Genomic DNA, 52,568 nt, shown 5'->3' on the forward strand with positions numbered 1-52,568 from the left:
CCACGAGCTTTTTCTTCTGGTGCGTTATCGATCTGGTCGAATGCACGAGCAGAACCACCGTAGGTTTTAGCCAGAACGGTAGTGATTGCAGCGGTCAGCGTTGTTTTACCATGGTCAACGTGGCCGATAGTACCGACGTTAACGTGCGGTTTTGTACGTTCAAACTTTTCTTTAGACATCGATTGTCCCTCTAAGACACGGATAAATCGGTGATATCACCACATCAACCAGGCGAAATGCCTGAATTGTTGAATACAGTAAAATTGAAACAGAGAGAAACGGGAAGGAGAAGTGAAGTGGTGCTGATACCCAGAGTCGAACTGGGGACCTCACCCTTACCAAGGGTGCGCTCTACCAACTGAGCCATATCAGCACGTATTGGAGCGGGCAGCGGGAATCGAACCCGCATCATCAGCTTGGAAGGCTGAGGTAATAGCCATTATACGATGCCCGCATCCTGAAACTCGGCTACCCAGTTCTTTCTGTAACAAAAAAAGAGATTTCTCTCTTTTTCAGTTTGAGCTGGCTAATTTTTCCAACCAGCTCCGGCGGCATTTACGCTGCCAGAAAGTGGTGGTGGGGGAAGGATTCGAACCTTCGAAGTCTGTGACGGCAGATTTACAGTCTGCTCCCTTTGGCCGCTCGGGAACCCCACCGGACTTGATGGTGCCGACTACCGGAATCGAACTGGTGACCTACTGATTACAAGTCAGTTGCTCTACCTACTGAGCTAAGTCGGCATCAAGTAGCGCGCATTCTATGGATACCTGCGCGGTCATGCAACTAAAAATTTGCATAAAACGTTCTTTCGCTCACATTTTATGCGAACGCAGCGCTAAGCGATGTAAAAGTAGCTATTCCGGGTCAAATAATCAACATACAGGCATGATTTACATCGCATACACCGTAGCGTGACGGCTTCCGCGTAACGCAGCGCTTTCCATCTTTTTTCTTATTATTCCCGCCATCTGGTGTTAACCTCCTGCCCATTGTCCAAAATTAACTGTGTGATGAGCCACGTCCCGGCAGCATAGCGCTGGCTCACTGAAGCATGCTTATGAGCAAAAAAGAGCAAACGTTAATGACGCCTTATCTTCACTTTAACCGCAGCCAGTGGGCTGCCCTGCGTGATTCCGTCCCTATGACGCTGACGGAAGGTGAAATCGCACGGTTAAAAGGGATAAACGAAGATCTGTCCCTGGAAGAGGTGGCAGAAATTTATCTCCCCCTCTCTCGCTTGCTTAACTTCTATATCAGCTCCAACCTGCGCCGTCAGGCGGTGCTGGAGCAGTTCCTCGGAACCAATGGTCAGCGCATTCCTTATATCATTAGTATTGCGGGCAGCGTGGCCGTGGGTAAAAGCACTACCGCACGCGTGCTGCAGGCGCTGCTGAGCCGCTGGCCGGAACACCGCAGCGTTGAGTTGATCACCACCGACGGCTTCCTGCACCCGAATGAGGTCTTAAAAGAACGCGGGCTGATGAAGAAGAAGGGCTTCCCGCTCTCTTATGATATGCACCGTCTGGTAAAATTTGTCTCTGACCTGAAATCTGGCGTGCCGCACGTCACGGCGCCGGTCTATTCACACCTGATTTACGACCGCATCCCGGATGGGGATAAAACGGTAGTCCAGCCGGATATCCTGATCCTTGAAGGTTTGAACGTGCTGCAAAGCGGCATGGACTATCCTCATGACCCGCATCATGTGTTCGTTTCGGATTTCGTCGATTTCTCTATCTATGTTGATGCGCCGGAAGATCTGCTGCAGAACTGGTATATCAACCGCTTCCTGAAGTTCCGCGAAGGGGCATTCACCGACCCGGACTCCTATTTCCACCACTACGCCCAGCTTTCTGAAGAAGAGGCGATTAATGTGGCCAGGGGGCTGTGGAATGAGATCAACTACGTGAACCTCAAAGAGAACATCCTCCCGACGCGCGAGCGTGCGAGCCTGATCCTCACCAAGAGCGAGAAGCACGCCGTCGACCAGATTCGCCTGCGAAAATAGTCAGGCAGACATAAAAAAACCGGCTTAGCGCCGGTTTTTTTTCGTTATGCGTGCGGCTTCTCGCCATTTTCATCCTGATCGACCGCAAAGCAGGCGACCAGTTGACCGCCATAATCCTTCAGCTGCGGCTGAAGCTGGGTGCACGGGCCAAAGCGGCGGCTGCAGCGCGCGTTGAAGGCACACCCCGGCGGCGGATTCAGCGGACTTGGCAGTTCACCCGTCAGCTTAATGCGCTCGCGACGATCGTCCGGGTTCAGACGCGGCGTCGCAGACAGCAGCGCCTGGGTGTACGGATGACGAGGATTACTAAAGATCTGCTCTTTGGTCCCCTTCTCCACGCAGCGTCCCAGATACATCACCATCACTTCATCGGCAATATGCTCCACCACCGACAGGTCATGGGAGATGAAGACATAAGACAGCCCCAGATCCTGCTGGAGATCCATCATCAGGTTCAGCACCTGCGCGCGCACGGACACGTCGAGCGCCGAAACCGGCTCATCGGCAATCACCACATCCGGATCGAGCATCAGCCCGCGGGCGATAGCGATACGCTGACGCTGGCCGCCGGAGAACATATGCGGGTAGCGGTCGTAATGCTCGGTTTTGAGGCCGACCTTCGCCATCATTGCCAGCGCTTTTTCACGGCGCTGCTCTTTGCTCAGATTGCTGTTAATCAGCAGGGGCTCTTCCAGGATCTGTCCCACTTTTTTACGCGGGTTCAAAGAACCGTACGGATTCTGGAACACAATCTGGATTTTCTGGCGGCGCAGCTTCTGCGCCTGCGGGTCGTGCTTGAGCAGATCCTGGCCCTGATAATAAAGCTCACCGCCGGTCGGGACTTCAATCATCGTCAGCAGACGGCCCAGCGTCGATTTCCCGCAGCCTGACTCCCCCACCACCGCCAGCGTTTTACCGCGTTCGAGGTTAAAGGAGACGCCGTCCAGCGCTTTCACCAGGCGCTCAGGGGCAAAAATCCCCTTTTTCACCGGGTAGTGTTTTTTCAGGTCGATGGCCTGCAACAGCGGCTGCTGCGTGGTGGCCTGTTGCGTACTCATAGTGTTGGCCTCCCGGCATCATCGAGTGGGTAGTGGCATTTTGACTGTCGACCGTCGGCCATCTGATTCAGCTCTGGCTCCTCAACGCGGCATTTGTCCGTCGCATACGGGCAGCGCGGATTAAGCAGACAGCCCTGCGGACGGTCGTATTTGCCCGGAACCACGCCCGGCAGCGACGCCAGACGCGCTTTGTCCTGAGCAAACTCCGGCAGCGCGCGCAGCAGTGCCTGCGTATACGGATGACGCGGCGCGCGGAAGATATCGTGCGAATTTCCGGTCTCAACCACCTGGCCCGCGTACATCACGATGATCTTGTGTGCCGCTTCGGCCACCAGCGCCAGATCGTGCGTAATCAGCACCAGCGCCATGTTCTCTTTCTGCTGCAACTCCAGCAGCAGCTCGATGATTTGCGCCTGAATGGTCACATCCAGCGCCGTTGTCGGTTCATCCGCAATCAGCAGCTTTGGTCGACAGGCAATCGCCATGGCGATCATCACGCGCTGGCTCATCCCACCGGAAAGCTGGTGCGGGTATACGTCCAGCCGCGATGCCGGATCAGGAATACCCACCTGGTTCAGCAGGTCGATCGCGCGCTGGCGACGGGTTTTCTTGTTACCACCCTGGTGCACCTTAATCGCTTCCATAATCTGGAAGCCGACCGTGTAGCACGGGTTCAGGCTGGTCATCGGGTCCTGGAAGATCATCGCCACTTCGGCGCCCACCAACTGGCGGCGCTGTTTCTCAGAAATGCGCTTAAGGTCCTGACCGTTGAACTGCAGGTTTTCCGCCATCACGCGGCCCGGGTAATCAATCAGCCCCATGATTGCCAGTGAACTCACCGACTTACCGGAACCGGACTCCCCGACGATACCAACCACTTCGCCCTGATTGACGCTGTAGCTGATGCGGTCCACGGCGCGAAACGGGGTGCCTTCGTCGCCGAAGTGCACCGATAATTTATCTACATTTAATAACGCCATCTCGTGCCTCTTACTGCTTCAGTTTGGGATCAAGCGCATCACGCAGGCCATCACCCATCAGGTTAAATGCCAGCACCGTCAGCAGGATTGCCAGCCCCGGGAAGGTGACAACCCACCAGGCGCTTTGTGCGAACTGCAACACGTCGGAGAGCATGGTGCCCCACTCCGGTGTTGGCGGCTGCGCACCCATGCCCAGGAAGCCAAGAGCGGCCATATCAAGAATGGCGTTAGAGAAACCGAGCGACGCCTGAACGATCAGCGGCGCAAGGCAGTTAGGGAAGATATTAACGAACATCTGGCGCATCGCACCGGCACCCGCCACGCGAGAGGCGGTGACGTAGTCGCGGTTCACTTCCACCAGCACCGCCGCGCGTGTTAATCGCACGTAGTGAGGAAGCGCCACGAAGGTCAGCGCCAGGGCGGCGTTACCGATCGACGGGCCGAAGATCGCCACCAGCACCAGAGCCAGCAGCAGGCTTGGCAGTGCCAGCATGATGTCGACGATACGCATAATGATGTTATCAACGATGCCGCCGAAGTAACCGGCAACCAGGCCGAGGATGATCCCCATAATCAGGGAGAGCACCACCACCAGACAGCCAACCAGCAGCGACAAACGCGCGCCGTACATCAGACGCGACAGCACATCGCGGCCCACATCATCGGTACCCAGCAGGTGCGCCAGACTACCGCCGTCCTGCCAGGCAGGAGGTGCCAGCAGCGCATCGCGGAACTGATCCGCCGGGTTATATGGCGCCAGAAAGTTCGCAAACACCGCAATCAGGATCATGATAGCGACATACACCAGCCCGACTACCGCGCCTTTATTGCGCTTGAAGTAGTGCCAGAACTCCTGCAGCGGCGTCATTGGAACCGGTGCAGCAACAGCTTTGTTTTCAGAAACCTGTGACATGATGGCCCCTTACTTCTTATGACGAATACGCGGGTTCACCACGCCGTACAGCAAATCGACCAGCAGGTTGACGAGGATAATCATCGTCGCGACCAGCAGCACCCCACCCTGCACCACCGGATAGTCACGGCGTTGCAGCGCATCAATCAGCCAGCGTCCGAGGCCCGGCCAGGAGAAGATGGTTTCCGTCAGGATCGCCCCCGCCAGCAGCGTACCCACCTGGAGGCCGATAACGGTCACCACCGGCAGCATGGCGTTACGCAGCGCGTGGACGATGATGACGCGCATGCGGGTTAAACCTTTGGCGCGCGCGGTACGGATGTAATCTTCACCCAGCACTTCCAGCATGGAGGAACGGGTCATACGCACGATCACCGCCAGAGGAATGGTGCCCAGCACCATGGCAGGCAGGATCATGTGCGCAACGGCATCAATGAAGTTGCCCTCCTCGCCCCAGATGGCCGTGTCGATCAGCATAAAGCCGGTTAACGGATTGGTATCATCAAGGAAGACCATATCGCTGACGCGTCCGGAGACCGGCGTCAGGTTCAATTGCACCGAGACCAGCATGATCAACATCATGCCCCACCAGAAGATAGGCATGGAGTAACCGGTCAGCGCCAGACCCACGGCGGTATGGTCGAAAATAGAGCCACGCTTAACGGCAGCCAGTACCCCAACAGGAATACCCACCGCAGTGGCGAAAATCATGGCGCAGATGCCAAGCTCCAGCGTCGCTTTAAAACGCGGCACGAACTCGTCCCACACCGGAAGACGGCTTTTTAACGAAATCCCTAAGTCACCGTGCATCACGCCCCAGATATAGTGGAGGTACTGCTGCCACATCGGCTTATCGAGGCCGAGTTCAGCCAGCAGCTGCGCATGACGTTCAGGGGAGATACCACGCTCGCCCGCCATAATCATTACCGGGTCGCCGGGGATCATATGGACGAAGGCAAAAGTGAGAAGGGTGATACCGATAAACGTCGGGATAACAAGTCCCAGACGTCGGAGGATGAACTGCAACATAACCCGGATTCTCTCTGATGACGCACGGCCAGTGGCGTGACGTCTGTATTGCTCACAAATCTTATTCCCTCCCCTTTCAGAGAGGCAATAAAGCACTGCTGCCGGGTGGCGCTACGCTTACCCGGCCTACATACCGTAGGCCAGTGCAAGCGCAGCGCCGCCTGGCGTTGCTTTTAATTATTCAACCGATACGTTTTCGAAGTGGTGTTTGCCCAGTGGATCAACCACGTAGCCCTTCACTTCTTTACGCACTGGCTCATACACGGTGGAGTGAGCAACAATCAGCGCCGGAGCCTGATCGTGCATAACAACCTGAGCCTGCTTGTAGAGTTCAATACGTTTGTTGTGATCGTCAGTCGCACGCGCCGGCTGGATCAGGTCTTCAAACGGCTTGTAGCACCAGCGAGAGTAGTTAGAGCCGTCTTTCGCTGCCGCACAGCTGAACAGGGTGGCGAAGAAGTTGTCCGGATCCCCGTTGTCACCGGTCCAGCCCATCATTACCGCCTGGTGCTCACCCGCTTTGGCGCGCTTCAGATACTCGCCCCACTCGTAGGTCACAATCTTGGCCTGAACGCCAATTTTCGCCCAGTCAGCCTGGACCATTTCCGCCATACGGCGTGCGTTCGGGTTGTACGGACGCTGTACCGGCATCGCCCACAACTCGACGGTAAAGCCTTTATCCTGGCCCGCTTCTTTCAGCAGCGCTTTCGCTTTCTCAGGATCGTAACTGTAGTCCTTAACGTCGTCGTTATAGCCCCACATGGTTGGTGGGATCAGGTTCTTGGCAGCAACGCCCGCGCCCTGGTAAACGGCCTTGATGATCGCTTCTTTGTTCACCGCGTAGGTCAGCGCCTGACGTACTTTCACGTCATCAAACGGTTTCTTCTCGGTATTGAAGGAGAGATAGCCCACGTTCAGGCCCGCCTGCTCCATCAGGTTGATGTTTTTGTCCTGCTTCATGCGCGCGATGTCTGCCGGGTTCGGGTACGGCATCACCTGGCATTCGTTTTTCTGCAGTTTAGCGTAACGTACGGACGCATCAGGCGTGATGGAGAAGACCAGACGGTCGATCTGCGGCTTGGTGCCCCAGTAGCCCGGGAAGGCTTTATACAGAATACGGGAGTCTTTCTGGTACTGCAGCAGTTGGAACGGGCCGGTACCGATTGGGTTCAGGTCCACTTTTTCCGGCGTGCCGGCTTTCAGCATGTTGTCCGCATACTCTTTAGAGAGAATAGAGGCGAAGTCCATGGCCAGGTCAGCCAGGAATGGCGCTTCCGGACGGGTCAGCACGAACTGAACGGTTTTATCGTCTACTTTTTTCACTTCGGCGATCAGGTCAGGCAGACCCATCCCTTCGAAGTATTCGTAGCTGCCGCCAGACACTTTGTGGTACGGGTTCTGGGCGTTTTTCTGACGGTCGAAGGAGAACACAACGTCGTCGGCGTTAAAGTCACGCGTTGGTTTGAATTCTTTGCTGTCCTGCCACTTCACGCCCTGGCGCAGGTGGAAGGTATAGGTTTTGCCGTCTTCGCTGATGTCCCACTTCTCGGCCAGACCCGGAATCACTTCCGTGGTGCCGGTTTTGAATTCAACCAGACGGTTATAGATCGGTACAGAGCTTGCGTCGTAAGTCGTACCAGAGGTAAAGAGCTGTGGGTTAAAGCCTTCCGGCGAGCCTTCAGAACAGTAAACCAGGGTTTTTGCCTGTACGCTTGCTGCCACGGTCATAGCCACCAGGCTCAGACCAAGCTTCAGCATCCCTGACTTCTTCAAGGAAATACTCATTATTCTGCTCCAATGTGATGTTTTGCTTTGTTGTGTTACGCCGCCAGACCTTTATTTATTTTTTACCCGGTCCGGTCGGAGGTGCCCGAAGGCGTTAAAGGGATGGAGAATCCTTTCAGAAGAGCGTTTGAGTTGCAGCGCAGATCGTCCCTGAAATGCCCCTCATGCCCTACAATCTGTCAACAGAATGTGAAAACGTCAATACAGGTGACGGGGATTTGCGCCGAGTGTGAGAAACCGCAAACAAAGATTAAAAAAACCCTGAACGCCAGTTTTCAGCAGGGAAATTTATGCTACTCGCCAACTTGCAGCACAAATATCTTCATATTTCGCAACAATCAGTGATTAACTTTTATTCAGAATGGGTAAATTTTCTTGCAGAATGGTGATTATCTGAGCACTAAATACCGCGAACGTTAAAACGCACAGCGAAAAATGCTGAGGTTATCCATAAGCAACGCGAAAAAAGATCAATCTATATATAAAAAAATACAATGGATTATGTCACAAAATCGTTAACAGGCAGGAAGAAGCGGGGATAAGGGGCATTTTACTGAATCAGGATGAGTAAGCCGTTAATGCAAAAAGGGCTAACCTTGCGGTTAGCCCTTTTCAGAATGTGGTCGGCGAGAGAGGATTCGAACCTCCGACCCACTGGTCCCAAACCAGTTGCGCTACCAAGCTGCGCTACTCGCCGAATGCGGAGCGCATCTTACTGCTGAGGTGCGCCCCCGTCAATCCCTTATTTTCAAAAAGCCATTCAACTGGCGATATTCTCGCCAGAGCAGCTACTGCGCGGCTTTTGCGGTGTTATCAGGGAGTTTACACCAGTTGTTGTTTTCGTTAATCCCACCGTTCGGTGAGGTATAGCCGAGGCAACCCATAATGGTGTCGTACAGCTCAACGTGACGACGCGGCACCTTCATTTCCGCCTCTTTCTTAAGCTGAGCAAACATCTTCGCTTTCTCCGGATTTTCAAGATATTTATCCGACATCCACATGATCATCGGCACGCGGAACTGCTCGGGCGGTGCCAGCTTGCGCGGCGTACCGTGCAGGTGCTCTTTCTCATTAATGGACTCACCGTGGTCTGCGGCGTAGATAACAATCGCTTTTTTATCACGCAGCTGGTCGATCACCCGGCTCAGGAAGGTATCCACATACAGTACCGAGTTATCGTAGGCGTTGATCAGCTCCTGCTTGCTGCAGTCTTTATTAATGCCTACACACTCAGGCTGCCATTTCGCGAAATCGCGCGTGTAACGCTGGTAATAACTGTAATGCGATCCTTTGGTATGCAGAATGACGAGATGTTTGCCCTGCGGGTGATTCTTCAGAGACTGGGACATCTCCTCAAGCAGCAGCATGTCGTCCACGTTTTTCCCGCGGTTGCGAGGCTCGGCACCAATCTGCTCACGATACGCGATGTTATCTGCCAGCGTGTTGGTGTAGAACCACATCTCACTTTGCATGGCGAACAGATCGGAGCTAAATCCAAGCTGCTTCAGCACGGCAAAGACGTTTTGTTCTTTCAGAGTACGTTGCGGGTTATCGCTCGCTCCGCCTTCACGCACAAACATACAGCGCAACGAGAGCTTCGTGGCGGTATCGCAGGAATAGCCGCGGTAAGCCACCAGATTCTTCTCCTGCGCCAGTTTCGGCGTGGTATCGCGGTCATAACCGAGGATACCCATATGATCCCAGCGCGTCGTTTCACCGATGACAAAGACTACGTAAGTATCATCCAGCCCGTCAGCCGGCGCCTGGTAGGTGAACTTTTTGGTCGGGTTAATCAGCGATTTCACATCGCTGGATTCGTCCGCCTGCGCCCAGGCGTAAAGACCTAACGCGGACAGCCAGTTGGACGGCAGATACGAGTTAGCCACTACGCCGCCATAGCTCGGCATATCCACGCCCGTCGCTTTTTCGATCCGTTTTTGCTGTTTTTCCATCAGGCGAATCGGCGCCCACACCAGCAGGCCCGCCAGCAGAACGACGGCGACGTTGCGGATGCGCTGTCCCCGGGTACGCAGCTGGCGTAACAGGGTATAACGGCAGGTATTACTCCAGATAAAGAAGAGCGGGATCAGGCAGGTCAAAATCGTCCATATGATGAACCCTTGACCCACCACCTCTTTCGAGAGGTCGATGTCCGTGGTCATCACCGAGGCGACAATACCGTAGCCAATGACCACGTTCATGAATGTCATGTAATAGCTTGCGGCGGCAGAGATAATCACCACCAGCGAGGCCAGAATTTGCCATGTACGTCGGCCAAAAAGTGAGAGCAGGCGTAACAGGAAGAAGGTTGCCAGGATAGAGCCAAACACTTCGATGACGGCAAAAATTCCATTTCTTACGCTGAGGTGTTCGAAATAACCTTCCACACGTCTGAACAGTACCGCGCCATTCAGAAACAAACCGATATAGACAGCCAGCATCAGACACAATCTTTGCTGGGTAAGAGACCTAATATATTTCATGCAAACAACCCTGGGGGAAGGGGTATAAAGACCCGCCGAATCTCAGTGAGAAAGCTGACAGAGTAAGTAGATGCGAGCGAAACCGTTATCAGAAACGTCTACAAGCGCGATAAGTAGACCACAGCGGGAAAGAAAAGTGGCAGCAGAGAGTGTGATCGAGGAAATTTTTTACAAAATAACAAGTCCGGAAGTGATGTTGAGATAAAAAAAAGAGGCCCTGAGGCCCCTTTTCATCGAATCATGCATGCGCTTCTTTATACACCTCGCGCTGCGGCTGACGAATCGTTGTGGACAGCGCCAGCGAGATAATCAGCAAGGCAAATATCACGCAGAAGGTTACGTAGAAGCCACCGAACAGCGAGGCAATCAGCGACCCGCAGATACTGCCGATACCGAAGCCGAGATAAATGACGCCGTAGTTTTTCGCCAGATTGTTGAGGCCGAAGAACTCGCTTACCAGCGACGGGAAGACGGTAATGGTGCCGCCGAAGTTAAAGGCGACGCAGGCAATCGCCGCAAAGAAGGTCGCCTCGTTCAGCGGAGCAAACAGCAGCGCCGCCATGCCCACCAGAGAGATGACCTGCCCCAGCGTAATCACGCGGATGCGGGCGATTTTGTCAGACAGGATACCGAGCACCAGACGACCCGAGAGGTTAGCAATGGAGATGACCGTCACCGCATTCGCCGCCGTCGCGGCATCCAGTTTTACCATCCCCTGCGCGATATCTTTCGCCACACCGATGACATACAGACCGCTCATGCAGGCCGTCAGGAACATCACCGCCAGCATCCAGTACTGCGGTTTACGCATGGACTGCGCGAGGGTGAAATCGTTCTCCACCACGCCGTTAACGGATTTCACTTCCTGCTGCGGGGCATCTTTCATCAGCGTGGCGCCAAACAGAATCATCACCAGGACAATAGCCCCCCAGATCATGAACGTTTTTTCGAGGCCAACGGACGCCAGCAGTTGAGAGTCGATAAATTTAAAGCCAAGGCTGCCCAGGCCATAGGAGCCGATAGCAAACGCGGAGATTAAGCCTTTACGCTCCGGGAACCACTTCACGCAGTTCGACAGCGTCAGCAGGTAACCTGCGCCGTCCGCCAGCCCCACCAGCACGCCGGCGCTCAGCCACAGCATCATCAGGTTGCTGGAATGCGCCGTCAGGAAAAAGCCCAGGCCCAGCAGAATGCCGGAGGCCATGGTCACGCGCTTCACGCCGAAGCGTTCCTGAAGTTTGCCCGCCACGGAAGAGGAAATCGCTAATCCAAGACTCAGTAAGCCGAAGGAGAATGCCACCTGGCTTATCGGCGCGCCGAGCTTATCAGACAAGGCGCTGTTAAACAGACTCCAGGTATAGACCGAACCCAGTGCGAACTGGGTGATGATGGTGCCGAATAGCGTCAGCCAACGCGTGCGGTTATAGGTTGAGGTGTTCATGGCAGTATCCTGCAAGAGAAATTAAGGAAATTCGCTGAGGACACGATAAACAAAACCCCAAAACGCCAGGGGTAAAACGGCATGAAATGCAGGAGAAACGGAATGAAATGCCAGGAAGCGGGAATGAACGACCTTGCCGGAGAAGAAAACGTTTAAAGGTGAGTGACCACTATCACCACAACCCTCGCCGTTATTGTATTAAATATGTTACCGCAGCGTTTAAAAAAGTAACAACCCTAAAATTTGGCGCTTAAGCCCAGGGTGTACAAATATTCTTCTTCCGACTGCTGGTTGTAGCTGATCTTCGCCCAGGGGTGTAAATCGCCGTACTGGGTATCAACACGCCACCCCAGCGAGTTCACGCTGGCATGCCAGAGGGGTTCGGTAAGCGACTGCGCGGTGGTTGTATCACTAAACGTATTTACCGCTGTGGGTGGAGTACCCTCTGTGCGCCACGCCATGACCGGCCCGGTTGTGATATGCCCCGCCACGGGAAAATTCCAGCCAACGCTCAGAACGGTTTCCGCATCCGACCCGGATGGGTCGTTCAGCGCAAAGCCCGCAGCATTCTGCGAATGGTTAATACGCTCCGCGAGAATATCTTCATAACGAGGTTGGTGATCGGCGTCCCATGTATAGCGTTCTGTCGTATTACTTTGTGCATCTGAAACGATATATTCCTGTTGCCACGCAAAAGCGGTGTTACATATAAGCAGGCAGGCTGAAACGCCCACCAGGCCAGAAGCAGCATGGCGACCACTGATTTTTTTTATCATCATCAAAGCGACTCCAGAAAGAGCCGAGTTCGGCGATATATGTCATTGTTCGAAGAGGTATTGGGGCATATAGCCCTGTATTAACTATTGTCTCTTTAGCAGACACGTCAAGCCGGGCAGATTGAAATTTTTGCGTTTATCGTATCAGGAAGGGAGATGACCTATGCAACGTTGCGGTTGGGTAAGCCAGGATCAGCTTTATATCGATTATCACGACAAGGAATGGGGCGTACCGGAAACCGACGGTGAAAAACTGTTTGAAATGATTTGCCTTGAAGGCCAGCAGGCCGGTCTGTCGTGGATCACCGTTCTGAAAAAGCGTGAGAACTACCGCAATGCCTTCCACCGGTTCAATCCGGCTGCGGTAGCCGCCATGACCGACGACGACGTGGAAAGGCTGGTTCTGAATCCCGGTATCATTCGCCATCGTGGTAAAATTCAGGCCATTATCGGTAACGCGCGTGCTTATCTGGCGATGGAGCAAAACGGCGAACCCTTCTCAGCATTTGTCTGGTCGTTTGTGGATAACGAGCCGAAGGTGACGCGGGCCGCCACGCTTGCAGAGATCCCAACTTCGACCCCCGCCTCGGATGCCCTGTCGAAAGCGCTGAAAAAACGCGGCTTCAAGTTTGTGGGCACCACCATCTGTTACTCCTTTATGCAAGCCTGCGGGCTGGTCAATGACCATATTACGGGCTGCATCTGCCACCCGGAGGGCAACCATGATCCGCAAATGGCACAGTGAGAATACCGCTCAGCTCCTGAGACTGTGGCTTGAGAGCACCACCGAGGCGCATCCGTTTATCGACGCCGACTACTGGAAAGCGAACGAAGCGCTGGTGCGGGATGAATACCTTCCCGCCGCCGAAACCTGGGTCTGGGAGGAGAACGGCACGCCGCGCGGTTTTATCAGCGTCATACAGTCGCAGTTTGTGGGGGCGCTGTTCGTTACGCCAGCGTATATCGGAAAAGGCATCGGGCGCGCGCTGCTGAACCATGTTCAACAGCGCTTCCCGCACTTAACCCTGGAGGTGTATCAGAAAAACGTCCGGGCGGTGAATTTCTATCATGCTCAGGGCTTTCGCATTGAAGACAGCGCCTGGCAGGATGATACCCAGCACCCGACGTGGATCATGAGCTGGCAGGCGGATCAAACGCCGTTAAGGTAAGCTCGGGCCCCTCATATTTCTCGACCCAGGCCAGCGCCGTGTTCCCTGCACAACCATTCCCCAGCTTCGAGCTGGGGAGATCTTTGGTCAGCACGTTAACCGCCCCGTTTTTACAGATCCCACCTTCGGTGGGCTCAAGGTCGGGCCAGGCTCCCTGATGAATACAGATCACGCCTGGCTTAATCCCGTCGCTGACCACCGCCCCTGCCAGCACCTGCCCACGCTGGTTCCAGACGCGCACCACGTCACCGTCCGCAATCCCACGCGCTTTGGCGTCTAAAGTATTCAGCGTAATTGGCTCCCGCCCGGCGACCGCATACTGCTCGCGCAGAGAGGTGTAGTTAAGCTGACTGTGCAGACGATGCGCCGGATGGGCAGACAGAACCTGCAGCTGATCCGGCTGAGCGTTGCCGTGCCACTCGTCCGGCTCCAGCCACGAAGGGTGTGGCGGACAATCGGCATATCCAAAGCTGGCGATGCGCTCGCTGTAGATCACAATCTTGCCGCTCTCGGTTTTAAGCGGATGGTTTTCCGGGTCGCGACGGAAATCGGCGAAACGGACAAATCGGGCGTTCTGTTCGCTTTCCGGCATTTCGAGAATCTGGTTCGCCTCCCAGAATTCAGCAAATGGCGGAAGCGTCACGCCCTGCGCCGCACCGCGCTGTCCGGCGATCTGGTAGAAACTCTCCAGCCACTGCAGGTCATTTTTCCCTTCGGTAAAGCGTTCGCGACCGCCCGCTTCCCAGAGCTCGCTCAGTTCAGCAAACACGTCAAAATCATCACGCGCTTCATCACGCGGGGCCACCACGCGCTTCATCGGCACCATATGCTGGTTGCTGTAATCGCCGGTCATGGTGAGATCGTTACGCTCAAACGACGTGGTCGCCGGCAGCACGATATCGGCATGTTTGGCCGAGGCGGTCCAGAAGCACTCGGAAATCACGACTAGCTCCGGCTTTTGCCAGGCGCGGATCAGGCGATTGGTATCCTGATGGTGCGTGAAGTTTGCCCCGCCCGCCCACCAGACAAACTTAATGTCCGGGAAGTGGCGGTCCAGACCGTTATGCTGATAAAAACCGCCCGGGTTTTCCAGGGCTTCAACGATTCGCGCTACCGGGATTTTATCCACGGCATCCACGCCGCCCTGCACCGAGCCTTGCAGGGACGCCAGCACCGCCGCTTTACGCGTTGGGTTACCGCCATTCGCAAAGTGATAGGAAAGACCAAAACCGCCGCCCGGCGTACCAATCTGTCCTAGCATCGCGGCAAGCGTCACCAGCATCCAGTGTTTCTGCTCGCCAAACTGCTGGCGCTGCATCCCCCAGCCGGACATTAACATCGTGGTATTTTTATGGAACAGTGCCGCCAGTTCGCGGATTTTAGCGGCTGGAACGCCACAAATTTCCGCGGCCCACTCTGCCGTTTTCACTACCCCATCAGATTCGCCCGTCAGGTAGTCGGCGAATTTGTCGAAGCCGGATGTACACCGGGCGAGGAAATCGCGGTCGTGCCAGCCGTTCTCCACCAGCGTATGGGCGATACCCAGCATCATCGCCACGTCGGTGCCCATATGAGGAGCAATCCACTCGGCGCTGTCGCCGAAGAAATCCATGGTTTCAGAACGCATCGGATCAATGCAGATGATGCGTTTGCCGCTTTTGCGCAGCGCGTCGAAATACCCAATCCCCTGCTCGTCGCTGGCATTCCAGGCAATTTTCAGCGTGTTCAGCGGGTTGGCGCTCCACAGCACCACCACGTCGGAGTGCTGCAGCACCAGCGGCCAGCTGGTCTGCTGCTGGTACACTTCGTTCCCGCCCACGACGTACGGCATGATCGCCTGCGCCGCACCGGTGGAGTAATCCCCGAGATGGCCGGTATAGCCCCCGGCCAGGCTCATGTAGCGCTGCAGCAGGGTCGAGGCCTTATGCAGCACGCCGTTCGAGCGCCAGCCATAGGAGCCGGCAAAAATGGACGATGGGCCATAACTGTCGCGAATGCGCTTATGCTGCGTATGGATCAGCGCCAGCGCATCGTCCCAGCTCACGCGAACAAACTCATCCTGACCACGGATCCCCTGCGGCTTATCCGGCGAGGCCAGAAAACCTTTGCGCACCATCGGCCAGCGCACGCGCGTTTTGCTGTGCACCTGATCGCGTACGACGGTCTGTAACGAATTGGGATGTTGTGTTGGCAGTGCCCCACGGGACGACAGAACATTTTCGCCATCGGTTTCGACCAGCATCGGCCCCCAGTGGGCGGCGGTCAGAATGGTTTTTGTTGAGGTGCTCAAGCGTGCGCTCCTGGTTGCGTGCAGGTTTACGGCCTTCTCGTTGAGGTCGTTTATGGTTTGTCACAAATTTCAGAGTTATACCCGGAATTTTCTCCGTATCTGGACGTCATAATCAACTGCCACGCTCGCCGTGGCAAAGAATAAAAAGGATTAAGGAAAGAAGATGAAAAAACGCGTACTCGTTATTGCCGCTCTGGTGAGCGGTGCACTGGCTGTTTCTGGCTGCACAACCAACCCTTACACCGGTGAGCGCGAAGCGGGTAAATCCGGCATTGGCGCAGGTATCGGCTCGCTGGTCGGCGCAGGCGTTGGGGCACTCTCCTCCTCCAAGAAAGACCGCGGCAAAGGTGCGCTGATTGGCGCAGCGGCAGGTGCGGCGCTGGGCGGCGGCGTCGGTTATTACATGGACGTGCAGGAAGCGAAACTGCGCGACAAAATGAAGGGAACCGGCGTGAGCGTCACCCGCAGCGGCGATAACATCATCCTGAACATGCCGAACAACGTGACCTTTGACAGCAGCAGCGCCACGCTGAAACCTGCGGGCGCGAACACCCTGACCGGCGTGGCGATGGTGCTGAAAGAGTACAACAAGACCGCCGTGAACGTGATTGGCTACACCGACAGCACCGGCAGCCAGGATCTGAACATGCGTCTGTCTCAGCAGCGTGCCGATTCCGTGGCCAGCTCCCTGATAACCCAGGGCGTTGAAGCAAACCGCATCCGCACCAGCGGCATGGGCCCTGCCAATCCTATCGCCAGCAACAGCACGGCGGAAGGTAAAGCGCAAAACCGTCGCGTAGAGATTACGTTGAGCCCGATTCAGTAATCCCCGAGGGAGAGGGCCGGGGTGAGGGCAACAGACCGCACACCCCGGCATGAACCACTTGCCATCGTTGATTTTCCCGCTAAGGTATTCTCACTAAATTCAGGGAAATCAGCGATGAGCAAACCAGCCCGGGCCACCATCAGCGACGTGGCGAAAGCCGCCAAAACCGGTAAAACCAGCATTTCGCGCTACCTTAACGGCGAGAAACATCTGCTGTCCGACGCATTGCTGGCGCGTATTGAACAGGCCATTGCCGATCTCGACTATCGTCCCAGCCTGATGGCGCGCGGGCTCAAACGCGGTCGCACCCGTTTGATCGGCCTTATTATCGCCGATATCACCAACCCCTACTCCGTCAACGTCCTCAGCGGTATCGAGGCCGCCTGCCGCGAGAAGGGCTTCACGCCGCTGGTCTGTAATACCAACAACGAAGTCGACCAGGAGCTGCACTATCTCGATCTGCTGCGCAGCTACCAGGTGGAAGGGATTGTGGTTAACGCAGTAGGCATGCGTGAAGAGGGCCTGAACCGCCTGCAGCAGTCCTCCCTGCCAATGGTCCTCATCGACCGTAAAATCCCGGAATTCGCCTGCGATGTCGTCGGGCTGGATAACACCCAGGCAGCCACAACCGCGACCGAGCACCTGATCGAACAGGGCTTCGAAGCGATTCTTTTTCTGAGCGAACCGCTGGGCATGGTAAATACCCGACGCGACCGCCTGGCGGCATTTCGCGCCACGCTTGCGCGTTATCCCGGTGCGATCGCCGAAAATGCCGAAACGCCGCTTCACGAAGCCGACCAGATCGACAACACCCTGCGCCAGTTCCATACCCGCCATCGCGGGATGCGCAAAGCCGTTATCTCCGCCAACGGGGCGCTGACGCTTCAGGTCGCCCGCTCGCTCAAGCGCATTGGCCTGCACTGGGGCAGCGATATCGGTCTGCTGGGCTTTGATGAGCTGGAGTGGGCGGAGCTCGCTGGCGTGGGTATTACGACCCTTAAACAACCCACCTGGCAGATTGGCTATGCCGCTGTAGAACAAGTGATTCGTCGTATTGAAGGTACCCGCGATGCCGTACGCGAGCAGGTCTTCTCCGGCGAGCTGATCGTTCGCGGCTCCACCGCCCGTTAATTCTCCCTTGTGATAGCGATCATAAATTCGACATCCTGATCTTTTCTTTGGAACCGGTTCCATCTAGCGTAATAGTATTGATATGTTGCGATGGAGTCCGAAGATGGGCAGGAAAATCATGGTGGTCACCGCCGCGTATGGCGCGGAACAGGTGCGACAGGCAGGCGGTCAGCGGGCGATGCTCCCCGTTATTGCAGCCGCAGGGGCAGACGGCGTGGAGATCCGCCGCGAACTGTTTAACAGCGATGAGCTGCTGGCGCTGCCTGCACTGAGCGAATCCATCGAGCTAATGGGTCTGCTGGCGTGCTACTCCGCGCCCGCCGCCCTGTTTATGCCCGACGGCACCCTTAACCCGGACCTGCCCCTCTATCTCTCTGAGGCCAACACCCTTAACGCCCTGTGGCTGAAGGTTTCTCTCGGCCATTTCAGCGACACACAGCCTCTCGACGCCCTGCGCGCCCTGCTGAATGCCAGCGGTATGGCGCTTGTTGTGGAGAACGATCAGACCGACTGCGGGCAGCTCGCGCCCATGCGGCGCTTCCAGGCCGCCTGTCGGGAAATGGCGTTGCCCGTCACGCTGACCTTCGACATGGGCAACTGGCTTTGGGTCGGCGACTCCCCCGAAGAGGCCGCGCGTCACCTGGCCCATGCGGTGAGCTATATCCACGTTAAAGCCGCCGTTCCGCATAAAGATAACTTCCGCACCGTGGCGCCGGACCGCGCAGACGCGCGCTGGCTGGATCTGCTCGGCCAGCTGCCTGCAGATGCTCCGCGCGGTATTGAGTTCCCGCTGGAAGGGGCGGATTTAACCGCCGTTACCCGTCATTACGTCAACCTGCTGCGCGAGGAGTAAATCATGCACAAAACGCTGGATGCCATCACGATCGGCGAGGCTATGGCGATGTTTGTCGCGACCGAAACGGGCGAACTGAGCGCGGTAGAGCACTTTATCAAACGCGTAGCGGGCGCAGAGCTGAACGTCGCGACCGGCCTGGCGCGTCTCGGTCTGAACGTCGGCTGGGTCAGCCGCGTGGGGGATGACAGCTTTGGCCATTTCGTTCTCGACTCGCTGAAAAAAGAGAATATTGATGCCGCAGGCGTCACCCTGGACGGACGCTTTCCTACCGGCTTTCAGCTTAAATCTAAAGTCGAGAATGGAACCGATCCCATTGTGGAGTATTTCCGCAAAGGTTCGGCGGCAAGCCATCTCTCAACGGAAGATTACCACGCCGGCTATTTTGCCTCCGCGCGCCATCTGCACCTGAGCGGCGTGGCGGCGGCGCTCTCTGACAGTTCCTATGAACTGCTGGACCATGCGGCAACGACCATGAAGTCGCTGGGCAAAACGATCTCTTTCGATCCGAATTTGCGCCCGGTGCTGTGGAAAAGCGAAGCGGAAATGGTCGAGAAGCTGAACCGCCTGGCGTTCCAGGCGGACTGGGTTCTGCCGGGCCTGAAAGAGGGGATGATTCTGACGGGTGAAAATACGCCGGAAGGCATTGCTGATTTCTATCTGAATCAAGGGGTAAAAGCGGTGGTGCTGAAGACCGGCGCCGATGGCGCATGGTTCAAAACGGCAGACGGCGAACAGGGCGCGGTCGCGGCGGTGAAGGTTGAGAACGTTGTCGACACCGTCGGCGCGGGCGATGGCTTTGCCGTAGGCGTCATTAGCGCCCTGCTGGAAGGCAAACCGCTGCAGCAGGCCGTCGCGCGGGGCAATAAGATTGGCTCGCTGGCGATTCAGGTGCAGGGCGACAGCGAAGGATTGCCAACGCGAGCAGAGCTCGGCGTTTAAATTCCCTCTCCCTGTGGGAGAGGGCCAGGGTGAGGGCAGCATGCCACACCAAATAATTAAGCCACCGTGTACCCTACAGACAACGGCGGTAACAACCTCAACAACAGAGGCAAGCCTATGAACAGTTCGACCAATGCAGTAAAACGCTGGTGGTACATCATGCCAATCGTGTTTATCACGTACAGCCTGGCGTACCTCGATCGTGCCAACTTCAGCTTCGCGTCCGCGGCGGGGATCACCGAAGACCTCGGCATCACCAAAGGTATTTCATCCCTGCTGGGTGCCCTTTTCTTCCTGGGCTACTTCTTCTTCCAGATCCCCGGCGCGATTTACGCGGAACGCCGCAGCGTGCGTAAGCTGATCTTCATCTGTCTGATCCTGTGGGGCGCCTGCGCGTCACTGACCGGCGTGGTGAACAATATTCCTGCCCTGGCCGCCATTCGCTTTATTCTCGGCGTCGTTGAGGCAGCGGTCATGCCGGCGATGCTGATTTACATAAGCAACTGGTTTACCAAATCTGAACGTTCACGCGCGAATACCTTCCTGATTCTCGGTAATCCGGTCACCGTACTGTGGATGTCGGTAGTCTCCGGCTACCTGATCCAGTCCTTCGGCTGGCGCGAGATGTTTATCATCGAAGGGGTACCCGCAATTATCTGGGCATTCTGCTGGTGGGTGCTGGTAAAAGATAAGCCTGCCCAGGCGAAGTGGCTTTCCGAAGATGAAAAAGCCGCGCTGCAGGCGCAACTGGATAAAGAGCAGCAGGGGCTGAAGGCGGTACGCAACTACGGCGAAGCGTTCCGCTCCCGCAACGTTATCCTGCTCTGCGCGCAGTACTTTACCTGGAGTATCGGCGTGTACGGGTTTGTGCTGTGGCTGCCGTCGATTATCCGCAGCGGCGGCGAGAACCTTGGCATGGTGGAAGTGGGCTGGCTCTCTTCCGTACCGTATCTCGCGGCGACCATCGCGATGATCGTTGTCTCCTGGGCGTCGGACAAGCTGCAAAACCGCAAGCTGTTCGTCTGGCCGCTGCTGCTGATTGCCGCTTTCGCCTTCATCGGCTCGTGGGCCGTGGGCGCGAATCACTTCTGGGCCTCTTATACCCTGCTGGTGGTTGCCGGTGCCGCCATGTACGCCCCGTACGGTCCGTTTTTTGCCATCATCCCGGAAATGCTGCCGCGTAACGTCGCGGGCGGTGCAATGGCATTGATTAACAGTATGGGCGCGCTGGGGTCGTTCTGCGGATCCTGGTTCGTCGGCTACCTGAACGGTGTGACCGGCAGCCCATCCGCGTCGTACATCTTTATGGGGGTAGCGCTTTTCGCCTCCGTGTGGCTTACTTTGATTGTTAAGCCTGCTAATAATCAACAGCACCTCGTCGGCGCACGCCACGCCTGAATCCTTAAAAATCAACGGAGATTAGCATGAAGCCGTCCGTCATTTTGTATAAAGCTCTGCCGGAAGATCTGCAGAAACGCCTGGAAGAACACTTCACCGTTACGCAGGTGAAGAACCTGAGCCCGGAGACCGTGGCGCAGCACGCCGATGCGTTCGCCAGCGCCGAAGGCTTGCTGGGTTCAAGCGAAAAAGTGGATGTCGCCCTGCTGGAGAAAATGCCGAAGCTTCGTGCTACCTCAACCGTTTCCGTGGGTTATGACAATTTCGACGTGGATGCCCTGAACGCCCGTAAAATCCTGCTGATGCACACGCCGCATGCCCTGACGGAAACCGTGGCAGATACGCTGATGGCGCTGGTGCTCAGCACGGCCCGTCGCGTGGTGGAAGTGGCCGAGCGTGTGAAAGCCGGCGAATGGACGAAAAGCATTGGGCCGGACTGGTTCGGCGTGGATGTGCATGGCAAAACGCTGGGCATCGTGGGTATGGGGCGTATCGGGCTGGCGCTGGCGCAGCGCGCGCATTTCGGCTTCAACATGCCGATTCTGTATAACGCGCGCCGTCATCACAGTGAAGCAGAAGAACGCTTCAACGCGCGTTACTGCGAGCTGGATACGCTGCTGCAGGAAGCCGATTTTGTTTGCCTGATCCTGCCGCTGACGGATGAAACGCGCCATCTGATTGGCAAATCCGCGTTTGAAAAAATGAAGAAGTCCGCCATCTTCATCAACGCGGGTCGCGGCCCGGTGGTGGATGAACAAGCGCTGATTGAAGCGCTGCAAAACGGCGAGATCCACGCCGCGGGTCTGGACGTGTTTGAGCAGGAGCCGCTTCCGGTGGATTCCCCACTGCTGAGCATGCCAAACGTCGTCGCCCTGCCACACATCGGCTCTGCTACCCACGAGACGCGCTACAATATGGCGGCGACGGCAGTAGATAACCTGATAGCCGCGCTTGCTGGAAAAGTAGACAGGAACTGCGTTAACCCGCAGATCCAACAGTAGAAACGAAAAAACCCGCCAGAAGGCGGGTTTTTGAATTTTGTGCTACTGGGTTGGAAGCTTACAGGCTTACAACGTTACCAGCTGCTGGGCCTTTAGCGCCGCTTTCGATGGTGAAGGAAACTTTCTGACCTTCGTCCAGAGATTTGTAGCCATCGTTCTGGATAGCAGAGAAGTGTACGAACACGTCTTTAGAGCCATCGTCAGGAGTGATGAAGCCGAAACCTTTATCAGCGTTGAACCATTTAACCAGACCAGTCATTTTAGCAGACATAGAAATTACCTTATTAACAAAAATATTGTGCCTTCCGGCTTGATGGATTGCGTTACAGATTTTTAAGCGATGAAGGAAGGGTCACTACGAAGGGTATCTATGGATAACAATCTGGACTGCTTTACTAAACTGCTTTAGGTCTGTGTAACAAACCGACGCGAACAGTTATACCGATGTGGTAGAGGAATGACAAGCGTTATTTTCTGAATGCCGAAAAAAAACCCCGCCTGAGGCGGGGTTTTTCTGTTTATTCTGTAGCAGCGACTGCTGCGCCCCACGCCTGGCTAAAGGCCTGGTGCTGGGCAGCCAGCGGCCCAATCAGCGTATTGTACTGACTTGCCTGCTGCGAGGTTGGGAACTGAATGCCGTTGGCAACAAAGCTCACCTGTGTCCCCTGCTGCGAGATGAAATCCCCGACCTGAACCAGCTGCTGAGTGAAGACCTGCGCGGCCGGAATCAGCGGTTGTATCGCTTCAGACGGTTTCGTCACTACTTTCTCATACACTTTATCGAAGACCGGTTTGAGATCCTCGCCCTGCTTCAGCGCAGAACGTGACGCGTCAGCCTGCATTTTCGCATTTTGCAGCTGCTGGCTCAGCACGCCGAGCGCACCGTTGGACTGGCGCAGCGGCTCGCGCTGAGTCATATAATCCTGGGGAACACGGATGGCGTTCACGCTATCCACTACCGGGCGGATACCGGAGTCCATCGCCTGGCTCACCTGCTGTGAATACCCATAAAGAATGGCGTAATCGGACACAAAGGGGCCAAACTGTTTTTTCTGATCCGCAGTCAGCGTCGGCAACCGCTCGCCGCTGCGCATCACTGTATTCTGCAGAAAATCGATAAACGCTTTGCGCTGATCGCCTTCTTTATCAAAACACCCACTCAGGCTAACAACCATCAACAACGCCGCAATAGGCGCAAACCAGCGAGAGCAGGACTTTCCTGTCGCCATTTTATTACTCCTTTCACCCAAAAAAGCGCACACCGGCACACGCGTGCCCGACGCTGACAAGGATAGTCCAGGTCAGCCTTGCAAGATACTCTTTTCATGTAAAACGACTATTGCCGATTTATTTCTTACTATTTACAAAAAAATACCTGGCGAAGCCGACATATGGTTAATCAGGGAATTAGCATAACTATCCAGATAGCTGAATCGCGTAAAGCGATCGTTACCGCACGATTAATCACAGCCGTGACGATCCTTGGTTTGTATTAGGGACTATTCTTAATTGGCTCTCTGATGTTCTTGATCACGATGTGAGATTTAAGAGGAGTTCTCAATGGAATATAAAGATCCTGAGTTTGAGCTGCTGAGCAGTCTGGAACAGATCGTTTTTAAAGATGTACCGCAGGCCATTACCCTGCAACAAAAATCCAATCCCTTTACAGAATATGAGCAATTGCGCAAAGGGACAGGACTGAAAACTGAAGAATTCGCCAGAGCGATGGGTGTCAGCGTGGCTATGGTGCTGGAGTGGGAGTCAAAACGAGAGAAACCCACCCCAACCGAGTTAAAGCTGATGCGCCTGATTCAGGCCAACCCTGCACTCAGCAAACAGATAGCGTAGTAAAGTTTGAACGCCCCCGCCTCTGCGGGGGCTTGTGTTTAAAGGCTCTCGAAACGCCAGCCCGTCTCTTCCCACACCATCTCGTGCGTCAGCGTTAACCCTTTTAAAAACGCATCATCGTGTGACACCACCAGCAGCGCGCCGGGGAAACCAGCCAGCGCCGCTTCAATAGCCTGCACTGAAGCCAGATCCAGATGGTTGGTCGGTTCATCCAGCAACAGCAGCTGCGTGGCCTCCCCGCGCCAAAGCACGCAGGCCAGCGCAGCCTTCAAACGCTCACCACCGCTCAGTTCCGCCAGCGGGAGCGAGACTTTGTCGGCCCCCAGCTGAAGCTGGGCTAAACGGGTACGTAAAATACCTTCTTCCAGGGGCGTATTGCCCAGGTTGAGGTGCGTCATGACCGACTGCGACAGATCGAGCCGGGAAAGATGCTGATCGAGATAAGCACAGCTGACCGACACCTTACAGGTTCCTGAGCGTGGACTAATGTCGCCGAGGATGGCTTTCAACAGCGTCGATTTCCCGCAGCCGTTCGGACCTTTTAGCGCCACCCGCATTGGCCCATCCATCCGCCAGCTAAGCGGAGGAACAGGCACATGCGGCAGCACCAGATCTTCCAGCACCAGCACCTGTTTACCTTCCGGGATCTGACTCCCCGGCAGGGTAAACATCACCGGGTTATCTTCCTCAACCCGCTCACGCGCCTTGTTTACCGCGGCATTCAGGACTTCATTTTGCTCGCTGTGCTGTTTTTTCCAGGCGCCGATACGTTCCTTTGCCGCGCCTTTGTATTTGACGCGTTCAAACGATGCGATATTCAGGGTATCGACGGTGCGTAATGTTTTTGCCGAGCGCCGCTGGCTGTCGTCATGCTCTTTTTGCATGCGCGCGCGGGTGCGTTTGCGCTCCGTGGCCGCATGTTCCAGCGCCGCGCGGGCCGCCTGCTGTTCGGCATCACGCTGGGTTTGATAATCCGCATAATTCCCGCCGTAGCTGCGCAGGCCGCCGCTGCTCAGCTCAAGAATACGCGGCACCTGCGCCAGCAGCTCACGGTCATGGGAGGCGACGAGCACGCCGCCCTGATAACGGGCAAGCTGGTCGTAGAACCACGCCCGTCCTTGTCGATCCAGATGGTTAGTCGGTTCGTCCAGCAGCAGGAAATCCGCTTCAGCCGTAAATGCCCCGCACAGCAGCGCGCGAATACGCTCGCCGCCGCTGAGCTCACCGGCTGGCTTATCTGGATCAAACGGCGGAAGTTTCGCCCGGGCAAACGCCTCGCCAAGACGTTCAGCTAAATCCCAGAATCCATCAAGCATTTCCAGATCGTCAGGCTGGTAATCGCCGCTGTCGATACGCGCTCGCGCCGCGAAGATGGCCTCGTACCCGAGCAGCTCAGCCAGCGTCGTGTGCGGCAAAATGTCCTGCTGCTGAGCCACATAGACATGTGTTCCGGTACGTTCAATATGCCCGCTTGCAGGCTCATCAAGCCCCGCCAGCAGACGCAGCAGACGCGTTTTCCCGCTGCCGTTACGGCCAACCAGAGCGCACAGAGACGGCTCCAGAGAAAAACTCAGCGGACCAAAAAGGGTATCGCCCGTCGCAAACTGACAGGTGACCTGATGCAAAATAAAAGAAGGGGACTGCGCAAAATGAGCCATAAGCACTCCTGAATGAAATCAAAACATCCCCTGCCCACGCGGTGGCGTTTAGCAAGGATCGAAATTCATCAGTCGTGTTTGTTCATTTTTGGGGGGCGCTCCAGAGCGAGAAATTTAACGGAGATAAGGATAGCGGTAATGGGTTGACCATTTCAAGGTTAAATTTTGGACGATTTGTACTCCCTCTCCCTTTGGGCTGAGGGATCCCCACCAAATATTGCTTGCACAGACGGCCCCCTCTCCCTTGAGGGAGAGGGCTGGGGTGAGGGGAAGCATACGACTCTGGTGGTCATTCCGTTCACTTTATGTTCCTTGCTACTCTGTAACGACAATACCCGTGAACGTGCCAGGGTGGCTCAGTCGCCACCACCCTGGCTACCCGGGCTCCCGGCGGTAAATCGCCGCTACGCGGTACCTTCGGCTTATTCCTTCCGGCTTATCGGGGACGGGCGGAGGTAACATCCCTGTAAAGCCCGCCCTCTCGGCGCATCCATGCGCCTCGCCCCGGCCTGCAGGAAACGCCTCAGCGATTTACAGCCGGACCATAGCGTCGCTGTAAGACCTCTGCCCGCAATATGTTTTTCATTGCGGTAATTTTGCGAGTCTCTTTCCAGAAATGGTAATATCCTCAGTGGCATAGCTCAAATCTATTGCCGCCTGTTTTGATGAGCAGTAAGTTCTCTTTGCACCTGCAAAATCAGGTGCCGGGTTTAGCATCCTGGCTTATCTTATCGGCGGCACATTATGTGCAGCATGCTTTGCTACATCTCAATGGTGGGCTGAGCAGGGGCATCGAAAGATGCGCCGGTATCCGATAAGGCCGGTAATGCTAACTCTGTTCAGTCCACCACCAGCGAAGTTAGCATTTCCGGTGGTGGAAGCTTTATCACTTATCGGAGGCTGCCAATATGGCTACTACCCCAACCCAAGCTCATTCTTTATTCACCCTGCCCTTCAACCACGCCACCGACTTCACCGAACTGGCGGATAACTGCGAACGTTTTACCGACGCACTGGTAGATTGCGAAGAACCCGCCCCAAAAATGGCGCTTTACGGCAGACTTTATGCCTGTCTGAATCTTCTGCAACCCACGCTTCTGGAACCTGTTCCGGACGCTTTAAAAGCCAGCCTGACCGTGAAGGAACTCCCGTCACGCGTTCCGGCTTTCGAACCCGAATGCGATCAGCTGGGGCGCTACTGTCAGGAGCTTACGCAGATGCTGATGAACGGCTCACTGCCGCGACAATCTGAAATCGTGATGGAAGATTTGCTGTGCGAGCTGGTCAGCTACTTTGCTGATACGCTGAAGGCACCGCGCTGGCTGCAGACAGACGAAGGCACAATCGCGATCGGCTAAACCTGCCGGATGGCGCTGCGCTTATCCGGTCTACAAAAGACCCATAAAAAAACCCGCCGAAGCGGGTTTTTAGCATGTGTTACAACGGGCACATTACTGCAACAGCGAAATATCCGCCACGCGCAGGAACAGCTCGCGCAGTTTTTCGAGCATGGAGAGACGGTTAATACGCAGTTCTTTATCTTCCACGTTCACCATCACTTTCTCGAAGAAGGCGTCGATCACTTCACGCAGCTCCGCCAGCTCCACCAGCGCTTCCTGGTAGCGACCTTCCGCGAAGTACGGCTCGAGCTTGTCGCGCAGCACCACAACCTGCATCGCCAGGGCGATCTCTTCCGGCTCTTTCAGCGTCGCGGCGTTTACGCGCTCGTTCAGCGTCTCGTCGGATTTCGCCAGGATGTTGGATACACGCTTGTTGGCCGCCGCCAGAGCAGATGCCGCATCCAACGTACGGAAGTGGGAAACCGCCTTCATACGCGCATCGAAATCAGCCGGACGGGTTGGACGACGCGCCAGCACCGCCTGAATGGTGTCGACGGTGTAACCTTCGTCCTGATACCACGCGCGGAAACGGCCGAGCATAAAGTCGATCACGTCATCCACCACGTTCGCGTTGGTCAGCTTGTCGCCGTACAGACGCACCGCTTCTTCGGTCAGGGTCTGCAGATCAAGGTTCAGGTTCTTCTCAACGATGATGCGCAGCACGCCCAGCGCGGCACGACGCAGCGCAAACGGGTCTTTATCGCCTTTCGGATGCTGGCCGATGCCGAAGATACCCGCCAGGGTGTCCATCTTATCGGCAATCGCTACAGCGCAGGCAACCGGGTTGGACGGCAGATCGTCGCCCGCAAAGCGCGGCTGATACTGCTCGTTCAGAGCTACGGCCACGTCTTCCGCTTCGCCATCGTGACGCGCGTAGTGCATGCCCATTACGCCCTGGGTGTCGGTGAATTCGAACACCATGTTGGTCATCAGGTCGCATTTGGAGAGCAGGCCCGCGCGGGTCGCGTGGTTAACATCGGCACCGATTTCACGGGCGATCCAGCCGGACAGCTCCGCGATACGGTCGGTTTTGTCGCGCAGCGTACCCAGCTGCTGCTGGAACAGCACGGTCTGCAGGCGCGGCAGGTTATCTTCCAGACGCTTTTTACGGTCGGTATTGAAGAAGAACTCGGCATCCGCCAGACGCGGGCGCACCACTTTCTCGTTACCGGAGATAATCTGGCTCGGATCTTTCGATTCGATGTTCGCCACGAAGATGAAGTTTGGCAGCAGCTTGCCGTCGTTGGCGTAAACCGGGAAGTACTTCTGGTCACCCTTCATGGTGTACACCAGCGCTTCTGCCGGAACGGCCAGGAATTTCTCTTCGAATTTCGCGGTCAGCACAACCGGCCATTCCACCAGAGAAGTGACCTCTTCCAGCAGGCTGTCGCTCAGGTCGGCATTACCGCCAATCTTACGCGCCGCTTCTTCCGCGTCCGCTTTAATTTTGGCTTTACGCTGTTCGTAGTCGGCAATCACTTTACCGCGTTCCAGCAGGATCTGCGGATACTGGTCGGCATTGTCGATGGTGAACTCTGGCTCGCCCATAAAGCGGTGGCCGCGGATCACGCGATCGGACGCCACGCCCAGAATGGTCGCCGGGATAACGGTATCGCCCAGCAGCAGGGTCACGGTGTGTACCGGACGCACGAAGTGAACGTCGGACGCGCCCCAGCGCATCAGCTTAGGAATCGGCAGCTTAGCCAGCGAAGTGGCGATCATGTTTGGCAGCAGCGCTTCAGCGCTTTCGCCTTTCACGTGGGCACGATACAGCAGCCATTCGCCTTTATCGGTGGTCAGACGCTCGGCCTGATCGACGGTGATGCCGCAGCCGCGCGCCCAGCCTTCGGCAGCCTTGCTTGGCTTGCCTTCCGCGTCAAACGCCTGGGCAATCGCCGGGCCACGTTTTTCAACTTCACGATCCGGCTGAGACGCCGCCAGATTTGCCACTTTCAGCGCCAGACGACGCGGTGCAGCAAACCACTCAATTTTACCGTGCGCCAGGCCAGCGTTATCCAGCTCGGCGATCACGTTCGCAGCAAAAGATTCAGCCAGGCTGCGCAGGGCTTTTGGTGGCAGCTCTTCGGTGCCGATTTCCACCAGGAAAGTTTTCTCAGACATGGCCGCCTCTTATTTGTTTCGGTTGCACATCGGGAAGCCAAGGGCTTCACGGGACGCGTAGTAAGCTTCTGCAACGGCTTTGGTCAGGGTGCGAATACGCAGAATGTAGCGCTGACGTTCAGTCACGGAGATCGCTTTGCGGGCGTCCAGCAGGTTGAAGCTGTGGGCGGCCTTCAGAATACGCTCGTAGGCAGGCAGCGGCAGCGGAGTTTCCAGCGCCAGCAGCTGCTGTGCCTCTTTCTCGTACTGCTCGAAGCAGGTGAACAGGAAGTCCACGTCCGCGTATTCGAAGTTATAAGTGGATTGCTCCACTTCGTTCTGATGGAACACGTCGCCGTAGGTGGTTTTACCCAGCGGGCCGTCGCTCCAGACCAGGTCGTAAACGCTGTCTACGCCCTGAATGTACATGGCCAGACGTTCCAGACCGTAGGTGATTTCACCGGTGATTGGCTTACATTCCAGACCGCCAACCTGCTGGAAGTAGGTGAACTGGGTCACTTCCATGCCGTTCAGCCACACTTCCCAACCGAGCCCCCAGGCACCCAGCGTTGGGTTTTCCCAGTTGTCTTCCACGAAACGGATGTCGTGGATGGTTGGATCCATACCCAGCTCTTTCAGCGACCCGAGATACAGTTCCTGAATGTTGTCGGGTGATGGCTTAATCACCACCTGGAACTGATAGTAATGCTGCAGACGGTTCGGGTTTTCACCGTAACGACCATCGGTCGGACGACGGGAAGGCTGCACATACGCGGTCGCCATTGGCTCTGGCCCCAACGCGCGCAGGCTGGTCATCGGGTGTGAAGTGCCGGCGCCGACTTCCATGTCCAAAGGTTGAACAATGGTACAGCCCTGACGAGCCCAGTAATCCTGTAAGGTCAGGATCAGGCCCTGGAAGGTCTTGGTATCAAACTTTTGCATAGTATTTCGTGCTGGATACGTGTGGTTTTAAATGGAAGGGACCAGTATACCCGCTGGCTGCAAGATATACAGTACGAAACGGGGTTGTTTAGGGAAAATTGGGAAATAAGCCTTCCGGCCAGAACGCTGGCGGCGTCTGGTTGTTGATTATGCGAGCAGGCTAGCGCATGGAGAGATGTAAAAACTGACCGTCCGCATCAAACGAGCAGACAAAGCCCTCTTTACGCGCAGTATACCCTCTAAGCTCATAGCTGCCCTGAAAGCGCTCGAATCCGATGACGTTAATTTTCTGAACGTCCGAGTTATAGCGCCGAGCGGCCCGCTCTTTACAGAGCGCTTCCATATTCAGCGAACGCTCCGGGCTTATTTTTCCCTGCTGCGCTTTTTGCACGGGGACTTCCTGTGGCGCACTGCATCCTGCCAGCATCAACAGCAGAAAGAGTGATGCCACACGCTTCATCATCATTTTTATTACCGTCCTGGTCAGCGGCTGTTATTTTTAATATCAACACTTTTATAGATTAAGGTCTGCCATTCTGCGAATCTCGCGGTCTCCCGGCAAGCCTGCGCATAAAACTCAGAATTTTCCAAACGAAGACTTTTGGACAATGGGAGTCCCACTCACTTTACAGGGAATAAGAGGAACTGATGCCGTCAAAAATTAACTGGATTGATAACCTGCGCGGAATAGCGTGTCTGATGGTGGTCATGATCCACACGACGACCTGGTATGTCACGAATGCCCACAGCATCAGCCACGTTAACTGGGATATTGCCAATATCCTCAACTCCGCGTCGCGCGTCAGCGTGCCGCTGTTTTTTATGATTTCCGGCTTTCTCTTTTTTGGCGAGCGTAGCGCGCAGCCGAGGCACTTCATCCGCATCGCGGCCTGTCTGGGGTTCTACAGCGCCGTTGCCCTGCTCTATATCACCCTGTTTACCTCCATTAACGCCGGGTTATCCCTCAAATATTTGCTGCAAAAACCGGTTTTCTACCACCTGTGGTTCTTCTTCGCCATCATCGTTATCTATCTGGTCTCTCCGCTCATTCAGGTGAAAAACGTCAGCGGGAAAATGCTTCTGGCCCTGATGGTGGTGATTGGCATCGTCGCCAACCCGAACACGGTCTCGCAGAAAATCGACGGTTTCGAATGGTTGCCGGTAAACCTCTATATCAACGGCGACACCTTCTACTACGTGCTTTACGGCATGCTGGGGCGCGCCATCGGGATGATGGACACGCAAAAGCGCGGTCTGAACTGGCTCTGCGGAGCGCTGTTTATCGCCGGCGTGGCGGTGATTTCACGCGGGACGCTACATGAGCTTCAGTGGCGCGGCAATTTTGCCGATACCTGGTATCTGTATTGCGGGCCGATGGTCTTTATCTGTGCCGTATCGCTGCTCACGCTCGTTAAAAACACCTTGAACGCGCGTCCCCTTCCCGTGCTGGGCTTTATCTCGCGGCACTCGCTGGGAATTTACGGTTTTCACGCGCTGGTGATCCACGCCCTGCGAACAAGGGGCGTTGAGCTCAAAAGCTGGCCGGTGCTGGATATCGTCTGGATTTTTGCCGCTACGCTGGTTATCAGCCTGCTGCTGTCGATGCTGCTGCAAAAAATCGACACGCGCCGCTTCGTCAGCTAACGCTGCGCTGCCGGGCGCGGTGGTACTGGCGCGGGGAGGAGAAGCCTGCCGCCAGCGAGGCCTGTTCCACGCCGCGCCCCTGCATCAGCCACTGCTCCGCCACCGCCAGACGCAGCTGCTCCAGATAATCACGGACGCTAATTCCTAAATGCGTCTGGAAAAGCCGGGTGAGATGGCGCGGGCTGACGTGCGCCAGTGCGGCGATATCAGGCAAGCTCCACGTTTTTTGCGGCTCGGCGGTGAGCGCATCCTGCGCCCGATGGATCGCCGGATGAAGATGGTTGCGATAGCGCAGCCACGGTGAAAGCTGGGGATCGTCACCGGAACGGCGGAACCAGACCACCATCTCGCGCGCCACGGCCAGCGCCTTTTCGGGACCGCACAGGCGGTTAATCATATGCAGCGCCAGATCGATGCCCGACGTGATCCCCGCGCTGGTCCAGATATTCTCGTCCTGTACAAAGATACGGTTTTCTTTAATCGTCGCCGTGGGAGCCACAGTGCGTAAACGGCTGATAACGTCATGGTGGGTTGTGCACTGTTTGTTATTCAGCAGGCCCGATTTCGCCGCCAGCAGCGCACCAGAACAGACGCACATCACCGTGATATCCCGGCGCTGAATGACCGGCTGCAGGCGCATTAGCCAGTGCTGGATCTGCTGCGCCTGCGGCGTTGAGAACTGAACGCGGGAGTCGCTCCCCCCCGGCAGGACCAGCAGACTCCCCGGAGGCAGACTTTCCGGCAACGGCTGGATGCCGCCCATCGTCAGGCCTATCGACGTCGGCACGTCCGGTTGCGGCCCAATGTAATGCAGACGAAACGCGTCGCCAGCCAGCACAAAGGTCTCCGCCGGGCCTGACATATCCAGTGCCAGTACCCCGGGTAACATCACGAACCAGACGTCGATGCGCATTACAGTGACTCCAGCGTCTCCGCTACCGTTTTAATTTCGGCAAAACGCCCGGCCAGTACCGTCTCGGTACGATGGCGAATTTCCGCTGCGCTCAGGGTAATGCCCTTGTACATCATGGGAAACGTCAGCGTTGCCTCGCTCACAAACGTCACAGCATAACCCAGATCGGATGCTACCCGAGCGGTGGTTTCACAGCATTGTTCCGTGCGAATGCCGCAGATAATCAGCTGGTTGATATCACGCTCGCGCAGCCAGCGGTCAAGCCCGGTATCCGTGAAGGCATTATGGACGTGTTTCTGGAAAACCACATCCGGCTGATGACGCAAAAAGGCCATCGGTTTGACATAGCCGCTTTGCAGCATGAAGGGGCCGTCTTCATCCACATGAAAAATATCAACGACAGGAATACCGCGCGCCTGGCAGCCTTCAATCAGCCCCAGCATCGCCTGCTGAAAGGCAGGAATGTCGCCCTCCTGCCAGTAAGGGCGATGATGGAAGGACTGCTGAGTATCAATATTGATGAGTGCAATGCGTGACATGATAAATCTCCTCGCCAGTGGGTGTGTCACCATACTGGCAAGGAAAGAGAGGCACGCACAGACCAAAAAAGGACATCTTCGTGCCTCTGTCGGACAAGCGAGTTTATGACATCAGCGGCAGCAATTGCTGATAGATTTTGCGGAACACCTCGCGCCTTTCGGCATAACGGGCATGTCCTGCCGCGTCAGGCACATGCGCCTGTTCAAGCGTAAGCTGCGGCAGCAGCTGCGAAAGCGGCTTGTCCGGGTTCATAGCGATCTGCGCCAGACGCGCGGCACCGAGCGCGGGGCCAACATCCCCTCCCGTGCGGAAATCCAGCTGCAACCCGCTGATATCCGCCAGCATCTGTCGCCAGTAAGGGCTTCGCGCGCCGCCGCCAATCAGGGTGACGCTCGACGGTTTCAGGCCGCAGTCGTGCACCACATCCATTCCGTCGGCCAGCGCATACCCCACACCTTCCAGAACCGCACGCGCCAGCTCTGCCGGGCCGTGCTGATGGGTTAGGCCAAAGAATACCCCTTTCGCTTCCGGGTTGTTGTGCGGCGTACGCTCGCCAGAAAGATAGGGTAAAAACCAGACGGTACTCGCCGCGTCATCCGCCTGCTGCGCTGCCGCAATGAGTGCCGGAACGTCCGCCATGCCGGTAAGCTTCGCCGCCCAGTCCAGGCAGGATGCCGCGCTCAGCATCACCGACATCAAATGCCATTTTCCCGGAAGCGCATGACAGAAACTGTGCACAGCGCTTTCGGGATTGCTGCGATAGCCGTCGCTGACGGCAAAATAGACCCCAGAGGTTCCCAGCGACAGCATCGCCTGCCCCGCCTCAACCATCCCGACACCCACGGCACCCGCCGCGTTATCGCCGCCCCCGGCCACCACCGGTACGGCAGGCATATTCCAGCGTTCCGCAACGTCTGGCAGCAGCGTACCCGTCACCTCACAGCCTTCGAACAGCGCGGGCATATGTTCCCGGGTCAGATGGCAGGCATCCAGCATCGCCTCGCTCCAGTCGCGCTTCGCCACGTCGAGCCACATCGTGCCTGCGGCATCGGACATGTCAGAGGCGAAATCGTCCGTCATACGAAAGCGCAGATAGTCTTTCGGCAGCAGGACTTTCGCCACCTGACGGAAAATCTCCGGCTCGTGGCGCTGTACCCACAAAAGTTTTGGTGCGGTGAAGCCCGGCATCATCAGGTTGCCCGTAATCTCGCGGGACGTGGGCACACGCGCTTCAAGGATTGCGCACTCTTCCGCACAGCGGCCATCGTTCCAGAGAATAGCCGGGCGCAGAACGCGATGCTGGTTATCCAGCAACGTTGCACCATGCATTTGTCCGGCAATGCCCAGCGCTTTCACGTCGCGCAGGCTGTGCTGCTCGCCTAAGGCTTTCATCGCGCGATCCGTCGCCTGCCACCACTGCTCCGGGTCCTGCTCCGACCACAGCGGATGCGGGCGTGAAACCTGCAGCTTTTCAGTCTGCGTTGCTAACACGTCGCCCTGCTCGCTTAACAGGATGGCTTTCACACCCGATGTGCCAAGATCGATCCCGATATACATTGTGGTGACTCCTTTGACAGAAATGCCCGGTGGCGCTTCCGCTTACCGGGCCTGCATGCTGTTATTTATCGAACAGGTAGTGATTAACCAGGTTTTCCAGCAATTCCTGATGCCCGCTCTGGTGCTGCGGCGCCAGTTGCTGTTGTTCAGCGTACTTCGCGATGTCCGCAAGCGATAACTGACCCTTCAAAATTTGCTGGCCCAGCTCACTGTTCCAGCCGCTGTAGCGCTTCGCCACGCGCTTATCCAGCTCGCCGTCTTCAATCATACGCGCCGCCACTTTCAGCGCCAGCGCCATGGTGTCCATCGCGCCAATGTGGCCGTAGAACAGATCGTATTTGTCGGTGCTCTGGCGACGCACCTTGGCGTCAAAGTTAAGGCCGCCGGTGGTGAAACCGCCCGCTTTGACGATCTCGTACATCACCAGCGCATTCTCTTCCACGCTGTTCGGGAACTGGTCGGTATCCCAGCCCAGCTGCGGATCGCCGCGGTTCGCATCTACCGATCCGAAGATGCCCAGCGCAATCGCAGAGGCAATTTCGTGATGGAATGAGTGGCCCGCCAGGGTAGCGTGGTTAGCCTCAATATTCACTTTGATCTCTTTTTCCAGACCAAACTGCTTCAGGAAGCCATACACGGTGGCGACATCATAGTCGTACTGATGCTTGGTTGGTTCCTGCGGTTTAGGCTCGATCAGCAGCGTGCCGCGGAAGCCGATTTTGTGCTTATGGTCGACAACCATCTGCATAAAGCGGCCAATCTGCTCGCGCTCCTGGCGCAGGTCGGTATTGAGCAGGGTTTCATAGCCTTCTCGGCCGCCCCACAGGACATAGTTTTCGCCGCCCAGCTGATGCGTAGCGTTCATTGCCGTCACCACCTGCGTAGCCGCCCAGCTAAACACTTCCGGATCCGGGTTGGTGGCCGCACCCGCACCGTAGCGTGGGTTGGTGAAGCAGTTTGCCGTACCCCAGAGCAGCTTCACGCCGCTTTGCTGCTGTTTTTCTGCCAGCACGTCCACCATCTGCGCAAAATTGTTCAGGTACTCTTTCAGCGACGCCCCTTCCGGCGATACGTCAACATCATGGAAGCAGTAGTACGGCACGTTCAGCTTGTGGAAGAACTCAAACGCCACGTCGGCTTTGCGTTTCGCCAGCTCGATGGCCTCACCCGGCTGTTGCCACGGACGGTCAAAGGAACCCACGCCGAACATATCGGCGCCGTTCCAGCAGAAGGTATGCCAGTAACAGGCGGCAAAGCGCAGATGATCTTCCATGCGCTTACCCAGCACCAGCTCATCCGGATTGTAGTGACGAAATGCTAAAGGATTGGTCGTTTTTGGGCCTTCGTAACGAACGCGATCGAGTTGGTCGAAATAAGCTTGCATATTGAGCTCCATAATCAGGGTATGCGGCGAGTCGTTGATTCAGGAGTAATAGTGAATAGACATTTTGGGTTGCTCAATTACGTTATTTCACACTGCTATTGAGAGAATGCACAACTGTGCGCTGGCTCGCAAAATAATGCGCAGACAAACTATTTTTCGGCGCGCATTCCAGAATCAAATGTAATTAAGGCGTTACGAATTTTAAAATCCGATCGCGGTCATAAATTCAGAAATAAACCAAATATCGTAATGAGAAGATAAAAATCTGTAATTGCCAGCCCGCCTTTCCGCGTTAAAAATTTGCTGCGACCCAGCAGTGAATGTTTCTTTTATCTCAGCAACACATACCCCTACAAAAAGGCCTAATAATTATGAAGATAAAGAACCTGACCCTAACGCTCTGCACTACGCTCCTCCTTGTAAGCTTTGCAGGGCATGCCAAGGAGGTCAAAATTGGCATGGCGATTGATGACCTGCGTCTGGAGCGCTGGCAAAAAGATCGCGATATTTTTGTGAAAAAAGCGGAATCACTCGGTGCGAATGTGTTTGTTCAGTCGGCTAACGGCAATGAAGAAACGCAAATGTCGCAGATCGAGAATATGATCAACCGGGGAGTCGATGTTCTGGTCATTATCCCTTATAACGGCCAGGTATTAAGTAACGTGGTGAAAGAAGCGAAGCAGGAAGGCATAAAAGTTCTCGCTTATGACCGCATGATTAATAACGCCGATATTGATTATTATATTTCCTTCGACAATGAAAAAGTGGGCGAATTACAGGCGCAAAGCCTGATCGACAAAGTGCCTCAAGGCAATTATTTCCTGATGGGCGGTTCGCCGGTGGATAACAACGCCAAACTGTTCCGCGAAGGGCAAATGAAGGTCCTTAAGCCGTACATCGACAGCGGCAAAATTAAGGTGGTCGGCGATCAGTGGGCCGACGGATGGTTACCAGAAAATGCCCTGAAGATTATGGAAAATGCGCTGACGGCCAATAACAACAAAATTGATGCTGTCGTGGCCTCCAACGATGCCACAGCAGGCGGGGCTATTCAGGCTCTGAGTGCCCAGGGGCTGGCCGGTAAAGTCGCGATTTCTGGTCAGGATGCGGACCTGGCGGGCGTAAAACGCATTATTGCAGGAACTCAGACCATGACGGTCTACAAACCGATTACCGAACTTGCCAATACGGCGGCGGAAATTGCCGTTGAGCTGGGCAACGGTAAGCAACCTAAAGCAGATGCAACGCTGAATAACGGCCTGAAAGACGTTCCGGCTCGCCTGCTCACGCCAATTGAAGTCAATAAAGAGAACATTGACGCCACCGTTATTAAAGACGGTTTCCACAAGAAGAGCGAACTGTAATCCGGCGCTGCCCCTGCTCTGCGGGGGCGCATCACGTTGTACTGTTCTTCCCTCGGGTTATGTGGAGCAGTTATGCCTTATTTACTTGAAATGAAAAGCATCACCAAGCGCTTCGGCGCGGTGAAAGCCGTCGACAACGTCAGTCTCCGGTTGAACCCTGGAGAAGTGGTTTCGCTGTGTGGCGAGAATGGTTCGGGCAAATCAACGCTGATGAAAGTCCTGTGTGGGATCTACCCGCACGGCAGTTACGAAGGCGAAATTGTCTTTGCTGGTGAAGTCATCCAGGCGACGCACATTCGCGACACCGAACGTAAAGGCATCGCCATCATCCACCAGGAGCTGGCGCTGGTGAAACATCTCACCGTGCTGGAGAACATCTTCCTCGGAGCCGAGATTTCCCGCCACGGCGTGCTGGATTACGACACCATGACGCTCCGCTGTGAAAAGCTGCTGGCGCAGGTGAGCCTCAACATTTCACCGGATACCCGCGTGGGCGATCTGGGTTTGGGGCAACAGCAGCTGGTCGAAATTGCGAAGGCGCTGAATAAACAGGTCAGGCTGCTGATCCTCGATGAGCCAACGGCGTCACTCACCGAACAGGAAACTGCGGTTCTGCTCAATATCATCCGCGATCTGCAAAACCACGGTATCGCCTGCATCTACATTTCGCACAAGCTGAACGAGGTAAAAGCCATTTCGGACACCATCTGCGTGATCCGCGACGGGCAACACATCGGCACGCGTGAAGCTGCGGGCATGAGTGAAGATGACATCATCACCATGATGGTGGGCCGCGAGCTGACCGCGCTCTATCCGAATGAGCCCCACAGCCAGGGCGATGAAGTGCTGCGCGTGGAAAACCTGACCGCGTGGCACCCCGTTAACCGCCACATTAAGCGGGTCAATAACGTTTCGTTTTCCCTTCACAGCGGCGAAATTCTTGGGATTGCTGGGCTCGTCGGTGCCGGGCGCACCGAAGCCGTGCAGTGCCTGTTTGGCGTGTGGCCAGGGCGCTGGGAGGGCACGATATATATAGACGGCCAGCCCGTGAGAATCGACAACTGCCAGCAGGCGATTGCCCGCGGCATTGCCATGGTGCCGGAAGACCGCAAAAAAGACGGCATCGTACCGGTCATGGCGGTGGGTAAAAACATCACCCTTGCGGCACTCGATCGGTTCTCCGGCGCGCTGAGCAGCCTGGATGATGCCGCCGAGCAGCAGTGCATCCTCCAGTCACTTGCCCGGCTGAAGGTCAAAACCTCCTCGCCGGAACTGGCGATTGGCCGACTGAGCGGCGGTAACCAGCAGAAGGCGATTCTGGCGCGCTGTCTGCTCCTCAATCCACGCATATTAATCCTTGATGAGCCGACGCGCGGGATCGATATCGGTGCCAAATACGAAATCTACAAACTGATTAATCAGCTTGTACAGCAAGGGATTGCCGTCATTGTCATCTCGTCTGAGTTACCCGAAGTGCTCGGCCTGAGCGACCGCGTGCTGGTCATGCACGAGGGGAAACTGAAAGCCAACCTGATTAACCAGAACCTGACGCAGGAGCAGGTGATGGAAGCCGCTTTAAGGAGCGAACGTCATGTCGAAAAGCAATCCGTCTGATATCAAAGTCGCTGTTCCGACGCCCGGCGCGTTCGCGGGGCTAAAAGCGCTGAACCTGCAGGTTTTCGTGATGATCGCGGCGATTATCGTCATCATGCTGTTCTTCACGTGGATGACGGATGGCTCGTACTTAAGCGCGCGTAACGTCTCAAACCTGCTCCGCCAGACCGCCATCACCGGCATCCTGGCCGTGGGCATGGTGTTCGTGATCATCTCTGCGGAAATCGACCTGTCGGTCGGGTCGATGATGGGTCTTCTCGGCGGCGTGGCGGCCATTTTTGACGTCTGGCTCGGCTGGCCGCTGCCGCTAACCGTCGCGGTTACGCTGGTACTGGGGCTGGTTTTAGGGGCCTGGAACGGCTGGTGGGTTGCCTATCGGAAGGTGCCATCGTTTATCGTCACCCTGGCGGGAATGCTGGCCTTCCGCGGGATCCTGATCGGTATCACCAACGGCACGACCGTCTCCCCGACCAGCGCGGCGATGTCCCAAATTGGCCAGAGTTACCTCCCGGACAGCATAGGCTTTACGATCGGCGTGGTGGGACTGCTGGCGTTTGTCGCGTGGCAATGGCGTGGACGTATGCGCCGTCAGGCGCTGGGTCTTGCGTCGCCAGCGTCAACGTCCGTGGTAGGACGTCAGGCGCTGACGGCGGTCATTGTGCTGGGCGCCATCTGGCTTCTTAACGACTATCGCGGCGTTCCGACGCCGGTACTGCTGCTGGCGCTGTTACTGCTCGGCGGCATGTTTATGGCGACGCGCACCGCGTTTGGCCGTCGTATTTATGCCATCGGCGGCAACCTTGAAGCTGCTCGCCTGTCGGGTATTAACGTCGAACGTACCAAGCTGGCGGTTTTCGCCATTAACGGCCTGATGGTCGCTATCGCCGGGTTGATCCTCAGCTCGCGTCTGGGGGCAGGCTCTCCTTCCGCCGGTAACATCGCCGAGCTGGATGCTATCGCTGCCTGCGTCATCGGTGGCACCAGCCTCGCAGGCGGTATCGGTAGCGTGGCGGGCGCGGTCATGGGGGCATTTATCATGGCGTCGTTGGATAACGGGATGAGTATGATGGACGTTCCGACGTTTTGGCAGTATATCGTCAAGGGGGCCATTCTTTTACTGGCAGTCTGGATGGACTCTGCCACCAAGCGACGAGCCTGATAACCGCATTGTGACTTAACTGGGAAGCGAGCCATGTTTGAAAAGCGTCACCGCATTACGTTGTTATTCAATGCCAACAAAGCCTACGACCGTCAGGTGGTAGAAGGCGTGGGTGAATATTTGCAGGCGTCGCAATCCGAATGGGATATTTTTATTGAAGAAGATTTCCGCACCCGTCTGGAGAACATCAAAGACTGGCTGGGTGATGGCGTTATCGCCGACTATGACGATCCCATCATTGAGCAGCTGCTAACCGACGTCGACGTGCCGATTGTGGGCGTCGGCGGCTCGTATCATTCACCCGAACACTACCCGCCGGTCCACTACATCGCCACCGATAATCATGCCCTGGTCGAGGCCGCCTTTCTCCATTTAAAGGAAAAAGGCGTCCATCGCTTCGCGTTTTATGGTTTACCCACCACCAGCGGCAAGCGCTGGGCCGTGGAGCGTGAACATGCGTTTTGCCAGCTGGTCGCACAGGAGAAGTACCGCGGCGTGGTCTATCAGGGGCTGGAAACCGCACCGGAAAACTGGCAGCACGCGCAAAACCGCCTGGCGGACTGGCTGCAAACGCTGCCACCGCAAACCGGCATTATTGCCGTTACGGACGCCCGGGCCCGACACGTGCTGCAGGTCTGCGAACATTTGCATATCCCGGTGCCCGAAAAACTGTGCGTGATTGGCATTGATAACGAAGAACTGACCCGCTACCTGTCCCGCGTGGCGCTCTCCTCCGTAGCACAGGGCACACGTCAGATGGGCTATCAGGCAGCAAAGCTGTTGCACCGTCTGCTGGATAAAGAGGCTCTGCCGCTTCAGCGCCTGCTGGTTCCCCCCGTCCGCGTCGTTGAGCGTCGCTCAACCGATTATCGCTCCCTAAGCGACCCGGCCGTCATCCAGGCCATGCACTATATCCGCAACCACGCCTGCAAAGGGATTAAGGTCGATCAGGTCCTGGACTCGGTGGGCATTTCCCGCTCGAATCTGGAGAAGCGGTTCAAAGAAGAGGTGGGCGAAACCATTCATGCCGTCATTCATGCGGAGAAGCTGGAGAAGGCCCGCAGCCTGCTTGTCTCTACGTCACTGTCGATCAACGAAATCTCGCAGATGTGCGGCTATCCTTCGCTGCAGTATTTCTATTCGGTGTTTCGCAAAGAGTATGACACCACGCCGAAAGAGTACCGGGATCGCCACAGCGAGGTGCTGATCTAGAAAAGAAAACGCCTTCCAGTGGAAGGCGTTTTTTTGAGATTACATATGGGCGGCGATTAAGCGCTGGTTATCCTGGTACATAGCAAACAGATAGTTGTTATAGCTCTGTCCCTTCGTCGAATAACCTTTCAGCTTGTGGATCATCGTACTGGCCGTCACTTCCTGGTCCGCTTTACGCAGCTGAGCGCGTGATTTACGGAACGATGAGTAGGCCGGGTGCGTGTTCAGATTCACCACATAGGCGTTCACGGAATCTTTCACAGATTCAAACTGCGAATAGCCTTTCACCTTGCCAGGCGCATTCGTACAACGCCCTTTCGCACATTTCATGCCGAACAGGTTGTTGTTATTACGCGCCAGCTTAGAGGTTCCCCAGCCGCTTTCGGCTGCTGCCATGGTCGCTACCATGCTGCCTGGGATAATGTCCACACGCTCAAGGAGAGCATTCCACGGTACGCGACGCGTGTTACCGTTCCAGCTCAGTTTGTAGCGCTTCGTGATGTCTTTCAGACGCGCGCGTTCAGACGGCGACCAGCGGCTATCGTACTGTTTTGAAATTAACCAGTTACGATCCGCCGTAATCGCGGCATTTTGACTTGTTATGTAAGGCATTACCGTCCGGAGAAACGCTTTTTTTCTTGGTGTTCCGGAAGGGTATTTTCGCAAATCAGGAAGTGAACTACTCTTTGCACTATTGCGAGAATACTCTTGTTTACTGCTAACCTTACTACTTGTCGTCTTTATTACGTGGGCTTTCTTACTCGTTGTATCCGTGTGCGTCTTCGCAAGCACCCCACCCGAAAATGTCGTGGTGAGTAACATGAGTATCGCGGCCCCATATCGTCGAATGGGAGTCGATATCATTAGGTCTCCTGGTCGGATGTAATCATCCCAACACCTTATTTTTTTCACAAATTTGAGAGCGGAATCTCAAATCATATCAAAAATAGACTTCAAGAGCACGTATAGAAATAGTCCAAATCCGAAACTATGTCACCTGAAACTTGCTCATAAAAACATCATTCCTGAAAAAATGTGTGCGATATCGCAGATAACTGTCTCATTTCGCGCGGGATCACTCATCCTCACAGATCCTCCCGACAGAAAGCGATGGAGGATGAGTTTTTAACCACAACCTGATGGCACACTGGTCAAAAATGCCGCGACAGGAAAATGGAATGAAACGCACCGCATTAGCTTTTCTGATGTTACCCGCTCTGGCACATGCCGACTGGTCATCGCCGGGGTTTAGCGCATTTCGCGCCGAAGGCACCGGGGTTTTCACCAGCCAGGCAAAGCTTACGAAGGGTACGCGTCCTCTGACGCTGGGTTTTGACAAGACGTGCTGGCAGCCTTCGGAGGCGATAAAACTCAATGAGATGCTGTCGCTCAAGCCCTGCGACGGGTCTCCGCCGCAGTGGCGCCTTTTCCGCGACGGTGAATACCAGATGCGGATTGATACCCGATCCGGCACGCCCACGCTGCTGCTGACAATTCAGAGTACCGCAGAACAGCCGGTTGCAAGCGTTATCCGCCAGTGCCCGAAGTGGGACGGTAAACCGCTGACGCTGGACGTCAGCCATACCTTCCCGGAAGGCACCGTGGTGCGTGATTTCTACAGCAAACAGACCGCGACAGTGCAGAACGGAAACATAACCCTGCAGCCAGACGCCAGCAGTGGTGGCCTGCTGCTGCTTGAGCGCGCCGAAACCGACAAACCAGCGCCGTTTAGCTGGCAGAACGCCACCGTCTATTTTGTGCTAACCGACCGCTTTGTGAATGGCGACCCGGGCAACGACAACAGCTACGGTCGTCACAAAGACGGCATGCAGGAGATTGGCACCTTCCACGGTGGCGATCTCAAAGGGCTCGCCAGCAGGCTCGACTATTTACAGCAGCTGGGGGTGAACGCGCTCTGGATAAGTTCCCCGCTTGAGCAGATCCACGGCTGGGTAGGCGGTGGCACCAAAGGGGACTTCCCACACTATGCCTATCACGGCTACTACACCCAGGACTGGACGAAGCTCGATGCCAACATGGGCACCGAGGATGATCTGCGCCATCTTGTTGATGAAGCGCACAGGCGCGGCATTCGCATCCTGTTCGATATCGTCATGAACCACGCGGGCTACGCGACGCTTGCGGACATGCAGGAGTACCAGTTTGGCGCGCTGTATCTGCAGGGTGATGAGCTGAAAAAGACCCTGGGCGACCGCTGGACGGACTGGAAGCCGGGCGCGGGCCAAAGCTGGCATAGCTTCAACGATTACATCAACTTTAGCGACAAAGCCGCATGGGAAAAATGGTGGGGCAAGAAATGGATCCGCACCGACATTGGTGATTACGACAACCCCGGCTTCGACGATTTAACCATGTCGCTGGCGTTCCTACCGGATCTGAAAACGGAATCCACCGCCCCTTCCGGATTACCCAACTTTTATCAGCACAAGCCCGATACCCACGCGAAAGCCATCCCGGGATATACCCCGCGCGACTATCTCACCCACTGGCTCAGCCAGTGGGTGCGCGACTACGGCATTGACGGTTTCCGGGTAGATACCGCGAAGCACGTCGAGCTTGCGGCCTGGCAACAGTTAAAGGACCAGGCTAGTCAGGCGCTGGCCGCGTGGAAAGGGGCCAACCCGGACAAAAAGCTCGATAACGCACCGTTCTGGATGACCGGCGAGTCCTGGGGCCACGGAGTGATGCAAAGCGACTATTACCGCCACGGTTTCGACGCGATGATCAACTTTGATTATCAGGAGCAGGCGGCAAAAGCGGTGGATTGCCTGGCCGATATGGATCTCACCTGGCAGCAAATGGCGGAAAAGCTGCAAAGCTTCAACGTGCTGAGCTATCTCTCCTCCCATGACACACGCCTGTTCCGCGAAGGAGGCCAGCGCGCTGCGGAGCTGCTCCTGCTGGCACCGGGCAGCGTACAAATCTATTACGGTGATGAATCCGAGCGTCCGTTTGGCCCGACGGGGTCTGACCCGCTGCAGGGTACACGCTCGGATATGAACTGGCAGGACGTGACGGGCAAGCAGGCCTTAACCGTCGCCCACTGGCAAACGCTGGGCCAGTTCCGCGCCCGCCATCCGGCGATCGGTGAAGGCAAGCAAACCACGCTGTCGCTGAAAGAGGGGTACGGCTTCGTACGCGAGCACAAGGGCGATAAGGTGATGGTGGTATGGGCGGGTAATCAATAATTATCCCCCCCTCACCCTGGCCCTCTCCCCGCATGGGGAGAAGGCCGGGGTGAGGGGTGAAACCCACCAGAACTATTCACTACATAAATCCCACTCCGCCATACAAAACAACAAATCCGACCACATCTCCCGATTTGCACCAGCACAGTGCTAGCGTTATGGTTACCCACTTTCAAAATAAGCTCGATAGAACACCTGCTATGACGTTTTCACTTTTTGGCGACAAATTCACCCGCCATTCAGGCATTACTCGCCTGATGGAGGACCTCAACGACGGGCTGCGCACACCGGGTGCCATCATGCTCGGCGGCGGAAACCCGGCGCAAATTCCGGAGATGACAACCTATTTCCAGACGCTGCTCGCGCAGATGCTGGAAAACGGCAAAGCGACCGATGCGCTCTGCAATTACGACGGTCCGCAGGGTAAAACCGAGCTACTGACTCTCCTTGCCAAAATGCTGCGTGAAGAGCTGGGCTGGGATATCGAACCACAGAATATTGCACTAACAAACGGCAGCCAGAGCGCGTTTTTCTACTTGTTTAACCTCTTCGCAGGGCGTCGTGCCGACGGCACCACCAAAAAGGTGCTGTTCCCGCTGGCACCGGAGTATATCGGCTATGCTGATTCCGGCCTGGAAGAGGATCTGTTCGTCTCCGCGCGCCCGAACATCGAGCTGCTGCCGGAAGGCCAGTTCAAATATCACGTCGATTTTGAACACCTGCATATTGGTGAAGAGACGGGGATGATCTGCGTATCGCGCCCGACGAACCCAACGGGCAACGTGATTACCGACGACGAACTGATGAAGCTGGATGTCCTGGCGAATCAGCACGGCATCCCGCTGGTGATCGACAATGCCTACGGCGTGCCGTTCCCGGGCATTATCTTCAGCGAAGCACGTCCGCTGTGGAACCCGAACATTGTCCTGTGCATGAGCCTCTCCAAGCTGGGTCTGCCGGGCAGCCGCTGCGGCATCATCATCGCCAACGAGAAAATCATCACCGCCATTACCAATATGAACGGCATTATCAGCCTTTCACCAGGCGGTATCGGTCCGGCGATGATGTGCGAAATGATCAAGCGCAACGACCTGCTGCGTCTGTCTAATGAAGTCATCAAACCGTTCTATTACCAGCGCGTTCAGGAGACGATTGCGACGCTTCGCCGCTACTTACCGGAAGAACGCTGCCTGATCCACAAACCTGAAGGAGCGATTTTCCTGTGGCTGTGGTTTAAGGATTTGCCGATCACTACAGAACTGCTCTATCAGCGACTGAAAAAGCGTGGCGTGCTGATGGTGCCGGGCGATTACTTCTTCCCGGGTCTGGATAAGCCGTGGCCGCACACGCACCAGTGCATGCGCATGAACTACGTGCCCGATCCGGCAAAAATCGAAGCGGGCGTTAAAATTCTCGCCGAAGAGATCGAAAAAGCCTGGCACGAAGGCAATTGTTAAAAAATAAGGCTCTTCAAATGAAGAGCCTTATTTTTCCGTGATCTGAATCTTAAATTAAAGATATATCCTGTAGTATTTTAGTTATCCTCGCCGTTAAGTTTCCTTAAGAATATTCCTTTAATTTACATTCACTAACTACCCCTTCAATAATTAAGAAATAATTAAAGATCCTAACTTATTGTTATTTTGAATTAATCACCTGCAATACAGAAATATACCGTCCCTGGTGGCTTTCATGCATATTTTAAAATATTGCATATACTCACTAATACGCCGCTCGGCGTTCTTTTGCGTGGAGTATTCATATGCTACCTAATAATGTTAGTCGCATCAGCGCTATTGCTGTTGCGGTACTGCTCGCGTTCTCTCTTTCTGCCTGCAGTGGAAGCGGTGGCGGCTCTCATCACTCAACGGCCAAGAATAACCCTGCGACAGGAAGCAGCAGCGGCTCAGGTGATGGAAGTGGCTCAACCGCCAGTAATGGCGGTTCGGGCAGCAACGGTTCGGGTACCGGAACGGGTTCAGGTACCGGTACAGGCGCTGGTGGCGGAACGGGTTCAGGCTCAGGTTCAGGATCGGGGTCAGGCTCAGGCTCAGGCTCAGGAGGCAATGGCAGCGGAGGCACCGGAAATGGCAACACGGGCGGTGGCGGCACCACTACCGCTGGCGTCAATACGATACTGGGTGATGCCGGTAAAACAGTGACCAGCGTCGGATCGACGGTAGATGGTCTCGGAAGCCAGCTTCCAACGAATAATCCCGTCACGTCAACCGTCTCAACCACCGTTAGCGGCGTTGGCAGCGCCGTGTCCACCGTGGGGACAGGCGTCACGACTGGCGTTGGCGATCCAAACAACGCAAACGGTGTGGGTACAACGGTTAAAGGCGTGACCACGTCGGTCACCTCCCTGGGCAATACCGTTTCAACGGTAGGCACGGGCCTGGCGAGTTCCACTTCCGGAACACCGGTCAGCGGCGTAACCGGCCTGACGGGCAGCGTGGTCAACAGTACCGGGCAACTGGTCAGTAACACCGGCACGGGGCTCACTAACACGGTAAGCAGCCCTGCGGTCACTCAGATAACAACCGATACCACGACAGTGGCTAACAAGACGCTGGGCGGGGTACAGGGTGTGACGCAAAGCGTGGGCACCACGACGGGGCTCGGTACACCGGTCAACGGTCTGCTGACCCAGGTGGGTAACACCGTCAGCGGCGTGGGGACCAACGTCAGCAACAGTAATAGCGGGCTTAACGGTGTCGGTCAGGTCGTTCAAAATGTCGGCCAGACGGTGACGGATAGCGGTACGCTGGTCAAACCCGCCTCTTCAACAAGCGGAGGAGGATCGGGCTCTCTCACAGCCAATGCAAATGTGGCGGCCACGAACAACAGTCTGGGTGCAACGGTCAATACGACTCTCAATACCCTGACTGCGGGCGTTACGGCCAACGCAGCAACAACATCAAGCCAAAATACGTCAACATCGAATCCGGTTAACGGACTCAACACGTTAACCACCGGTCTGCTGACGCCAAAACAGTAATTTTATTATTGCCTATCTGCGCCCCTGGTTCAGGGGCGCTTTATACAGCGACACTCACCCCAACCGGGGATGACGAACAGGGATAGCGCGATGAAAAACCACTTCCTTTTTTCGCTGACGGGGCTGGTTGTGCTGAGCATGGCCCGCGCCGATACACTGCCCTCTATTATTAATCCCGATAACCCGGCGCAAGTTTCTCGTAATATTGCCCCCGAACAGACTGAGGCCGTCCCACAGCCGAAAGTCAAAATAGAAAAACCGCAGTCAACGCTGACGCCTGAAACGCCCATTACCATTAATCATATTCAGTTTATTGGCGGCACGCGTTATCCCTTAAAGGAATTACTTCAGCCCTTCAGACCTTACGCCGGAAAAACCGTGCCGCTAAAAACGCTCACGGGGCTGGTAAATAATATTACGGCGCGCTATAAGGCCGACGGTTTTTCGCTCTCCTATGCCTGGCTGCCGGATGATAATTTCCAGCAGGGAAATATTAAAATTGTTCTGGTTGAAGGGTATGTCGCTCACAGTGACATCACCAGTAATAACCCTCACATCGCCGAGCGTCTTAAACGATTGTCAGAAAAAATCATGGCGGAAAAACCCCTGTCTCAGGATACGTTCGATCGCTATAGCCAGCTGATGACCCGTACCCCAAACGTTCCGGTCACGGCCAACGCGCAGCTGCCAACCAATATCTATGGCGCGGCAGCGATGCAGATAACCGGTAATCAGGAGCGGAGCTGGAATATCGCCTCCACGATCGACACCCGTAAAGGGCAAGATTTAATGATGCTGAACGGCACGCTCAGCAACATGACAAGCTATGGCGATCAGTTGGGCGTGGCCACGCTTGTGCCGTTAGATAGCAACACGCGAAAAAACTATGTCGGCCTGAACTGGCAGCAGTTTTTAAATGATGAAGGGCTGACGATGCAGCTCAAAGGCAGCTATTACCGTGAAGATCCGCGAGATTTTTCGCCCCTGCTCACTTTGCCGAATAATATCCAGGTCGATTCAAAGCAAAAAACAACGCAGTACAACGGCGGCGTGACGTTTGGCTATTCCCTGCTGCTGACGCAAAAATCCCAAATTAATCTGACCGGCGGTTTTGATTATACCGACCGCCAGGATGATTATGCTCTACAGGCCAGACTACAGGGCAAGACCTATAGTCTGGACTCCGTCAACCAACACGCGCGTTATCCTGCGCTGGAAGTGGGTATCAACGGTGCGCATCAATTCACCGCAGCCAGCATCAGCGGCCGACTCAACGTCCGTCAGGGTATTGATGCGATGGGGGCCGATATCGTCTCAGCCCCTAAACCCAATATGAATTTTACGCTCACAAAAAGCTACCTGGACGCTGCCTGGCTGTTTGCCGACAAGTGGCGGCTATCAACGTCCTGGGAGGGAGACTGGTCAAACAACACGTTGCCAGAGCCCGAACGCGTTAGCTTCGGTGCCCAGCGGTTTGGCCGTGGATACCAGGACAGTGAAGCAAGCGGTGATTACGGCTATGGCGGGCAGGTAGAACTGCGCTATATCCAGATGCGAAAAGAGAGTACCTGGCTTGCCACCATCCAACCCTACATCCTGGCCGATACCGCGCAGACCTGGTTTAACACCTCCGGTTTACCTCATCAGCGGCTCGGGTCAGTGGCGACCGGCGTGATGGTAGGCGATACCCGCCACTATACCATCACGGTTGAGGCGGCAAAGCCCGTTGGGGATGTTCCGACAGATAGCCGCAACAGAGACTGGCGCTACAGTCTGACGTTTACGTGGAATTTCAATAAAATGCAGTAAGCTTTTCAGCCCGAATACTGACAGGATCAACGCAGCATAGTGGGTGGGGCAACGTCAGCGCGGTAGACCGCGAAAGCGGCATGATGGTCATTAAACCGTCCGGTGTGGAATACGACGTGATGACGGCGGAGGATATGGTGGTGTGAACATCGCCACGGGCCAGGTTGTCGAGGGTAATAAAACATAAACAAGAAAAATAAAACATAACGATATATATATAATACTTAATAAACTAGACGGCATCAGCCTTATTTATCTGTTTTTAGTTTAACGAGTCTGTGATCTAAACCTCGGAAATATTTTTTTGCTGCTAATTAATTCTGGCTAGCATTGAATGACATGCATTTTAATGCTATTCCATCAAGACACACAGTAGAAAAATAAGGGTGTCCAATGGAATTTACAGAAAGATTAAATGCATTATCTACTAAAATCAGACAACAAATTGAAGTAATCAATACCGAAGAAGCAACAAAAACTGCGTTTGTGATGCCTTTTATTCATAATGTTTTAGGTCACGATGTTTTTGATCCTTCTGAAGTCACCCCTGAATTTGTATGTGATATAGGCACTAAAAAGGGCGAGAAAATTGATTATGCAATAATGAAAAATAATGATGTACAGATACTTATTGAATGTAAAAAAATTGGCGAGCCGTTAAATATTAATCATGCATCGCAGCTTTTTAGATACTTTCACGTTACAAATGCACGGATATCAATCTTAACAAACGGGCAAATATATAGATTTTATACCGATCTTGATGCACCTAATAAGATGGATGAGAAACCTTTTTTGGAAGTCGACCTACTTGATATTGATGAAAATGTTGTCCCTGAATTAAAAAAATTGACAAAATCATCATTTGATCTTGAATCAATTATTAATGCTGCTGGAGAATTGAAATACGTCAGTCAGATTAAAAGAATACTACATTCACAACTAAACAATCCTGAGGATGACTTCGTTAAATTCTTCGCATCCAGAGTATATGACGGGATGCTAACCCAAAAAGTAAGAGAGTCATTTCTAAATCTTACGAAAAAGGCCGCAAGCCAGTATATAAATGATCAAGTTAATGAGAGGCTTAAATCAGCTATTACTGGTATTACTCCTACCCCCATCGAACCTCCAATCGAAACACAGCCTCTCGAAGAAGACGATCATAAAGATGAAAATGATATCGTTACAACTTTAGAAGAATTAGAAGGTTTTCATATTGTAAAAGCAATTACTCGGACTGTACTGGAGGCACCGCGCATTACCCATAGAGACACAAAGAGTTATTGTGGAGTCCTTGTAGACGATAACAACCGCAAACCCCTTTGCCGATTGCATTTTAATCGCTCACAAAAATACATCGGTCTTTTCGATATAGAAAAAAACGAAACGCGCCATCCCATAGCGATGGTGGATGATATTTATATTTTTGAGGATATTCTAAAAGCAACCGCAGCTCTCTATAGTTAATTTTTACCCAGGCAGCACGCGACGTGCTGCCTCAGCCAGAAATGCGCTTCGATTACCGAACTGAGGATGCTCGCTGACAAAAGAGTCAATCTTTACCAGCAAACGCCGAGGCATCGTGATGTTGATACGCTCGGTCCTGCCGTCGAACTGTTTCATATTGATATCTACCAACAGCCATTGCCCGCCGATGAAATCCTCAGGACGACTTTCCAGATGCGCTTCCACATTACCCGGAAGAGGAAGTGCTTCATCCATTTCAAACAGCGCTTCGAAGTGCGCGGTGAGCGCCTCACGTGCATCCTGAAAAGCGTCGTCCAGGGAATCACCTGCAAAAAAACAGCCTGGAACGTCAGGAAAAAAGCCGCTGGCGCTACCGTCGGTGTCAGAATGAATGTAAGCCGGATAAAACATAACTACTCCTGATATCAGTGTTTAATTCCCGCCTGCCGCCATATCTGCGCGAGCGTGCCCGGTTTAATATCCTTCTTAGGATGTGGGACAGTAACCAGCCCTTTCTGTTCGGGATGGCGAAACTGATGATGGCTTCCTTTCGTTCTGACACATTTCCAGCCGTGGCCGATCAGAACGGTAATGACATCCGCACTTTTCACATCCCAGTCCTTCCATGATTATACACATGATACACACCATTGCTATCGGGTCGAAACACATTAGCGCATAAGGAACATCAGTGCAGCCGTGTTTTGGCGGAACAGGAAGAAGCATCGAGAAATGAAAAAGGAATACGTTGTATTGCAGATAAAAATGCAGGCAAGATCGTAGGCCGGGCAAGGCAACGCCGTCGCCCGGCTTTACCGCATCAGAAGCGCCAGGTCAGGCCGGTCATTAGCGCGAAGCTATCATCGCGGTCGATCATCGGGCTGTTCTTCACGTCATCAGGCAACACGGTGTAGACCGCGCTGGCGTTGAGGTACAGCTTCTGGGTTAACTGATATTTAGCTACCAGACCAATGTAGGGCGTCCAGCTGTCGCCGGCGGTGTATTGATCCAGCCCTGAGCGGCGTGACTCGCTGCCGGATACGCCGTAGTAGTAGTCGTTATAGCTCTCGTCGCTGTAAAAAACACCGACAGAAGGCGTCAGGGTCAAACGCTCCATCCTGATTGGACGGAAGTAGGATACCTCGCCCACCACGCCGCCGCTTTCATCCGTGGCATCGCCTGAGACCGCCACTTTCAGAGAACCCCAGCTTTCGTGGCGGTAGTACGCACCGCCGAGGAACGCAGAGGCTTTACGCTCATCAAGCTGCTTCATCTGGTGGTCGTCGTTATCATCCGGATCAAAATGCAGCGGCATCCAGGATGCGGTCAGGCTGAGTTCATTTTTTGCGTCTTTCCACAGGATCCATCCGCCCGTGGTCTGGCGAACATAGAAGCGATCGCCCTCATAGCTAATTAACGGCACCGCGGTGGTATTTTCGTTATAGCCTTTATAAGGAGACTCATTAAATACGGCCCCCGCGCCAAGTGAAAAATCACCGGCCATTGCAGAAGAGGTTGCAAATAACGTGGCAGCAATCAGTAAATTGTATTTAATAGTCATGTGAAGTAATCCATTTATACGCCAAATAAGCGGGGCGAATAATAATGGTTACAAATTTGCCGGTGCAACGCTGCAGTTTATATAATATTATATATAAAAC

The 52,568-nt window shown here is 55.1% G+C and carries 46 protein-coding genes, 5 tRNA genes and 2 pseudogenes; 24 read left to right on the top strand and 29 right to left on the bottom strand.

The annotated features are described in order from the left end of the window. The 5 genes from IM284_RS11585 to IM284_RS11605 all read right to left on the bottom strand — a co-directional run. Nucleotides 1-179 (bottom strand): GTP-binding protein (locus IM284_RS11585; RefSeq protein WP_010287081.1); only part of this gene is annotated, 179 nt, incomplete at its 3' end. Between the two features lie 118 nt (nt 180-297). Further along, nucleotides 298-373 (bottom strand) — tRNA-Thr (locus IM284_RS11590). Between the two features lie 6 nt (nt 374-379). Continuing rightward, nucleotides 380-454: transfer RNA gene (locus IM284_RS11595), tRNA-Gly, on the bottom strand. Between the two features lie 117 nt (nt 455-571). Further along, nucleotides 572-656: transfer RNA gene (locus tag IM284_RS11600), tRNA-Tyr, on the bottom strand. An 8-nt stretch (nt 657-664) separates the two neighbouring features. Next, nucleotides 665-740 (bottom strand) — tRNA-Thr (locus IM284_RS11605). Nucleotides 741-1,057: 317 nt separating this feature from the next. Between IM284_RS11605 and coaA the strand changes: the two genes are divergently transcribed. Beyond that, nucleotides 1,058-2,008, top strand: a complete 951-nt coding sequence (gene coaA, locus IM284_RS11610) for a type I pantothenate kinase (protein ID WP_032644951.1) — start codon at nt 1,058-1,060, stop codon at nt 2,006-2,008. A gap of 44 nt (nt 2,009-2,052) precedes the next feature. Here coaA and dppF read toward each other — a convergent pair whose 3' ends face one another. From dppF to IM284_RS11655, 9 genes are all read right to left on the bottom strand, one after another. Beyond that, complete coding sequence (gene dppF, locus IM284_RS11615) at nt 2,053-3,066, bottom strand: dipeptide ABC transporter ATP-binding subunit DppF (RefSeq protein WP_045260007.1); 1,014 nt, start codon at nt 3,064-3,066, stop codon at nt 2,053-2,055. After that, nucleotides 3,063-4,046, bottom strand: coding sequence for a dipeptide ABC transporter ATP-binding protein (gene dppD, locus IM284_RS11620; protein ID WP_193055814.1), 984 nt, complete (start codon nt 4,044-4,046; stop codon nt 3,063-3,065). Before dppD ends, dppF begins: the two co-directional genes overlap by 4 nt. A 10-nt stretch (nt 4,047-4,056) precedes the next feature. Then, complete coding sequence (dppC, locus tag IM284_RS11625; RefSeq protein WP_028015093.1) at nt 4,057-4,959, bottom strand: dipeptide ABC transporter permease DppC; 903 nt, start codon at nt 4,957-4,959, stop codon at nt 4,057-4,059. Nucleotides 4,960-4,968: 9 nt separating this feature from the next. Then, nucleotides 4,969-5,988, bottom strand: coding sequence for a dipeptide ABC transporter permease DppB (gene dppB, locus IM284_RS11630; protein WP_028015092.1), 1,020 nt, complete (start codon nt 5,986-5,988; stop codon nt 4,969-4,971). Between the two features lie 177 nt (nt 5,989-6,165). After that, nucleotides 6,166-7,773, bottom strand: a complete 1,608-nt coding sequence (gene dppA, locus IM284_RS11635; protein WP_028015091.1) for a dipeptide ABC transporter periplasmic-binding protein DppA — start codon at nt 7,771-7,773, stop codon at nt 6,166-6,168. A gap of 620 nt (nt 7,774-8,393) precedes the next feature. After that, nucleotides 8,394-8,470: transfer RNA gene (locus IM284_RS11640), tRNA-Pro, on the bottom strand. Between the two features lie 91 nt (nt 8,471-8,561). Further along, nucleotides 8,562-10,256, bottom strand: a complete 1,695-nt coding sequence (gene eptB, locus IM284_RS11645) for a kdo(2)-lipid A phosphoethanolamine 7''-transferase (protein WP_028015090.1) — start codon at nt 10,254-10,256, stop codon at nt 8,562-8,564. Between the two features lie 238 nt (nt 10,257-10,494). Next, complete coding sequence (locus tag IM284_RS11650) at nt 10,495-11,697, bottom strand: MFS transporter (protein ID WP_028015089.1); 1,203 nt, start codon at nt 11,695-11,697, stop codon at nt 10,495-10,497. A 236-nt stretch (nt 11,698-11,933) separates the two neighbouring features. Further along, nucleotides 11,934-12,476 carry a lipase gene (locus tag IM284_RS11655; RefSeq protein WP_047366954.1) on the bottom strand — a complete coding sequence of 181 codons (543 nt, stop codon included), beginning with the start codon at nt 12,474-12,476 and terminating at the stop codon, nt 11,934-11,936. Nucleotides 12,477-12,636: 160 nt separating this feature from the next. Between IM284_RS11655 and tag the strand changes: the two genes are divergently transcribed. Together tag and IM284_RS11665 are read left to right on the top strand one after the other, a co-directional pair. Next, nucleotides 12,637-13,218 carry a DNA-3-methyladenine glycosylase I gene (gene tag / locus IM284_RS11660; protein WP_028015087.1) on the top strand — a complete coding sequence of 194 codons (582 nt, stop codon included), beginning with the start codon at nt 12,637-12,639 and terminating at the stop codon, nt 13,216-13,218. Further along, a complete protein-coding gene (locus IM284_RS11665) occupies nt 13,196-13,642 on the top strand; it encodes an N-acetyltransferase (RefSeq protein WP_028015086.1) in 447 nt (148 codons plus the stop codon). Before tag ends, IM284_RS11665 begins: the two co-directional genes overlap by 23 nt. Here the strand turns inward: IM284_RS11665 and IM284_RS11670 are convergent. Beyond that, on the bottom strand, nt 13,605-15,884 hold the full coding sequence (locus IM284_RS11670) for a molybdopterin guanine dinucleotide-containing S/N-oxide reductase (RefSeq protein ID WP_047366959.1): 2,280 nt from the start codon (nt 15,882-15,884) through the stop codon (nt 13,605-13,607). The two genes, IM284_RS11665 and IM284_RS11670, sit on opposite strands and share 38 nt — an antisense overlap. Nucleotides 15,885-16,095: 211 nt before the next feature. Here IM284_RS11670 and IM284_RS11675 point away from each other — a divergent pair, with 211 nt between their 5' ends. The 6 genes from IM284_RS11675 to ghrB all read left to right on the top strand — a co-directional run bounded on the left by IM284_RS11675 (nt 16,096) and on the right by ghrB (nt 22,083). Further along, nucleotides 16,096-16,758, top strand: coding sequence for an OmpA family lipoprotein (locus tag IM284_RS11675; protein ID WP_008502762.1), 663 nt, complete (start codon nt 16,096-16,098; stop codon nt 16,756-16,758). Between the two features lie 114 nt (nt 16,759-16,872). Continuing rightward, on the top strand, nt 16,873-17,889 hold the full coding sequence (locus tag IM284_RS11680) for a LacI family DNA-binding transcriptional regulator (RefSeq protein ID WP_028015084.1): 1,017 nt from the start codon (nt 16,873-16,875) through the stop codon (nt 17,887-17,889). 103 nt (nt 17,890-17,992) lie between these two features. Then, the gene (locus IM284_RS11685) at nt 17,993-18,742 is read left to right on the top strand and encodes a sugar phosphate isomerase/epimerase (RefSeq protein WP_193055815.1); all 750 of its coding nucleotides are present in this window, start codon (nt 17,993-17,995) and stop codon (nt 18,740-18,742) included. Between the two features lie 3 nt (nt 18,743-18,745). Next, nucleotides 18,746-19,684, top strand: a complete 939-nt coding sequence (locus IM284_RS11690) for a sugar kinase (protein ID WP_028015082.1) — start codon at nt 18,746-18,748, stop codon at nt 19,682-19,684. Between the two features lie 117 nt (nt 19,685-19,801). Next, entirely contained in the window at nt 19,802-21,082 is a 1,281-nt protein-coding gene (locus IM284_RS11695) for an MFS transporter (protein WP_047366951.1), read from the top strand. A 26-nt stretch (nt 21,083-21,108) separates the two neighbouring features. Beyond that, nucleotides 21,109-22,083, top strand: a complete 975-nt coding sequence (gene ghrB / locus IM284_RS11700; protein WP_047366950.1) for a glyoxylate/hydroxypyruvate reductase GhrB — start codon at nt 21,109-21,111, stop codon at nt 22,081-22,083. Between the two features lie 58 nt (nt 22,084-22,141). Here the strand turns inward: ghrB and cspA are convergent, their stop codons facing one another. Together cspA and IM284_RS11710 are read right to left on the bottom strand one after the other, a co-directional pair. Then, nucleotides 22,142-22,354 carry an RNA chaperone/antiterminator CspA gene (gene cspA / locus IM284_RS11705; protein WP_003860775.1) on the bottom strand — a complete coding sequence of 71 codons (213 nt, stop codon included), beginning with the start codon at nt 22,352-22,354 and terminating at the stop codon, nt 22,142-22,144. A gap of 247 nt (nt 22,355-22,601) precedes the next feature. Then, nucleotides 22,602-23,312: a DUF3053 domain-containing protein gene (locus IM284_RS11710; RefSeq protein WP_045260020.1), complete on the bottom strand. Its 711-nt coding sequence runs from the start codon at nt 23,310-23,312 to the stop codon at nt 22,602-22,604. A 331-nt stretch (nt 23,313-23,643) separates the two neighbouring features. On the opposite strand from IM284_RS11710, the gene IM284_RS11715 reads away from it, so the two are divergent. Continuing rightward, on the top strand, nt 23,644-23,931 hold the full coding sequence (locus tag IM284_RS11715) for an HTH-type transcriptional regulator (RefSeq protein WP_028015078.1): 288 nt from the start codon (nt 23,644-23,646) through the stop codon (nt 23,929-23,931). A 38-nt stretch (nt 23,932-23,969) separates the two neighbouring features. Here IM284_RS11715 and IM284_RS11720 read toward each other — a convergent pair whose 3' ends face one another. Beyond that, the gene (locus tag IM284_RS11720; protein ID WP_047366949.1) at nt 23,970-25,589 is read right to left on the bottom strand and encodes an ABC-F family ATP-binding cassette domain-containing protein; all 1,620 of its coding nucleotides are present in this window, start codon (nt 25,587-25,589) and stop codon (nt 23,970-23,972) included. A gap of 837 nt (nt 25,590-26,426) precedes the next feature. On the opposite strand from IM284_RS11720, the pseudogene IM284_RS23665 reads away from it, so the two are divergent. After that, nucleotides 26,427-26,609 (top strand): annotated as a pseudogene (locus tag IM284_RS23665) (hypothetical protein); the annotation flags it as partial. Continuing rightward, entirely contained in the window at nt 26,570-26,947 is a 378-nt protein-coding gene (locus tag IM284_RS11730; protein ID WP_301538619.1) for a hypothetical protein, read from the top strand. The pseudogene IM284_RS23665 and the gene IM284_RS11730, both read left to right, overlap by 40 nt. A 93-nt stretch (nt 26,948-27,040) precedes the next feature. Here the strand turns inward: IM284_RS11730 and glyS are convergent, their stop codons facing one another. The 3 genes from glyS to IM284_RS11745 form a co-directional block, all read right to left on the bottom strand. After that, complete coding sequence (gene glyS, locus IM284_RS11735) at nt 27,041-29,110, bottom strand: glycine--tRNA ligase subunit beta (protein WP_047366948.1); 2,070 nt, start codon at nt 29,108-29,110, stop codon at nt 27,041-27,043. 9 nt (nt 29,111-29,119) lie between these two features. Continuing rightward, complete coding sequence (gene glyQ, locus IM284_RS11740; protein ID WP_003860141.1) at nt 29,120-30,031, bottom strand: glycine--tRNA ligase subunit alpha; 912 nt, start codon at nt 30,029-30,031, stop codon at nt 29,120-29,122. A gap of 160 nt (nt 30,032-30,191) precedes the next feature. Next, nucleotides 30,192-30,497: a YsaB family lipoprotein gene (locus IM284_RS11745; RefSeq protein ID WP_028015074.1), complete on the bottom strand. Its 306-nt coding sequence runs from the start codon at nt 30,495-30,497 to the stop codon at nt 30,192-30,194. Nucleotides 30,498-30,679: 182 nt separating this feature from the next. Between IM284_RS11745 and IM284_RS11750 the strand changes: the two genes are divergently transcribed. Further along, nucleotides 30,680-31,675 (top strand): acyltransferase, encoded by a 996-nt coding sequence (locus IM284_RS11750; RefSeq protein ID WP_047366947.1) that lies wholly within the window; start codon nt 30,680-30,682, stop codon nt 31,673-31,675. Here IM284_RS11750 and IM284_RS11755 read toward each other — a convergent pair. The 4 genes from IM284_RS11755 to xylA form a co-directional block, all read right to left on the bottom strand. Further along, nucleotides 31,668-32,588 carry a GlxA family transcriptional regulator gene (locus IM284_RS11755; protein ID WP_047366946.1) on the bottom strand — a complete coding sequence of 307 codons (921 nt, stop codon included), beginning with the start codon at nt 32,586-32,588 and terminating at the stop codon, nt 31,668-31,670. The genes IM284_RS11750 and IM284_RS11755 overlap by 8 nt on opposite strands. Next, nucleotides 32,588-33,127, bottom strand: coding sequence for an isochorismatase family protein (locus IM284_RS11760; RefSeq protein ID WP_047366945.1), 540 nt, complete (start codon nt 33,125-33,127; stop codon nt 32,588-32,590). Before IM284_RS11760 ends, IM284_RS11755 begins: the two co-directional genes overlap by 1 nt. A gap of 103 nt (nt 33,128-33,230) precedes the next feature. Continuing rightward, nucleotides 33,231-34,685, bottom strand: a complete 1,455-nt coding sequence (gene xylB / locus IM284_RS11765) for a xylulokinase (protein WP_047366944.1) — start codon at nt 34,683-34,685, stop codon at nt 33,231-33,233. 61 nt (nt 34,686-34,746) lie between these two features. Continuing rightward, nucleotides 34,747-36,069 carry a xylose isomerase gene (gene xylA, locus IM284_RS11770; protein ID WP_088204493.1) on the bottom strand — a complete coding sequence of 441 codons (1,323 nt, stop codon included), beginning with the start codon at nt 36,067-36,069 and terminating at the stop codon, nt 34,747-34,749. Between the two features lie 371 nt (nt 36,070-36,440). Between xylA and xylF the strand changes: the two genes are divergently transcribed. The 4 genes from xylF to xylR all read left to right on the top strand — a co-directional run bounded on the left by xylF (nt 36,441) and on the right by xylR (nt 41,418). Further along, entirely contained in the window at nt 36,441-37,433 is a 993-nt protein-coding gene (gene xylF / locus IM284_RS11775) for a D-xylose ABC transporter substrate-binding protein (protein WP_041911619.1), read from the top strand. A gap of 72 nt (nt 37,434-37,505) precedes the next feature. Further along, nucleotides 37,506-39,047, top strand: a complete 1,542-nt coding sequence (locus IM284_RS11780) for a xylose ABC transporter ATP-binding protein (protein ID WP_041911620.1) — start codon at nt 37,506-37,508, stop codon at nt 39,045-39,047. Beyond that, complete coding sequence (xylH, locus tag IM284_RS11785) at nt 39,025-40,206, top strand: xylose ABC transporter permease XylH (protein WP_028015066.1); 1,182 nt, start codon at nt 39,025-39,027, stop codon at nt 40,204-40,206. Before IM284_RS11780 ends, xylH begins: the two co-directional genes overlap by 23 nt. Before the next feature lie 33 nt (nt 40,207-40,239). Next, a complete protein-coding gene (gene xylR, locus IM284_RS11790; protein WP_047366943.1) occupies nt 40,240-41,418 on the top strand; it encodes a D-xylose utilization transcriptional activator XylR in 1,179 nt (392 codons plus the stop codon). Nucleotides 41,419-41,457: 39 nt separating this feature from the next. On the opposite strand, the gene IM284_RS11795 is transcribed toward xylR, so the two are convergent. Further along, entirely contained in the window at nt 41,458-42,282 is an 825-nt protein-coding gene (locus IM284_RS11795) for a protein bax (RefSeq protein ID WP_032644950.1), read from the bottom strand. Nucleotides 42,283-42,596: 314 nt separating this feature from the next. Here IM284_RS11795 and IM284_RS11800 point away from each other — a divergent pair, with 314 nt between their 5' ends. The 7 genes and pseudogenes from IM284_RS11800 (at nt 42,597) to IM284_RS11830 (ending at nt 50,907) form a co-directional block, all read left to right on the top strand. Beyond that, nucleotides 42,597-44,627 (top strand): alpha-amylase, encoded by a 2,031-nt coding sequence (locus tag IM284_RS11800; RefSeq protein WP_047366942.1) that lies wholly within the window; start codon nt 42,597-42,599, stop codon nt 44,625-44,627. A 200-nt stretch (nt 44,628-44,827) separates the two neighbouring features. Further along, nucleotides 44,828-46,084, top strand: coding sequence for a valine--pyruvate transaminase (avtA, locus tag IM284_RS11805; protein WP_047366941.1), 1,257 nt, complete (start codon nt 44,828-44,830; stop codon nt 46,082-46,084). 462 nt (nt 46,085-46,546) lie between these two features. Continuing rightward, nucleotides 46,547-46,789, top strand: coding sequence for a hypothetical protein (locus tag IM284_RS23750; protein ID WP_131701642.1), 243 nt, complete (start codon nt 46,547-46,549; stop codon nt 46,787-46,789). Beyond that, nucleotides 46,786-47,628 carry a collagen-like triple helix repeat-containing protein gene (locus tag IM284_RS11815; RefSeq protein WP_182035317.1) on the top strand — a complete coding sequence of 281 codons (843 nt, stop codon included), beginning with the start codon at nt 46,786-46,788 and terminating at the stop codon, nt 47,626-47,628. The genes IM284_RS23750 and IM284_RS11815 overlap by 4 nt, the downstream gene beginning before the upstream one ends. A gap of 90 nt (nt 47,629-47,718) precedes the next feature. Then, nucleotides 47,719-49,437, top strand: a complete 1,719-nt coding sequence (locus tag IM284_RS11820; RefSeq protein WP_193055816.1) for a ShlB/FhaC/HecB family hemolysin secretion/activation protein — start codon at nt 47,719-47,721, stop codon at nt 49,435-49,437. Between the two features lie 44 nt (nt 49,438-49,481). Next, a pseudogene (locus tag IM284_RS11825) lies at nt 49,482-49,618 on the top strand (class II aldolase/adducin family protein); the annotation flags it as partial. A gap of 212 nt (nt 49,619-49,830) precedes the next feature. Then, nucleotides 49,831-50,907, top strand: coding sequence for a type I restriction endonuclease (locus IM284_RS11830; protein WP_047366938.1), 1,077 nt, complete (start codon nt 49,831-49,833; stop codon nt 50,905-50,907). A 3-nt stretch (nt 50,908-50,910) separates the two neighbouring features. On the opposite strand, the gene IM284_RS11835 is transcribed toward IM284_RS11830, so the two are convergent. The 3 genes from IM284_RS11835 to IM284_RS11845 form a co-directional block, all read right to left on the bottom strand. Continuing rightward, nucleotides 50,911-51,318 carry a type II toxin-antitoxin system HicB family antitoxin gene (locus tag IM284_RS11835; protein WP_047366937.1) on the bottom strand — a complete coding sequence of 136 codons (408 nt, stop codon included), beginning with the start codon at nt 51,316-51,318 and terminating at the stop codon, nt 50,911-50,913. 14 nt (nt 51,319-51,332) lie between these two features. Further along, nucleotides 51,333-51,518 (bottom strand): type II toxin-antitoxin system HicA family toxin, encoded by a 186-nt coding sequence (locus tag IM284_RS11840; protein ID WP_041911637.1) that lies wholly within the window; start codon nt 51,516-51,518, stop codon nt 51,333-51,335. Between the two features lie 209 nt (nt 51,519-51,727). Further along, on the bottom strand, nt 51,728-52,468 hold the full coding sequence (locus tag IM284_RS11845; protein ID WP_047366936.1) for a MipA/OmpV family protein: 741 nt from the start codon (nt 52,466-52,468) through the stop codon (nt 51,728-51,730). Nucleotides 52,469-52,568: the final 100 nt, after the last annotated feature.

The sequence above is a fragment of the Enterobacter cloacae complex sp. P12RS genome, assembly GCF_014895875.1.
Lineage (GTDB): Bacteria > Pseudomonadota > Gammaproteobacteria > Enterobacterales > Enterobacteriaceae > Enterobacter > Enterobacter bugandensis.

Excerpts from the sequence above, each read along its gene's own strand:
- coaA (WP_032644951.1), top strand. The coding sequence starts at position 1,058 with ATGAGCAAAAAAGAGCAAACGTTAATGACGCCTTATCTTCACTTTAAC.
- dppF (WP_045260007.1), bottom strand. The coding sequence starts at position 3,066 with ATGAGTACGCAACAGGCCACCACGCAGCAGCCGCTGTTGCAGGCCATC.
- dppD (WP_193055814.1), bottom strand. The coding sequence starts at position 4,046 with ATGGCGTTATTAAATGTAGATAAATTATCGGTGCACTTCGGCGACGAA.
- dppC (WP_028015093.1), bottom strand. The coding sequence starts at position 4,959 with ATGTCACAGGTTTCTGAAAACAAAGCTGTTGCTGCACCGGTTCCAATG.
- dppB (WP_028015092.1), bottom strand. The coding sequence starts at position 5,988 with ATGTTGCAGTTCATCCTCCGACGTCTGGGACTTGTTATCCCGACGTTT.
- dppA (WP_028015091.1), bottom strand. The coding sequence starts at position 7,773 with ATGAGTATTTCCTTGAAGAAGTCAGGGATGCTGAAGCTTGGTCTGAGC.
- eptB (WP_028015090.1), bottom strand. The coding sequence starts at position 10,256 with ATGAAATATATTAGGTCTCTTACCCAGCAAAGATTGTGTCTGATGCTG.
- IM284_RS11650 (WP_028015089.1), bottom strand. The coding sequence starts at position 11,697 with ATGAACACCTCAACCTATAACCGCACGCGTTGGCTGACGCTATTCGGC.
- IM284_RS11655 (WP_047366954.1), bottom strand. The coding sequence starts at position 12,476 with ATGATGATAAAAAAAATCAGTGGTCGCCATGCTGCTTCTGGCCTGGTG.
- tag (WP_028015087.1), top strand. The coding sequence starts at position 12,637 with ATGCAACGTTGCGGTTGGGTAAGCCAGGATCAGCTTTATATCGATTAT.
- IM284_RS11665 (WP_028015086.1), top strand. The coding sequence starts at position 13,196 with ATGATCCGCAAATGGCACAGTGAGAATACCGCTCAGCTCCTGAGACTG.
- IM284_RS11670 (WP_047366959.1), bottom strand. The coding sequence starts at position 15,884 with ATGCTGGTCGAAACCGATGGCGAAAATGTTCTGTCGTCCCGTGGGGCA.
- IM284_RS11675 (WP_008502762.1), top strand. The coding sequence starts at position 16,096 with ATGAAAAAACGCGTACTCGTTATTGCCGCTCTGGTGAGCGGTGCACTG.
- IM284_RS11680 (WP_028015084.1), top strand. The coding sequence starts at position 16,873 with ATGAGCAAACCAGCCCGGGCCACCATCAGCGACGTGGCGAAAGCCGCC.
- IM284_RS11685 (WP_193055815.1), top strand. The coding sequence starts at position 17,993 with ATGGGCAGGAAAATCATGGTGGTCACCGCCGCGTATGGCGCGGAACAG.
- IM284_RS11690 (WP_028015082.1), top strand. The coding sequence starts at position 18,746 with ATGCACAAAACGCTGGATGCCATCACGATCGGCGAGGCTATGGCGATG.
- IM284_RS11695 (WP_047366951.1), top strand. The coding sequence starts at position 19,802 with ATGAACAGTTCGACCAATGCAGTAAAACGCTGGTGGTACATCATGCCA.
- ghrB (WP_047366950.1), top strand. The coding sequence starts at position 21,109 with ATGAAGCCGTCCGTCATTTTGTATAAAGCTCTGCCGGAAGATCTGCAG.
- cspA (WP_003860775.1), bottom strand. The coding sequence starts at position 22,354 with ATGTCTGCTAAAATGACTGGTCTGGTTAAATGGTTCAACGCTGATAAA.
- IM284_RS11710 (WP_045260020.1), bottom strand. The coding sequence starts at position 23,312 with ATGGCGACAGGAAAGTCCTGCTCTCGCTGGTTTGCGCCTATTGCGGCG.
- IM284_RS11715 (WP_028015078.1), top strand. The coding sequence starts at position 23,644 with ATGGAATATAAAGATCCTGAGTTTGAGCTGCTGAGCAGTCTGGAACAG.
- IM284_RS11720 (WP_047366949.1), bottom strand. The coding sequence starts at position 25,589 with ATGGCTCATTTTGCGCAGTCCCCTTCTTTTATTTTGCATCAGGTCACC.
- glyS (WP_047366948.1), bottom strand. The coding sequence starts at position 29,110 with ATGTCTGAGAAAACTTTCCTGGTGGAAATCGGCACCGAAGAGCTGCCA.
- glyQ (WP_003860141.1), bottom strand. The coding sequence starts at position 30,031 with ATGCAAAAGTTTGATACCAAGACCTTCCAGGGCCTGATCCTGACCTTA.
- IM284_RS11745 (WP_028015074.1), bottom strand. The coding sequence starts at position 30,497 with ATGATGATGAAGCGTGTGGCATCACTCTTTCTGCTGTTGATGCTGGCA.
- IM284_RS11750 (WP_047366947.1), top strand. The coding sequence starts at position 30,680 with ATGCCGTCAAAAATTAACTGGATTGATAACCTGCGCGGAATAGCGTGT.
- IM284_RS11755 (WP_047366946.1), bottom strand. The coding sequence starts at position 32,588 with ATGCGCATCGACGTCTGGTTCGTGATGTTACCCGGGGTACTGGCACTG.
- IM284_RS11760 (WP_047366945.1), bottom strand. The coding sequence starts at position 33,127 with ATGTCACGCATTGCACTCATCAATATTGATACTCAGCAGTCCTTCCAT.
- xylB (WP_047366944.1), bottom strand. The coding sequence starts at position 34,685 with ATGTATATCGGGATCGATCTTGGCACATCGGGTGTGAAAGCCATCCTG.
- xylA (WP_088204493.1), bottom strand. The coding sequence starts at position 36,069 with ATGCAAGCTTATTTCGACCAACTCGATCGCGTTCGTTACGAAGGCCCA.
- xylF (WP_041911619.1), top strand. The coding sequence starts at position 36,441 with ATGAAGATAAAGAACCTGACCCTAACGCTCTGCACTACGCTCCTCCTT.
- IM284_RS11780 (WP_041911620.1), top strand. The coding sequence starts at position 37,506 with ATGCCTTATTTACTTGAAATGAAAAGCATCACCAAGCGCTTCGGCGCG.
- xylH (WP_028015066.1), top strand. The coding sequence starts at position 39,025 with ATGTCGAAAAGCAATCCGTCTGATATCAAAGTCGCTGTTCCGACGCCC.
- xylR (WP_047366943.1), top strand. The coding sequence starts at position 40,240 with ATGTTTGAAAAGCGTCACCGCATTACGTTGTTATTCAATGCCAACAAA.
- IM284_RS11795 (WP_032644950.1), bottom strand. The coding sequence starts at position 42,282 with ATGATATCGACTCCCATTCGACGATATGGGGCCGCGATACTCATGTTA.
- IM284_RS11800 (WP_047366942.1), top strand. The coding sequence starts at position 42,597 with ATGAAACGCACCGCATTAGCTTTTCTGATGTTACCCGCTCTGGCACAT.
- avtA (WP_047366941.1), top strand. The coding sequence starts at position 44,828 with ATGACGTTTTCACTTTTTGGCGACAAATTCACCCGCCATTCAGGCATT.
- IM284_RS11820 (WP_193055816.1), top strand. The coding sequence starts at position 47,719 with ATGAAAAACCACTTCCTTTTTTCGCTGACGGGGCTGGTTGTGCTGAGC.
- IM284_RS11830 (WP_047366938.1), top strand. The coding sequence starts at position 49,831 with ATGGAATTTACAGAAAGATTAAATGCATTATCTACTAAAATCAGACAA.
- IM284_RS11835 (WP_047366937.1), bottom strand. The coding sequence starts at position 51,318 with ATGTTTTATCCGGCTTACATTCATTCTGACACCGACGGTAGCGCCAGC.
- IM284_RS11845 (WP_047366936.1), bottom strand. The coding sequence starts at position 52,468 with ATGACTATTAAATACAATTTACTGATTGCTGCCACGTTATTTGCAACC.